The organism is Streptomyces sp. NPDC102270 (assembly GCF_044766405.1).
Lineage (GTDB): Bacteria > Actinomycetota > Actinomycetes > Streptomycetales > Streptomycetaceae > Streptomyces.
This window is the reverse complement of the sequence record NZ_JBIWLX010000003.1, coordinates 111,448-165,591: the sequence shown is the minus strand read 5'-3', so window position 1 is coordinate 165,591 and position 54,144 is coordinate 111,448. Positions and strand designations below refer to the sequence as shown.

At 71.2% G+C, this 54,144-nt stretch carries 52 protein-coding genes and 7 pseudogenes (2 of these 59 cut by a window edge); 23 read left to right on the top strand and 36 right to left on the bottom strand.

The features are described from left to right. Positions 1–364, top strand: partial view of a peptide deformylase gene (locus ACIRP7_RS06150; RefSeq protein ID WP_403654553.1) — the 3' portion only. 293 nt of this gene lie to the left of the window's left edge; only the last 364 of its 657 coding nucleotides appear in the window; its start codon lies off the left edge, out of view; it ends in the stop codon at positions 362–364. On the opposite strand, the gene ACIRP7_RS06145 is transcribed toward ACIRP7_RS06150, so the two are convergent. Next, positions 361–1,800 carry a dihydrolipoyl dehydrogenase family protein gene (locus ACIRP7_RS06145; RefSeq protein ID WP_403654551.1) on the bottom strand — a complete coding sequence of 480 codons (1,440 nt, stop codon included), beginning with the start codon at positions 1,798–1,800 and terminating at the stop codon, positions 361–363. The genes ACIRP7_RS06150 and ACIRP7_RS06145 overlap by 4 nt on opposite strands. Positions 1,801–1,944: 144 nt before the next feature. Between ACIRP7_RS06145 and trxA the strand changes: the two genes are divergently transcribed. Further along, a complete protein-coding gene (gene trxA, locus ACIRP7_RS06140; RefSeq protein ID WP_389996553.1) occupies positions 1,945–2,331 on the top strand; it encodes a thioredoxin in 387 nt (128 codons plus the stop codon). 9 nt (positions 2,332–2,340) lie between these two features. Here trxA and ACIRP7_RS06135 read toward each other — a convergent pair whose 3' ends face one another. The 4 genes from ACIRP7_RS06135 to ACIRP7_RS06120 are packed head-to-tail and all read right to left on the bottom strand — an operon-like array spanning position 2,341 to position 6,771. Next, on the bottom strand, positions 2,341–3,777 hold the full coding sequence (locus tag ACIRP7_RS06135; RefSeq protein WP_403654549.1) for a benzaldehyde dehydrogenase: 1,437 nt from the start codon (positions 3,775–3,777) through the stop codon (positions 2,341–2,343). 30 nt (positions 3,778–3,807) lie between these two features. Continuing rightward, positions 3,808–4,986 (bottom strand): 4-hydroxybenzoate 3-monooxygenase, encoded by a 1,179-nt coding sequence (locus ACIRP7_RS06130; protein WP_403654547.1) that lies wholly within the window; start codon positions 4,984–4,986, stop codon positions 3,808–3,810. A gap of 16 nt (positions 4,987–5,002) precedes the next feature. Continuing rightward, positions 5,003–6,031: a LacI family DNA-binding transcriptional regulator gene (locus tag ACIRP7_RS06125; RefSeq protein ID WP_393597481.1), complete on the bottom strand. Its 1,029-nt coding sequence runs from the start codon at positions 6,029–6,031 to the stop codon at positions 5,003–5,005. 59 nt (positions 6,032–6,090) lie between these two features. After that, complete coding sequence (locus tag ACIRP7_RS06120; protein WP_403654545.1) at positions 6,091–6,771, bottom strand: TetR/AcrR family transcriptional regulator; 681 nt, start codon at positions 6,769–6,771, stop codon at positions 6,091–6,093. Positions 6,772–6,872: 101 nt separating this feature from the next. Here ACIRP7_RS06120 and ACIRP7_RS06115 point away from each other — a divergent pair, with 101 nt between their 5' ends. Then, positions 6,873–7,436, top strand: a complete 564-nt coding sequence (locus tag ACIRP7_RS06115) for an NAD(P)H-dependent oxidoreductase (RefSeq protein WP_403654543.1) — start codon at positions 6,873–6,875, stop codon at positions 7,434–7,436. Positions 7,437–7,512: 76 nt separating this feature from the next. On the opposite strand, the gene ACIRP7_RS06110 is transcribed toward ACIRP7_RS06115, so the two are convergent. After that, a complete protein-coding gene (locus ACIRP7_RS06110) occupies positions 7,513–7,665 on the bottom strand; it encodes a luciferase (RefSeq protein ID WP_403654541.1) in 153 nt (50 codons plus the stop codon). Between the two features lie 72 nt (positions 7,666–7,737). Beyond that, positions 7,738–8,706 (bottom strand): TerC family protein, encoded by a 969-nt coding sequence (locus ACIRP7_RS06105; protein WP_403654539.1) that lies wholly within the window; start codon positions 8,704–8,706, stop codon positions 7,738–7,740. A 368-nt stretch (positions 8,707–9,074) separates the two neighbouring features. On the opposite strand from ACIRP7_RS06105, the pseudogene ACIRP7_RS06100 reads away from it, so the two are divergent. After that, positions 9,075–9,586 (top strand): annotated as a pseudogene (locus ACIRP7_RS06100) (PucR family transcriptional regulator); the annotation flags it as partial. A 15-nt stretch (positions 9,587–9,601) separates the two neighbouring features. On the opposite strand, the gene ACIRP7_RS06095 reads toward ACIRP7_RS06100, so the two are convergent. After that, a complete protein-coding gene (locus ACIRP7_RS06095; RefSeq protein WP_403654537.1) occupies positions 9,602–9,955 on the bottom strand; it encodes a hypothetical protein in 354 nt (117 codons plus the stop codon). 148 nt (positions 9,956–10,103) lie between these two features. Between ACIRP7_RS06095 and ACIRP7_RS06090 the strand changes: the two genes are divergently transcribed. The 3 genes from ACIRP7_RS06090 (at position 10,104) to ACIRP7_RS06080 (ending at position 12,311) form a co-directional block, all read left to right on the top strand. Further along, positions 10,104–10,562, top strand: a complete 459-nt coding sequence (locus ACIRP7_RS06090; RefSeq protein WP_352384669.1) for a MarR family transcriptional regulator — start codon at positions 10,104–10,106, stop codon at positions 10,560–10,562. Positions 10,563–10,720: 158 nt separating this feature from the next. Continuing rightward, positions 10,721–10,987 (top strand): hypothetical protein, encoded by a 267-nt coding sequence (locus ACIRP7_RS06085; protein WP_403654535.1) that lies wholly within the window; start codon positions 10,721–10,723, stop codon positions 10,985–10,987. A 130-nt stretch (positions 10,988–11,117) separates the two neighbouring features. Further along, the gene (locus ACIRP7_RS06080) at positions 11,118–12,311 is read left to right on the top strand and encodes a CaiB/BaiF CoA transferase family protein (protein ID WP_403654533.1); all 1,194 of its coding nucleotides are present in this window, start codon (positions 11,118–11,120) and stop codon (positions 12,309–12,311) included. 19 nt (positions 12,312–12,330) lie between these two features. Here ACIRP7_RS06080 and ACIRP7_RS06075 read toward each other — a convergent pair whose 3' ends face one another. Continuing rightward, a complete protein-coding gene (locus ACIRP7_RS06075) occupies positions 12,331–13,038 on the bottom strand; it encodes an SDR family oxidoreductase (RefSeq protein WP_403654531.1) in 708 nt (235 codons plus the stop codon). Positions 13,039–13,141: 103 nt separating this feature from the next. Here ACIRP7_RS06075 and ACIRP7_RS06070 point away from each other — a divergent pair, with 103 nt between their 5' ends. Further along, positions 13,142–13,987 (top strand): helix-turn-helix transcriptional regulator, encoded by an 846-nt coding sequence (locus ACIRP7_RS06070; RefSeq protein WP_403654529.1) that lies wholly within the window; start codon positions 13,142–13,144, stop codon positions 13,985–13,987. Between the two features lie 36 nt (positions 13,988–14,023). Here ACIRP7_RS06070 and ACIRP7_RS06065 read toward each other — a convergent pair whose 3' ends face one another. Continuing rightward, positions 14,024–14,875 (bottom strand): hypothetical protein, encoded by an 852-nt coding sequence (locus ACIRP7_RS06065; protein WP_403654527.1) that lies wholly within the window; start codon positions 14,873–14,875, stop codon positions 14,024–14,026. Between the two features lie 217 nt (positions 14,876–15,092). Here ACIRP7_RS06065 and ACIRP7_RS06060 point away from each other — a divergent pair, with 217 nt between their 5' ends. Further along, a complete protein-coding gene (locus ACIRP7_RS06060) occupies positions 15,093–15,770 on the top strand; it encodes a LuxR C-terminal-related transcriptional regulator (RefSeq protein ID WP_403654525.1) in 678 nt (225 codons plus the stop codon). Positions 15,771–15,967: 197 nt separating this feature from the next. Here the strand turns inward: ACIRP7_RS06060 and ACIRP7_RS06055 are convergent, their stop codons facing one another. The 6 genes and pseudogenes from ACIRP7_RS06055 to ACIRP7_RS06030 form a co-directional block, all read right to left on the bottom strand. After that, positions 15,968–17,074: an NAD(P)/FAD-dependent oxidoreductase gene (locus ACIRP7_RS06055; RefSeq protein WP_403654523.1), complete on the bottom strand. Its 1,107-nt coding sequence runs from the start codon at positions 17,072–17,074 to the stop codon at positions 15,968–15,970. A gap of 147 nt (positions 17,075–17,221) precedes the next feature. Beyond that, positions 17,222–17,629: a DUF3224 domain-containing protein gene (locus ACIRP7_RS06050; RefSeq protein WP_403654521.1), complete on the bottom strand. Its 408-nt coding sequence runs from the start codon at positions 17,627–17,629 to the stop codon at positions 17,222–17,224. A 50-nt stretch (positions 17,630–17,679) separates the two neighbouring features. Continuing rightward, positions 17,680–18,594, bottom strand: coding sequence for a YceI family protein (locus ACIRP7_RS06045; RefSeq protein WP_403654519.1), 915 nt, complete (start codon positions 18,592–18,594; stop codon positions 17,680–17,682). A gap of 43 nt (positions 18,595–18,637) precedes the next feature. Continuing rightward, positions 18,638–19,705 carry a maleylacetate reductase gene (locus ACIRP7_RS06040; RefSeq protein WP_403654517.1) on the bottom strand — a complete coding sequence of 356 codons (1,068 nt, stop codon included), beginning with the start codon at positions 19,703–19,705 and terminating at the stop codon, positions 18,638–18,640. Further along, positions 19,702–20,571 (bottom strand): intradiol ring-cleavage dioxygenase, encoded by an 870-nt coding sequence (locus ACIRP7_RS06035; protein WP_403654515.1) that lies wholly within the window; start codon positions 20,569–20,571, stop codon positions 19,702–19,704. Before ACIRP7_RS06035 ends, ACIRP7_RS06040 begins: the two co-directional genes overlap by 4 nt. Positions 20,572–20,622: 51 nt before the next feature. Continuing rightward, positions 20,623–21,919 (bottom strand): annotated as a pseudogene (locus ACIRP7_RS06030) (FAD-dependent monooxygenase); the annotation flags it as partial. Between ACIRP7_RS06030 and ACIRP7_RS06025 the strand changes: the two are divergent. Next, positions 21,917–22,138 (top strand): annotated as a pseudogene (locus ACIRP7_RS06025) (regulator); the annotation flags it as partial. The pseudogenes ACIRP7_RS06030 and ACIRP7_RS06025 overlap by 3 nt on opposite strands. Further along, on the top strand, positions 22,041–23,147 hold the full coding sequence (locus ACIRP7_RS06020; RefSeq protein ID WP_403655124.1) for a PP2C family protein-serine/threonine phosphatase: 1,107 nt from the start codon (positions 22,041–22,043) through the stop codon (positions 23,145–23,147). The pseudogene ACIRP7_RS06025 and the gene ACIRP7_RS06020, both read left to right, overlap by 98 nt. A 6-nt stretch (positions 23,148–23,153) precedes the next feature. On the opposite strand, the gene ACIRP7_RS06015 is transcribed toward ACIRP7_RS06020, so the two are convergent. Beyond that, entirely contained in the window at positions 23,154–24,071 is a 918-nt protein-coding gene (locus ACIRP7_RS06015) for an LLM class F420-dependent oxidoreductase (RefSeq protein ID WP_403654513.1), read from the bottom strand. 296 nt (positions 24,072–24,367) lie between these two features. Between ACIRP7_RS06015 and ACIRP7_RS06010 the strand changes: the two genes are divergently transcribed. The 3 genes from ACIRP7_RS06010 (at position 24,368) to ACIRP7_RS06000 (ending at position 27,443) form a co-directional block, all read left to right on the top strand. Further along, the gene (locus ACIRP7_RS06010; RefSeq protein ID WP_403654511.1) at positions 24,368–26,476 is read left to right on the top strand and encodes a nitrate- and nitrite sensing domain-containing protein; all 2,109 of its coding nucleotides are present in this window, start codon (positions 24,368–24,370) and stop codon (positions 26,474–26,476) included. A gap of 65 nt (positions 26,477–26,541) precedes the next feature. After that, a complete protein-coding gene (locus ACIRP7_RS06005; protein WP_403654509.1) occupies positions 26,542–27,045 on the top strand; it encodes a MarR family winged helix-turn-helix transcriptional regulator in 504 nt (167 codons plus the stop codon). Between the two features lie 44 nt (positions 27,046–27,089). Further along, on the top strand, positions 27,090–27,443 hold the full coding sequence (locus tag ACIRP7_RS06000; RefSeq protein WP_403654507.1) for a VOC family protein: 354 nt from the start codon (positions 27,090–27,092) through the stop codon (positions 27,441–27,443). A gap of 18 nt (positions 27,444–27,461) precedes the next feature. Here the strand turns inward: ACIRP7_RS06000 and ACIRP7_RS05995 are convergent, their stop codons facing one another. Then, positions 27,462–28,556, bottom strand: coding sequence for an ABC transporter substrate-binding protein (locus ACIRP7_RS05995; RefSeq protein WP_403655122.1), 1,095 nt, complete (start codon positions 28,554–28,556; stop codon positions 27,462–27,464). An 81-nt stretch (positions 28,557–28,637) separates the two neighbouring features. Next, positions 28,638–30,071: a GH1 family beta-glucosidase gene (locus ACIRP7_RS05990; protein ID WP_403654505.1), complete on the bottom strand. Its 1,434-nt coding sequence runs from the start codon at positions 30,069–30,071 to the stop codon at positions 28,638–28,640. 57 nt (positions 30,072–30,128) lie between these two features. On the opposite strand from ACIRP7_RS05990, the pseudogene ACIRP7_RS05985 reads away from it, so the two are divergent. After that, positions 30,129–30,353: pseudogene (locus ACIRP7_RS05985) on the top strand (family 43 glycosylhydrolase); the annotation flags it as partial. Between the two features lie 32 nt (positions 30,354–30,385). Here the strand turns inward: ACIRP7_RS05985 and ACIRP7_RS05980 are convergent. The 6 genes and pseudogenes from ACIRP7_RS05980 to ACIRP7_RS05955 all read right to left on the bottom strand — a co-directional run bounded on the left by ACIRP7_RS05980 (position 30,386) and on the right by ACIRP7_RS05955 (position 37,153). After that, on the bottom strand, positions 30,386–30,628 hold the full coding sequence (locus ACIRP7_RS05980) for an aldo/keto reductase (RefSeq protein WP_403654503.1): 243 nt from the start codon (positions 30,626–30,628) through the stop codon (positions 30,386–30,388). Positions 30,629–30,729: 101 nt separating this feature from the next. Further along, a pseudogene (locus ACIRP7_RS05975) lies at positions 30,730–30,924 on the bottom strand (aldo/keto reductase); the annotation flags it as partial. Between the two features lie 67 nt (positions 30,925–30,991). Next, positions 30,992–32,008, bottom strand: coding sequence for a LacI family DNA-binding transcriptional regulator (locus ACIRP7_RS05970; RefSeq protein WP_403654501.1), 1,017 nt, complete (start codon positions 32,006–32,008; stop codon positions 30,992–30,994). 188 nt (positions 32,009–32,196) lie between these two features. Further along, a complete protein-coding gene (locus ACIRP7_RS05965) occupies positions 32,197–33,855 on the bottom strand; it encodes an NAD-dependent malic enzyme (protein ID WP_403654499.1) in 1,659 nt (552 codons plus the stop codon). A 118-nt stretch (positions 33,856–33,973) separates the two neighbouring features. After that, complete coding sequence (locus ACIRP7_RS05960; RefSeq protein ID WP_403654497.1) at positions 33,974–35,626, bottom strand: amidohydrolase; 1,653 nt, start codon at positions 35,624–35,626, stop codon at positions 33,974–33,976. Between the two features lie 21 nt (positions 35,627–35,647). Then, positions 35,648–37,153 carry an APC family permease gene (locus ACIRP7_RS05955; protein ID WP_403654495.1) on the bottom strand — a complete coding sequence of 502 codons (1,506 nt, stop codon included), beginning with the start codon at positions 37,151–37,153 and terminating at the stop codon, positions 35,648–35,650. A gap of 161 nt (positions 37,154–37,314) precedes the next feature. On the opposite strand from ACIRP7_RS05955, the gene ACIRP7_RS05950 reads away from it, so the two are divergent. Further along, complete coding sequence (locus ACIRP7_RS05950; protein WP_403654493.1) at positions 37,315–38,037, top strand: TetR/AcrR family transcriptional regulator; 723 nt, start codon at positions 37,315–37,317, stop codon at positions 38,035–38,037. A gap of 93 nt (positions 38,038–38,130) precedes the next feature. Continuing rightward, complete coding sequence (locus ACIRP7_RS05945; protein ID WP_352384618.1) at positions 38,131–38,451, top strand: hypothetical protein; 321 nt, start codon at positions 38,131–38,133, stop codon at positions 38,449–38,451. Positions 38,452–38,786: 335 nt separating this feature from the next. On the opposite strand, the gene ACIRP7_RS05940 is transcribed toward ACIRP7_RS05945, so the two are convergent. From ACIRP7_RS05940 to ACIRP7_RS05905, 8 genes and pseudogenes are all read right to left on the bottom strand, one after another. Further along, the gene (locus tag ACIRP7_RS05940) at positions 38,787–39,623 is read right to left on the bottom strand and encodes a hypothetical protein (RefSeq protein WP_403655120.1); all 837 of its coding nucleotides are present in this window, start codon (positions 39,621–39,623) and stop codon (positions 38,787–38,789) included. Between the two features lie 378 nt (positions 39,624–40,001). Continuing rightward, on the bottom strand, positions 40,002–40,193 hold the full coding sequence (locus ACIRP7_RS05935; protein WP_403654491.1) for a hypothetical protein: 192 nt from the start codon (positions 40,191–40,193) through the stop codon (positions 40,002–40,004). An 80-nt stretch (positions 40,194–40,273) separates the two neighbouring features. Then, complete coding sequence (locus tag ACIRP7_RS05930; protein ID WP_403654489.1) at positions 40,274–41,383, bottom strand: NADH:flavin oxidoreductase/NADH oxidase; 1,110 nt, start codon at positions 41,381–41,383, stop codon at positions 40,274–40,276. 12 nt (positions 41,384–41,395) lie between these two features. Then, positions 41,396–41,626 (bottom strand): hypothetical protein, encoded by a 231-nt coding sequence (locus ACIRP7_RS05925; protein WP_403655155.1) that lies wholly within the window; start codon positions 41,624–41,626, stop codon positions 41,396–41,398. Between the two features lie 220 nt (positions 41,627–41,846). Continuing rightward, positions 41,847–42,110: pseudogene (locus tag ACIRP7_RS05920) on the bottom strand (NAD(P)H-binding protein); the annotation flags it as partial. Positions 42,111–42,112: 2 nt separating this feature from the next. Beyond that, positions 42,113–42,514: a RidA family protein gene (locus tag ACIRP7_RS05915; RefSeq protein ID WP_403655118.1), complete on the bottom strand. Its 402-nt coding sequence runs from the start codon at positions 42,512–42,514 to the stop codon at positions 42,113–42,115. A 48-nt stretch (positions 42,515–42,562) separates the two neighbouring features. Further along, a complete protein-coding gene (locus ACIRP7_RS05910) occupies positions 42,563–43,216 on the bottom strand; it encodes an NAD(P)H-binding protein (RefSeq protein WP_403654487.1) in 654 nt (217 codons plus the stop codon). 49 nt (positions 43,217–43,265) lie between these two features. After that, a complete protein-coding gene (locus tag ACIRP7_RS05905) occupies positions 43,266–43,697 on the bottom strand; it encodes a VOC family protein (protein WP_059211329.1) in 432 nt (143 codons plus the stop codon). Between the two features lie 124 nt (positions 43,698–43,821). On the opposite strand from ACIRP7_RS05905, the gene ACIRP7_RS05900 reads away from it, so the two are divergent. The 6 genes and pseudogenes from ACIRP7_RS05900 (at position 43,822) to ACIRP7_RS05875 (ending at position 49,909) form a co-directional block, all read left to right on the top strand. Beyond that, positions 43,822–44,484, top strand: a complete 663-nt coding sequence (locus ACIRP7_RS05900) for a GntR family transcriptional regulator (RefSeq protein ID WP_403654485.1) — start codon at positions 43,822–43,824, stop codon at positions 44,482–44,484. A gap of 20 nt (positions 44,485–44,504) precedes the next feature. Further along, entirely contained in the window at positions 44,505–45,002 is a 498-nt protein-coding gene (locus ACIRP7_RS05895) for a helix-turn-helix domain-containing protein (RefSeq protein WP_403654483.1), read from the top strand. Between the two features lie 655 nt (positions 45,003–45,657). Further along, on the top strand, positions 45,658–45,840 hold the full coding sequence (locus ACIRP7_RS05890) for a hypothetical protein (RefSeq protein ID WP_403654481.1): 183 nt from the start codon (positions 45,658–45,660) through the stop codon (positions 45,838–45,840). A gap of 136 nt (positions 45,841–45,976) precedes the next feature. Further along, positions 45,977–46,662 (top strand): annotated as a pseudogene (locus tag ACIRP7_RS05885) (ABC transporter ATP-binding protein). Between the two features lie 41 nt (positions 46,663–46,703). Then, positions 46,704–48,722, top strand: coding sequence for an FtsX-like permease family protein (locus tag ACIRP7_RS05880; protein WP_403654479.1), 2,019 nt, complete (start codon positions 46,704–46,706; stop codon positions 48,720–48,722). A 278-nt stretch (positions 48,723–49,000) separates the two neighbouring features. Next, positions 49,001–49,909 (top strand): hypothetical protein, encoded by a 909-nt coding sequence (locus ACIRP7_RS05875; RefSeq protein ID WP_403654477.1) that lies wholly within the window; start codon positions 49,001–49,003, stop codon positions 49,907–49,909. 16 nt (positions 49,910–49,925) lie between these two features. Here the strand turns inward: ACIRP7_RS05875 and ACIRP7_RS05870 are convergent, their stop codons facing one another. From ACIRP7_RS05870 to pgm, 3 genes are all read right to left on the bottom strand, one after another. Then, positions 49,926–51,056, bottom strand: coding sequence for an SGNH/GDSL hydrolase family protein (locus ACIRP7_RS05870; RefSeq protein ID WP_403654475.1), 1,131 nt, complete (start codon positions 51,054–51,056; stop codon positions 49,926–49,928). Between the two features lie 669 nt (positions 51,057–51,725). Then, entirely contained in the window at positions 51,726–52,625 is a 900-nt protein-coding gene (locus ACIRP7_RS05865) for an amidohydrolase family protein (RefSeq protein ID WP_403654473.1), read from the bottom strand. 6 nt (positions 52,626–52,631) lie between these two features. After that, on the bottom strand, positions 52,632–54,144 hold the 3' portion of the coding sequence (pgm, locus tag ACIRP7_RS05860; RefSeq protein ID WP_403654471.1) for a phosphoglucomutase (alpha-D-glucose-1,6-bisphosphate-dependent). Its footprint extends 128 nt past the window's final position; the window shows 1,513 of its 1,641 coding nt (coding positions 129–1,641); its start codon lies off the right edge, out of view; it ends in the stop codon at positions 52,632–52,634.

Below are 54,144 nucleotides of genomic sequence, written 5' to 3'. Positions count from 1 at the left end.
ACGCGTCCCGCAGCCGTTCCGGGTACTGGTCAATCCGTCGTACGAGCCGGTCGGCACCGGGCGGGTGGCGTTCTTCGAGGGGTGTCTGAGCGTGCCGGGGTGGCAGGCCGTGGTGTCGCGGCCCGCCGAGGTCCGGCTCAGGTGCGAGGACGAGAACGGCCGCGCGGTCGACGAGGTGTTCCGCGGGTGGCCCGCGCGGATCGTCCAGCACGAGACGGACCACCTCGACGGAGTGCTCTACCTCGACCGCGCCGAGCTGCGCTCGCTGTCCTCGAACCAGGCGATGGCCGAGCGCTGGACGCAGCCGACGCCGGAGCAGGCGGCCGCGTCCCTCGGCTTCGAACTGCCTCAGGCGTACCTCTAGTTGTCCCGGTAGGCCTCCAGCAGCCGCAGCCACACCTCGCTGATCGTCGGGTACGACGGGACCGCGTGCCACAGCCTGCTGATCGGGACCTGGCCGGCGACCGCGATCGTCGCGGAGTGGATCAGTTCGCCGACGCCGGGGCCGACGAAGGTGACGCCGAGGAGGATCTCGCGTTCCAGGTCGACGACCATGCGGGCGCGGCCACGGTAGCCGTCGCCGTAGAGACCGGCGCCCGACACGGACGCGAGGTCGTAGTCGACCGCGCGGACCCGGTGGCCGGCCTGTTCGGCCTCCGCCAGGGAGAGGCCCACGGAGGCGGCCTCGGGGTCGGTGAAGACGACCTGGGGCACGGCGTCGTGGTCGGCGGTGGCGGCGTGGGCGCCCCACGGGTCCGCCTGGACCGCGGTGCCCGAGGCGCGGGCGGAGATGGCGGCTCCGGCGATGCGGGCCTGGTACTTGCCCTGGTGGGTGAGGAGCGCGCGGTGGTTGACGTCGCCGACGGCGTAGAGCCAGTCGCTGCCGGTCACGCGGAGGCTGTCGTCGACCTCCAGCCAGCTGCCGGGTTCCCGGCCGATGGTGTCGAGGCCGATGTCGTCGGTGCGCGGGGCGCGTCCGGTGGCGAACAGGATCTCGTCGGCCTCGATGCGGTCGCCGGTGTCGGTGACGACCACGACCGTGCCGTTCTCGCGGGCGACCGACTCGACCGAGGTACCGGTGCGGACACTCACGCCCGCCTCGGTGAGCGCCTCGGCGACGAGTTCCCCGGCGAACGGCTCCATGCGGTTGAGCAGGCCCTTCCCGCGTACCAGGAGCGTCACCCGTGAGCCCAGCGCCTGCCAGGCCGTGGCCATCTCGGTGGCGACCACTCCCCCGCCGACCACGACGAGCCGCCCCGGTGCCGCCTTGGCGCTGGTCGCCTCACGGCTGGTCCACGGCTTGACCTCGTCGAGGCCCGGCAGGTCGGGCAGCACGGCGCGGGTGCCGGTGCAGACGGCCACGGCGTGCCGGGCGGTCAGCACCTTCCGTACGCCGTCCGGGCCGGTGACGGTGACCGTGCGCTCCCCGGTGAGCCGGCCGTGGCCGCGGTGGAGGTCGGCGCCGATGCTCTCCAGCCAGCCGATCTGGCCGTCGTCCTTCCAGTCCGAGGCCCAGTAGTCCCGGCGGGCGAGGACCGCGGCCGCGTCGAGGGGGCCCTGCACCGAGGCGCTCAGACCGGGCAGGCGGCGCGCGTCCGCCTGGGCGATCACCGGCCGCAGCAGTGCCTTGCTGGGCATACAGGCCCAGTAGGAGCACTCTCCGCCGACCAGTTCGCTCTCCACGACCGCGGTGGACAGGCCGGCCGCGCGGGTGCGGTCGGCCACGTTCTCCCCCACGGGTCCGGCACCGAGCACCACTACGTCGTAGGTACTGGAGGCGATGTTTTCCGTTTCCGTCATGGGCCCAGTCTGGTGGGTGGTGTGCGCTCGGGCCAGCAGGGGTACGCGCGGCGCATGTCCACAGGTGCCGGCTGTGGAATACCGGGCCGACCGGCCGTGTTGTGCCGACGGCTTCGCTCCGAGACCAGGAAGAGGGATCACGTCATGAGCAGCACCGTGGAGCTCACCAAGGAAAACTTCGACCAGATGGTCACGGACAACGAGTTCGTCCTGATCGATTTCTGGGCTGCCTGGTGCGGTCCTTGCCGCCAGTTCGCGCCGGTCTACGAGAAGGCCGCCGAGGACAACCCCGACCTGGTCTTCGGCAAGGTGGACACCGAGGCGCAGCCGGAGCTGGCCCAGGCCTTCGGTATCCAGTCGATCCCGACGCTGATGATCGTCCGCGACCAGGTCGCGGTGTTCGCCCAGCCCGGGGCGCTGCCCGAGTCCGCCCTGACGGACGTCATCGGGCAGGCCCGCAAGCTGGACATGGACGAAGTCCGCAAGTCCGTGGCCGAGCAGCAGGCCCAGGCCGGGCAGAACGGCGAGTAACGCCCCGGATCAGAAGGGGTACGTCGCCACGTCCGCGCGTACCGTCGTCCAGCGCACGTCGGTGAACGCCTCCACATTGGCCTCGCCGCCGAACCGGGCGCCAGTGCCGGACGCGGCGATACCGCCGAAGGGCGCGACCGCCTCGTCGTTCACGGTCTGGTCGTTGATGTGCACGATGCCGGTGGGGATCCGCTCCGCCAGGTCGAGGCCGCGGGCCGCGTCCCCGGTGACGATGCCGAGCGAGAGGCCGTAGGGCCCCGCGGCGGCCAGCGCGGCTGCCTCGTCGACCGAGCTGAAGGACCGTACGGGCGCGACGGGTCCGAAGACCTCCTCGGCGTAGGCGGGTGTGCTGTCGTCGAGGCCCGCGAGGACCGTCGGGCGGTAGAAGAGCCTGTCGTGCGTGCCGCCGGCGGCCAGCTTGGCGCCCTGCGCGGTGCTGGCCTCGACCAGGCCGTGCACCTTGGCGAGTTGGTTGTCGTCGATGATCGGTCCGAGGTGGACCTGTTCGCGGTTCGGGTCGCCGACGGCGAGCGAGTCGGCCTTGGCGGCCAGGCGCTCCACGTACTCCTCGTACAGCGACGCGTGGACCAGGTGGCGGCCCGTCGTCATGCAGATCTGGCCCTGGTGGAAGAAGGATCCCCAGGCCGCCGTGGAGATCACGGCCTCGATGTCGGCGTCCTCCAGGACGATCAGCGCGGAGTTGCCGCCGAGTTCCAGGTGGGCGCGCTTGAGGTGGCGTCCGGCAGCCTCGCCCACCGCGCGGCCCGCCGCGGTCGACCCGGTGAAGGAGATGACGGGGATCCGCGGGTCGGCGACCAGGGCCTGGCCGACGTCCGGGCCACCCGGCAGGACATGGAACAGTCCCTCGGGCAGCCCGGCCTCGGCGAAGACCGCGGCGAGCGAGAGGCCGCCGCAGACCGCCGTGCGCGGGTCGGGCTTGAGGATCACGGCGTTGCCGAGGGCGAGGGCGGGGGCGACCGAGCGGATCGAGAGGATCAGCGGGGCGTTGAAGGGCGAGATCACGCCCACCACGCCGACCGGGATCCGGCGCGTGTAGGACAGCCGGGGCGCTTCGCTGGGCAGGACCTGGCCGGCTGGGCGAGAGGCGAGGGCGGCTGCCTCGTAGCACTCCTGGGCGGCCACGTGCAGTTCGAAGTCGGCCTTGCCGGGGATGGACCCGGACTCCCGGACGAGCCATCCGCGCAGTTCGTCGGCGTGCGCGGCGAACAGGTCACCGGCCTTGCGCAGCACCCCGGCGCGGACGAAGTGCGGGAGCCTGGCCCACTCGGCCTGGGCGGCGCGGGCTGCCTCGGCGGAACGCTCCACGTCGGCGCCGGTGGCCAGGCCGACGGTGGCGAGCGTGTCGCCGGTGGCGGGTTCGGTGACCGCGTACTCGGGTCCTGAAAGGGGGTGGGGCTGCCAGCTCTTGGGGTCGAGCAACGACATGACGGCTCTCCGTTCGATCACCGGTGGGACTCACACGGGGAGCGGTAGTCCCGTGTAGTTCGCGGCCAGTTCGGCGGCCGCATGGCGGGATGCGGTGATGCGGCGCAGCCGTGCGAGCTGCATCCGGCTCTCGAAGGCATCCCCATTTGGTTGAGCGTGCAACATCCTAGTCATGTCATACGAGAACCGGGTGGCCTGCCACACACGAGAAAGACACAACTCCGAATAATCGTCGATCAGTTGTGTCGAGCCTGTGCGGTGCAGACCGATCAGGGCCCGGGCCAGGAGGGACACGTCCGACACGGCGAGGTTGAGGCCCTTCGCTCCGGTCGGCGGCACGATGTGCGCGGCGTCGCCGGCCAGCAGGAGACGGCCGTGCCGCATCGGTTCGTGGACGTAACTGCGCATGTGCGTCACGGACTTGGCCGTGACCGGACCTCTCGCGAGGGTCCAGTCGGCGTCGATCGCGAAGCGGGCGGCGAGCTCGTCCCAGATCCGCTCGTCGGGCCAGTCGTCCGGGTCGGTGCCGTTGGGGACCTGGAGGTAGAGCCGGGAGACCGCGGGCGAGCGCATGCTGTGCAGGGCGAAGCCGCTCTCCCCGCGGGCGTAGATCAACTCCTCGCAGGACGGGGCGACATCGGCCATGATCCCGAGCCACGAGTACGGGTAGTCGCGCTCGTACGTCCGGCTCGTCGCCGTCGGGAACGCCCCGCGCGAGATGCCGTGGAAGCCGTCGCAGCCCGCGACCCAGTCGCAGGTCAGGGTCTGTTCGCGGCCCTCGTGCCGGAACCGCACCACCGGGGTGTCGCTCTCCGGCTTCTCGACCGCCAGGGCCTCCGCCCCGAACAACAGCGGTGGCCCGTCGGCCAGGTGGAGCGCGACGAGGTCCTTCACGATCTCGGTCTGGGCGTAGACGGTGACCGTGCGGCCGCCGGTGAGGACGGGGAAGTCGAGGTGATGCCGCTCCCCGGCGAACCGCAGCTCGATGCCCTGGTGGACCAGCCCCTCCGCGTCCAGCCGAGCGGCGGCGCCGGCCGCGCGCAGGGCGTCGACCGTGCCCTGCTCCAGCATCCCGGCGCGCTGGCGGTGCTCGGCGTACTCCCGCGTCCTGCTCTCCAGGACCACGCAGTCGATGCCGGCCAGGTGCAGCAGGCGGGCGAGGAGCAGTCCGGCGGGGCCGCCGCCGATGATCCCGACCGTGGTGCGCATGGCAGGCCCTTCCGCGTCAGCTGGAGTCGCGGTGCACGACCGTGGCACCCAGCACCGTGTGCGTCTCGGTCGCGGCGCCCGGTTCGCGCACCGCGCGGTCGACCAGTTCGGCGAGGTCACGGCCGGACGGGAGCTCGAGGTGGACCGTGCTCAGCCGGGGCCGCAGCAGCCGGCCGAGGAGCAGGTCGTCGGCGCCGATCACCGCCGTGTCCTCCGGGATGCGCACGCCCTCGTCCTGGAGGGCACGCATTAACAGCATCGCGTACTCGTCGTTGTACGCGAACACGGCGTCGAGGTCGAGTTCCCGCCAGCGGGCCGCGAGGCCCGCCGCGGCCTGCTCCTCATAGGCGAGGGACAGCTCGGTCAAGGTGGCGTCCGTGCCGTCCAGGGCCCTGCGCACGCCGGCCAGACGGGGCAGCGAAAAGGCCTCCAGGCCGGCCTCCGCGGGCACCACGACCCCGATGCGGCGCCGGCCACGGGCATACAGGTGGGCGGCGGCGCTGTGGCCGACGCCCGCGTGGTCCATGAGCAGGGCGTGGGCCCCCTCGACCGCCTCGGGACCGAGGGTGACCACCGCGCGGGCACCGGAGCGCCGCAGCAGGGCCACGCCCTGCGGGCCGAGTCCCGCGCCGGGCACCAGGACGGCGACCGGGCGCAGCTCGGCCCAGGCACGGGCCGCCTCGTCGCCCTGGAGGCCGACGCTGCCGTACTGCACGACGGTGTAGTCCAGCCGGCCCAGAGCCCACTGAAGATCGCTGATGAACTGGCTGTAGAGCGGGCCGACCGGAATCGCCGGGGCAGGCATCAGGACCATCCGGCTGTGGCCGGCGCGCAGGCTGCGGGCGGCAGCGTGCGGGACGTACCCGAGTTCCTTCGCCGCCGCGTGGACACGGCGGCGCGTCGGCTCGCTGATCCGGACGGCGCTGGTGTTGTTGAGGACGTAGGAGACGGTCGCACGCGAGACGCCGGCCAGGCGGGCCACATCGGCGCTCGTGGGAACCGGGCGCGTGACGGAGGACGCGGACGTGTTCTGTATTTGCACCATGACGACCGTCATCTTTGCAGAAGCTGTGAAGGTGCTCACATGGGGGTTGCCGCTTTCGCTCAGCGCGAGGCGTCAGTGCCGGTCACCCGGCAGACGAGGTCGTTCCAGCCGGCCTCCAGGCGCTCCAGCGGCATTCCGCACTGCCGGGTGAGGTGGTGGATGAGGGCCGGGTCGAGATACCCCATCAGCGTCTGCGCCAGGAGCTCGCAGTCGGCGTCCGGGAGGATCTGCCGCAGCAGCATGGCGGTGTGCATGTGCAGCGCCCGGGTCGACGGGTGGGAGTGGCGGCGGGTGGGCTCCGCCTGCGCGGCCAGCTGCAGGTCCAGCTGTTCGGCGGAGCGGTACAGCACGGCCACGCCGAGCGCCCGCAGCCGGTCCACCGGAGGGGCGCCGGGACCCAGCGGCGGGGGGCCGCCGAGGAAGTCCGCCTGGAGGGTGTGCGCGGAGTGGTCCAGCAGCGCCATGAGCAGTCCGGTGCGGTCGCCGAAACGGCGGAAGACCGTGCCCTTGCCGACTCCGGCCGCCGTCGCCACCGCTTCCATGGTGACTCCCGCCACCCCGTGCTCCGCGATCAGCCGGGTCGCCGCCTCCAGCAGACGGGCACGGTTGCGGGCCGCGTCGGCGCGCAGGCAGGGCTCGTCGAGGGCGGAACCGACCTCCAGAAGCTGCGGCTGGTCGAAGGGCTCCTGAGGCGTCGGGAACGGGGGCAGGGTCGCGGACATGAAGCCAGCGTAAAGCATCGGGAAGAAAACTGGACCTCGGTCCGCTTATGATGCTAGAACCAATAAGCGGACCCCGGTCCGGAACATAAACGCAGTGTTTCAGCCTCCAGGAGTTACCCATGTCTGTTCGCATTCTCGCGCTCGTCGGATCCCTCCGCGCCGGTTCGACCAACCGCCAGCTCGCCGAGGCGGCCGTCAAGCACGCCCCCGAGGGCGCGGAGGTCGTGCTCTTCGAGGGCCTCGGCGACATTCCCTTCTACAACGAGGACATCGACGTGGAGGGCAGCGTCCCCGCGGCCGCCGCCAAGCTGCGTGAGGCCGCCCAGGCCTCCGACGCGTTCCTGTTCTTCTCCCCCGAGTACAACGGCACCATCCCGGCCGTGCTGAAGAACGCCATCGACTGGCTGTCGCGCCCCTTCGGCGCCGGCGCCTTCGGCGGCAAGCCGGTCGCCGTGGTCGGTACCGCGTACGGCCAGTTCGGCGGCGTGTGGGCGCAGGACGAGACCCGCAAGTCGGTGGGCATCGCCGGCGGCAAGGTGCTCGAGGACGTCAAGCTGTCCATCCCGGGTTCGCTGGTGCGCTTCGCCGAGACCCACCCGGCCGACGACGCCGAGGTCGCCGCGCAGCTGGCCGAGGTCGTCGCACAGCTGCACAGCAACACGGGTGAGTCCGCCGCGGCCTGATCTGCCGCACGGCAAAGGGGCCGGAGTCCTTGCACTCCGGCCCCTTTGCCGTGCCCGCCGGCCCGCGGGACAGGCCCTAGTCCAGTTCCGCGAGCCGCTGTACGGCGGGTGCCGTGAAGCGTTCGATCCACTCGGCGGGGGCACCGATGCGCGGGGCGAGGATGACGGTGTCGATACCGAGCTTGGTGTAGCCGGTGATGTCCCGGAGGGGGGCGGCACGCGCACGCACGCGCGCCCGCGCGCGCGAGACCCCGAAGTCAAGGGCGGATTGCTCCGAGAGCCGCGCGGGGCCGGGTTGCCGTCACGCCACGGGTTCCGCCTCCGCCTGCTCCTGCTTCTTCGCGGCGCGCAGGCTCGTCAGGGTGGTGACCGCCAGGACGAGGACGATGAAACCGAGGGAGAAGGGGATGCCGATCTCGGGGACGTGGACGCCGGACTCGTGCAGGGCGTGCAGCACCAGCTTGACGCCGATGAAGCCCAGGATGATCGACAGGCCGTAGCTGAGGTGGACCAGCTTCTTCAGCAGGCCGCCGATGAGGAAGTACAGCTGGCGCAGGCCCATCAGGGCGAAGGCGTTGGCCGTGAAGACGATGTACGGGTCCTGGGTCAGGCCGTAGATCGCGGGGATCGAGTCGAGCGCGAAGAGCACATCGGTCGAGCCGATGGCGAGCATCACGACCAGCATCGGGGTCATGACCCGCTTGCCGTTCTGCTCGATCCACAGCTTGGTGCCGTGGTAGCGGTCCGCCACGCCGAAACGCTTCTCCACCATCTTCAGCAGCTTGTTCTCCTCGTACTCCTCGTCATGTGTGTCCTTGCGGGCGTCCTGGACGAGCTTCCAGGCGGTCCAGATCAGGAAGGCGCCGAAGAGGTAGAACACCCAGGAGAACGCGGAGATGATCGCCGCTCCGGCCGCGATGAACCCGGCGCGCAGCACGAGCGCCATCACCACGCCGACCATCAGCACCCGCTGCTGGTACTGCGAGGGCACCGCGAACTTCCCCATGATCAGGACGAACACGAAGAGGTTGTCCACGCTCAGGGACTTCTCGGTGACGTATCCCGCGAAGAACTCGCCCGTGGGCTTCCCCCCGCCGAAGAGGAACAGTCCGAGTCCGAAGAGACAGGCCAGCACGACCCAGACGACGGTCCAGATACCGGCTTCCTTGACCGACACGTCATGGGGTCTGCGGCCGATGAAGAAGTCGGCGCCGACCAGGACGCACAGGGCGACGACGGTCAGCAGCCAGACGGTGAGCGAGACGTTCACTGGTTCTCCTGTGCGTGGGGGGCACCGACAGCGTTGCCATCACCGGGGATCCCTTCCACCTGCAGAAGGTGAACAACAGGTCACGCGATGGCAAGGAACCGCAGGTCACGCCGGAACACGGCAGAATCTCCGCGCTCACCACCCGCCGTACGGACGCCGTTGCCCCGACGATGACGGCACGAGCCGCCGCGCCCCACGTGAGGAGAAGTCATCACACCTGTGCCGCCCCCGTTCGACGTCGTGCGTCAGGGGGCGGGCATCGACATGCCGGCCGACCAGGACCTGACCCTGGGCGGGTTCTTCGAGGTGGAGGACCGCTCGGTGCCGGGGCCGGAGGGTGCCCCCGAGATCTCGTTGCTGATCTGCCGGCCCGCCGCCGCGGCACGGACCCCGCGGCCGGCGCGCTTGCGCTGGCCCCGCTCGATGGGCGGCCCCGGGTCGTGGCCGGGCGGGCGGGCGGACGCCGAACTGCCCGCGGGGCGGGTCGGGGTGGGCCCCGCCGTGCCCGTGCTCGATCTGCCGCGGTCCTGGGCCGACGCCCGCACCGCGCTGCGGTTCACCGCGGAGGGCACGGCTCAGGACCCTGGACCGACGGTCGTCCACGCCGACGAACTGGGCGGTGTCGCGCGCCGGCCGGCCTCGTCGCGCCGGGCGCGGAGCCGCCGCCCGACGTCCGGGCGCTGGAGGCGGCGGGGGCGGGTACGCCCTGGCTGCTCGCCACGCCGCACTCCGTGGTCTCGACGGCCAACCTGCGCGCGGCTGCCGCCGAGATCAACGTCCACCCCACGCGGAGCATCTGCTGGGCTGGCCGCTGCGCACACCTCAGGGCCGACTGCGGCTGCAACTGGCCCTCACGATGCGGCACTTGGCACGGCCGTAGCGGGAAGCGCGGGGGTCAGCGGAACTCGTGCACGACTTCGATCCGGCCGACGATGTGCGCGTTGAAGTCGTCCAGTTCCTCCGCGGGGACCCACAGTTCGAGGATCGTGCGGCCGCCCGCCTGCTGTACGGGATAACGGCTCACGAACTCCGACTCGACCTCGAAGCGCGTCACGAAGCCGGCACCGTCGTGCTTGACGTTCCAGTCCCTGGCGATCCTGATCGCGTAGTCCTCGTTGAGGACCGGGTAGAAGATCGGCTGCTCGGGCAGCCTCGGTGGCCAGGCGCGCCAGTCGAGTTCCCGGACCAGGTCGAGTTCCTTGGGGCCGGTCGGGCGCCAGAGGGTCGTGGTGGAGGGCCTGGTGGTCATCGGAATCGCTCTCTGCGGGTGCGGACGCGTACGGGGCAGGCAATAGTTGCGCGCGCACTATAGAAGCTGACGCTGAAAGTTTCAGCGATGCAATATCCTGGGCCCATCCGTATCGGACGTCCGTATCGGGACGGAGGAAGCAGGCCCCATGACCGCCACAGACCCCGCGCTGACCGCCCTCGCCCAGGGGTGGTGCGCGCTCTCCCTGCTGCACGGGCGGATCGAGGCGCACATCGAGAAGGCCCTGCAGTCCGCCCACGACCTCAGTGTGCGTGAGTACTCCCTGCTCGACGTCCTGGGCCGGCAGCACGACGGCGAGGGCGGACACCTGCAGATGAAGCAGGTCGCCGACGCCGTCGTCCTCAGTCAGAGCGCCACCACCCGCCTGGTCACCCGTCTTGAGGACCGCGGCCTGCTCGCCCGCTACCTCTGTCCCACCGACCGCCGAGGCATCTACACCGACGTCACCGACGCCGGCCGCACCCTCCTCGAACAAGCCCGCCCCACCAACGAGAAGGCTCTGCGCGAGGCCCTCGACCAGGCCGCCGCCAACCCTGAACTCGCCCCCCTCGTGCGGGCTTTGGAAGCTCACGGCGTACCGGCCTGAGTCAGTCCCCGTTCCTAGGGGTGAGCGCCTTGTGCCGCCCGGCCGGCCTCCTCCGACTGCGTTTCCCGGGAATTGTCGACGGCCGCCATGGGCAAGGTCTTCAGGGACCAGCGGTGAAGGAACGCGACACATTCCGCGCAGAGGAACGGAGACCCAGCGTGACGACGAGCCAGGCCACCACCCCCGGCGAAGACATGTCACTCACTCGGATAGAGCGTCTCGACGAGGAGATCATCGCGCTGCTGGCGCGCCGTCGTGAGATGGCTCAGGAGCTCCCCGCCCCGGCCCGGGCCCGCGCCGTCGACCCGGGCTTCGTGGAGGCCGTACGGGAGATCACCGACCGCTACCGCCAGGAACTCGGCGGGGCCGGAGAACTCGTCGCGCGCGCGGTCATGGTGCTCTGCCACCCGGGCCGCGAGAACTGAGCGCCGGGCCGAAAGGGCCGTACAAAGGAGCCCGGGAGACCTCGCCGGGACGTCGTGCCGTGGCGAACGCACAGGTCGCGGGGGCTGGCCGTCGTTGACACCCTCTCGGATCGGGCCGTACAAAGGCCGCATGAGCGTGCCGCAGCTACCCCTGTCCGGGATTACGGTGGTCAGCCTGGAGCAGGCGGTGGCCGCGCCCTACGCTACCCGCCAACTCGCCGATCTCGGCGCCCGGGTGATCAAGGTGGAGCGACCGGGCGAGGGTGACTTCGCCCGCCGCTACGACACGACCGTGCACGGCCACTCCAGCTATTTCGTGTGGCTCAACCGGTCCAAGGAGTCGCTCACCCTGGACCTGAAGGACCCGCGCGGCCTCGAGATCCTCAACCAACTCCTCGACGGTGCCGACGTGTTCGTCCAGAACCTCGCTCCGGGCGCGGCCGACCGGCTGGGCCTCGGCGTGGACGTCCTCGCCGAGCGCCGGCCGCGGCTGATCCCGTGCACGATCTCCGGGTACGGCACGGACGGGCCCTGGGCCGACCGCAAGTCGTACGACCTGCTGGTGCAGTGCCAGACGGGCCTCGTGTCGCTGACCGGGACCGCCGAGGAGACCGCGCGGGTCGGAATCTCCGTCGCCGACATCGCGGCCGGGATGTACGCCTACAGCGGCATCCTGACTGCCCTGTACACCCGCGCCACCACCGGCAGGGCGCACCCGGTGGAGGTGTCCCTGTTCGAGGCACTGGCCGAGTGGATGAGCCAGCCGGCCAACTACACGCGCTACGGCGGCAGCCAGCCACCACGTCTGGGCACCCAGCACGCCACGATCGCCCCGTACGGTGCCTTCACGGCCGCCGACGGCAACGACGTGCTCTTCTCCATCCAGAACGAACGCGAGTGGACGGTCCTGTGCGCCGATTTCCTGCGGCGGCCCGAGTTGGCCGAGGACCCGCGCTTCGCCACCGGCTCGGCCCGGGTCGCCCACCGCGAGGAGATCAACGCCGTGGTCGCCGAGCGGATCGCACGCTCCGAGGCCGCGCAGGTCCTGAAGGACCTGGAGGGCATCGGTATCGCGTGTGCCGGGGTCAATGACGTCGCCGCGTTCCTCGACCACCCGGTGCTGGCCGCCCGCGGCCGCTGGCACGAGGTCGCCGTCCCCGGCGGGGCCACGGTGGAGGCGCTGCTGCCCCCTGCCGACCTGGCGGGGCTGCCGGCCCGCATGGACCCGGTGCCGGGGGTGGGCGAGCACACCGAGGCGATCCTCACGCAGCTCGGCCGTACCGGCGAGGACATCGCGGCGCTGCGTGCGGACGGGGTCGTCTGACCCCTGGTTCACCCGGGTGTCACCAGGGCAGTGGGCCCTTGGCGTCGAAGTAGCCGCCGGTCGGGCCGTCCGGGGCGACCTGTGCCATGCGGACGATGATCTCGGCGCCCTCCGCCACGGTCTGTGTGCCGGTGTTGCCGTTCAGGTCGGTCTTGGTGAAGCCGGGCTCCACGGAGTTGATCCGCATGGCCGGGAACGCCTTCGCGTACTGCACGGTGAGCATGTTGAGCGCGGTCTTGGAGGTCGGGTAGGCGATGCCCGGGTAGAAGTGCGCGGGGTGGTCCGGGTCGGAGAGGTGGGTCAGCGAGGCCAGGCCGCTGCTGACGTTGACCACGACGGGGGCGGCCGAGCGCTGGAGCAGTGGCAGGAAGGCGTGCAGGACGCGGACGACGCCGAAGACGTTCGTCTCGAAGGTGGTGCGCATGTGGTCGGCGGTCACGGTCTCCGCGACCGGCACGCTGTTGTCCTCGGTCCGGGTCTCGATACCGGCGTTGTTGATCAGGACGTCCAGGCCGCCCGCGGCCTGAAGGGTCTTGGCCGCGGCCTCGACGGAGGCGTCGTCGGTGACGTCGAGCTGGACGAACCGTGCCCCGAGTTCGTCGGCGGCGCGTCGGCCGCGCTCGACGTCACGGGCACCGACGTGGACGGTGTGCCCCGCGGCGATGAGTCGTCGGGCGGTCTCGAAACCGAGACCCTTGTTCGCTCCGGTGATGAGTGTTGTCGTCATGCCGACCAGGTTGCTGGAGCGCGGCCGGGTCAGCCAGAAGACCCTTCTTCCTGGGACTGGCGGTACCAGGCACATCGGCGGCCGGCGGTGTTCACTGAGGAGCATGGCGGCAACAGAACTGGGACAGGCGCTGCGGCGTTGGCGCGACCGGGTCCCGCCGGACGCGGCCGGTCTCCCCCTGGGAGGCCATCGGCGGGCGGCCGGGCTGCGGCGCGAGGAGCTGGCCCTGCTGGCCGGCATCTCGGTCGACTACGTCACGCGTCTCGAACAGGGGCGGGCAGCCAACCCGTCGGTGCAGGTGGTCGAGGCGTTGGCCCGGGCGCTGCGGCTCTCGGGGGACGAGCGGACGTACCTCTTCGGTCTCGCGGGACTGGTGCCGCCGGGCCCTGAGGTCGTGCCCGCTTTCATCACGCCCAGCGTGCAGCGCCTCCTCGACCGGCTGGTGGACACTCCCGTCGCCGTCTCCGACGCAGCCATGACGTTCCTGATGGCCAATCCGATGTACGCGGCCCTGATGGGCGATCCGTCCGTCCTGCGCGGTTTCGAACGCAACGGCGTGTGGCGCAACTTCACCGGCATGCCGACCCGGGTACGGCACACCCCGGAGGAACGGCGTGACTTCGAGGCGGGCATGGTCGCCGAACTGCGCGCGACCGCCGCCCGCTATCCCGCGGACCGTCAACTCACCACCCTCATCGCTGAGTTGCGTACGAGGAGCGAGAGGTTCGCCGAGCTGTGGGACGCGGGGGTGGTGGGCCGTCTCGCCGCCTCGCACAAGACGATCGAGCATCCACAGGTCGGCACGCTCACGCTCGACTGCGACCTGCTCCGGGTGGAGGAGAACGACCTCCACATCCTCGTGTACTCGGCCGAGCCGGGCACCGAGGCCGCCGAGAAGCTACGGCTGATCTCGGTGCTCGGCACACAGAACCTGGTGGAGAGCGGCTAGCGGAGCTTCTCCTTCCCCGCCGACCGCCCCGTGCCCTCAGTAGCCGTACCGGCTCTTCAGGTGGCGCCAGAAGTCGCGCAGCATCCACTTGTCGAAGTCGGTGATCCGGGTCGCGCTGCCCGCGTTCATCAGGAAGCAGCACTGGCCGGTCGGGGTCCAGTCGTAAAAGTCGTCGAGGCCGAAGGTGTGGCCGACCTCGTGGAGGTAGATGTGGATGTCCTCCTGGGCGAGGGCCCCGGTGAAGTACTCCTGGCCGACACGCTGGCCCCAGTCCCCGCCCGCGCCGCCCTGGAAGCCCTTGGTGAGCCAGAGCGACTGGTCGTAGTGACGGGCCGCGCCGCCGGGGCACTTCGCGTAGTTGCCGTCCTGGTGGAAGAAGCGGCCGCAGTCGGGGGCGCACTGCGGGGCGCCGCCGTCGTCGAGGTTTCCGGCGTAGATGTCGACCGAGTTGTCGGTCCACTGCAGGGTCGAGCGGTTCTTCACCGCCCAGCCGACGATGTTGACGGGCACGGTGGTGTACGGCCAGGCGTTGGTGCCGGTGCCGTTGTCGAGCATGGCCGCCATCCACTTGCCGAACTGCTTCTTCAACGCGGCGTGGACCTGGTCGCGGAGGGCGACGCTGACCGGGGCGTCGGACTCCCACCGGACGCAGTAGTTGACGCTTCCCCTGTTGGCCATGACCTGGTCCCAGCCGTAGTTGCGGAAGCCGTAGAGGTCGGAGTAGGTCGACTCGACGTGGTTCCACACCTCGCCCAGCGGTTGCACGAGACCTGCGGGCGGGTTCCAGTTGTCCGCCGCCTGGGCGGGGGGCGCCGTGACAGCGGGGGTGGCGAGTACCGCGAGCAGGGCGGCGAGGAGGGTGACGAGACGCGCGATGCGGGTGCGCATGGAGTGAACTCCCTTCGTGGGGGCCGGGATTCACTGTGAGGGTCGCCGCCGGGCCGCCCTGGGTTGCCCCTGACCGCGACCGGAAAACGCAGCCGGGATGTGAGCCACCCCACAATCGATACGCTCCCGTATCGATTGCCCGGGAGTTACGCTGATCCCCACGAGAACGAAACCGTTTCGTTCAGCAGGTAGCCGCTGGACGAGGATGGAGCACGCCATGACCAGCGTCCTCATCGCCACCGGCCAGTCCCTTCAGCGGGCCGGCCTCCGCATGCTCCTCGACTCCCAGTCGGACCTGACCGTCGTCGGCGAGGCGGCGCGCGGGCCGGAGGCGGTCCGGCTGAGTGCGCTGCTCCGGCCGGACGTCGTCCTGCTGGACGGCCGCAGCACCGGCGCGGACACCGTCGAGACCGTCCGCCGTCTCGCCCACGCGCCGGACGGGCACGCCCCGCACGTCCTGCTGCTCACCACCGGCGACGACACCTACCCCTACGGCGCCCTGCGCGCCGGAGCGGCCGGACATCTTCCGGAGGACGCCACCGCGGACGAACTGGTCGCGGCCGTCCGGGTGGTGGCCGCCGGTGACGTCGTCGTCTCCCCCGGACTGACCCGCGCGCTCATCGACGCCGTCCGCAGCCGGAGCGCCGTCGAGGACTCCGTCCCGGGCAACCGGCTGGACACCCTCACCGGACGCGAACGCGATGTGCTCACCGCGGTGGCCTCCGGGGACTCCAACGCCGAGATCGCCGACCGGCTCTCCATCGCCCCCACCACAGTGAAGTCGCACGTCAGCAACATCCTCACCAAGATCGGCGCCCGCGGCCGGGTCCAGGCCGTGGTATTCGCCTACGAGTCGGGCCTGGTCCGGCCCACACAGCACGTACTGCACGCGTGAAGAGGCCCGCCCGACGGACCTCTCCGGCGGCCATGTCCGCGACGCCCACTCCGTGCCGCCGGTCCCGGACCGGCAGCGCGCGGTGAAGCGTCCCGGCCGCGGGGAGCCATGACCACTGGGGCTCCCGCGCCGGGCGACCCCGCTCTTCCGGTTCAGCACCCGCCGAGGCGCACCTGGCCCGAGGCGACCGTCGTCGATCAGGCCGCCGTATAGCCGAGTTGGCGTCGCATGTAGGGCGTCATGAGGGTCTTCGCCTTGGCCAGGGTGCTGGTGCGGCTGCCGAGCACCGCCGTCTCACCGCCCGGCACGGGCAGCATGGTCACCCCGTCGGCCGGGCCGAAGGGCACGATCAGCGGGGTGCGGTGGAAGGGCCGGTAGAAGCGGGGCTCCTTGCGGTGCCGGCCCGAACTGTGCAGGTGGGCACGGATGTTCCAGGCGGCGAGGTCGGCCTGGGCGAGCGCCGCCGGGGTGATCTTGAGCTCGGTGGCGTCGTTGACGTCGCCCACAGCGAAGACGTCCAGCTGCCCCTCGGCCCGCAGTGACCGGTCGACCTTCACATGCCCGGAGGGGGTCAGCCAGTCTCCGTGGCCGCCCAGGCGCAGCCAGAGCGTGTTGGGGGTGGTGCCGGTGGCCCAGAAGGAGAGGTCCGCGGTGATGATGTCACCGCGGGCGTCGCGGTAGGTGCCGAAGTCGCTGCCCGGGGACATGAAGGAGTCGAGCCGTACCTCCACGTCGTGGGATTCCAGCCAGGCGCGCGCCTTGCGGCCGGCCCGTTCGCTGCCCGTGTTGCTCAGCAGTGCGGGTCCGGAGTGCGCGAGTGTGACCCGGGCGTCCGGTCGGGCCAGCCGGATCTCGGCGGCGAGTTCGACGCCGGAGGGCCCGCCGCCGACGACGAGGACGTGCTCGGCGAAGGCGATCTTCTGCTGGTGCTCGGCGAAGGACTTCATCGCCTCCTCGGTGGTGGTCCCGGCGAAGCGGGCCGGTTCCGGGTAGTCGGCGCCGGTCGCGATCACCACCACGTCGTAGGGCAGCCGCGTGCCGTTGGCCAGCACCACTTGCCGCTCGGTGGTGTCGATGCGGACCACCTTGCCCACGACGACCTGGCCGTGGCGCAGCAGCCGGTCGTACGGGATGAAGGGGGTCGCGCTCCACTCCTTGCGCACTCCTGCCCGCAGGGAGGAGATGCGGTGGAAGAAGACCTCCTTGCGGTCCACCAGCGTGACCCGGGCTGTCGTGTCCAGCCGTTTCGCCAGTCGGACGCCCGCATAGCCGCCGCCGATCACCACTACGTCGCCGTCACTCACGCCGTTCTCCTGAGCCGTGGGGGGAGGGAGCGCCATGACGGACGAGCCGCTCCCCCGGGCACTCGGATGCCGGTGAGCGTAACGCTTGAAACATAAAGTTACGGTGGGGTCCTGTGTGCTTTCCGTGAAGTTCTCGGAGGCGGGGCGTCAGCCGAGTTCGTAGTCGAGCCAGATCCGGTGGGTGCCGTCGGCGTCGACCGCGAGGCCCCCGGTGCCGGAGATCCCCGTCAGCTCCCCGGTGCCGCTGGAGGGGACGATCGTGAAGAACTCCGCGGTGCGGTCGCTTCCGGAGGTGGTCGCCGAGTGCGCGAAGTTGAAGGCGCCGGACCGGTCGTGCACCGAGCCCTCGAAGGACTCCATGGCCACATAGGTGCCGACGCCGGACTCCTGGTCGTACGCGGCGGTGAACAGGGTCGCCGAGCGGCCTGCGACCTCGCCCTCGAAGTGCTTCTCCAGCGTCGCGACACCGACCGGGAGCCCGGTGGCCACGGCCGGCTCGGGCTTCAGCTCGGTCGGGACGAACGCCTTCACGCTGAATGTTCCGTCTGCTCTCATGGGCCGACGGTACCGGCCGGGTCCGACAATGCCCGGCCGGCCGCTCGCGGCTACTCCGGCGGGGTCGGCGTGTCGTGGGTGCGGTACATCGCCTGGACGTCCAGTTCCAGCTGGACCGTGGGGCCGACGACCGCGATGCCCCGGGCCAGCATGGACCGCCAGTTGAGGGTGTAGTCCTCGCGGTGCAGCTCCGCCGTCGCAAGGGCCGCGCAGCGCAGTTCCTCGCCGTAGCCGCCGTTGACCGTGCCCAGGTAGGTCGTGTCGAGGGCGACCGAGCGGCTCACGCCGTGCATGGTCAGGGAGCCCTGGAGCGTCCACCTGCTGCCGCCCCGGTAGGCGAAGCGGCTGCTGACGAAGTCGATGTGGGGGAAGCGTTCCACGTCGAGGAAGTCACCGGAGCGCAGGTGGTTGTCGCGGGTGGTGTTGCCCGTCGTGATGCTGGAGGCGTCGATGCGGACCTGGACCCGGGACTGGGACATGTCCTGCGCGACCTGGATGCCGCCCTCGAAACGCTCGAAGCGGCCGTGCACATGGGCCATGCCGACGTGCTTGGCGATGAAGCGGATCGCGGTGTGCGGCGGGTCGAACAACCAGACACCGGGCGTGGGCAGTTGGAGCGCCTGGGCCGGCTGGAGCCAGACCCGTTCGGTGGGTGTCACGCCGTACGGCCCCACCTCGACCGTCTCGCGGTGCGGATGGAGTCCCTCGGCCGCGACCATCAGGCTGTAGCGGCCGGGCGGCAGTACGGCGACGAAGTAGCCGTAGGGATCGGTTGTGCCGCGCGCGGCGACCCGGTGCGTGTCCAGGGCGGTGACGGTGACGTCGGCGCCCGCCATGGGCGAGCCCATTGGGTCGACGACCTCACGGGCCACGGCGCCGGCGCCTTCGGGGAGGGGGACGGAGAGGCCCGCCGCCTCGGCAAGGGCAGCCTTGGACCGCCGGCGCCTGAGGAGTGCGAGGGCCATGATGTTCACCTTTCCTAGGGGACTTGCTGTTGTGCTGCGGGACTCACGGTCGACGGCCCTCGTAGGCCGCCTGGAGTACCTCCCGCACGCCGTCCGCGGTCACGGGACGCGGGTTGGCGTACGGCTGCCCCGCCACCTGTGCGGCCGCCTGAGCCAGGTCGGTCTCCTTGAGACCGAGTTCGGCGAGGGAGCGTGGGGCGCCCAGGCGTCCGGCCAGGTCCCACAGGGCTCCTGGCGGGTTATCGGCGTCGAGTGCCCGGCCCAGTGCGATCAACGCATCGGGGGCGGCGGGGGCGTTGTACGCGAGCGCGTACGGCAGGACGACCGTGTGCGTCTCGGCGTGCGGCAGGCCGAAGGTGCCGCCCAGGACGTGGCAGAGCTTGTGGTGCAGGCCCATCGTCGTGGCCCCGAGGCAGGTGCCGCACAGCCACGCGCCGTACAGGGCCCGGCTCCGTGCGTCCAGGTCCTGCGGGTTCGCGGCGAGCGCCGGCAGCGCCTCGGCCATCGCCCGTACGCCGTCCTGGGCCATCAGGGCGATCAACGGCGAGGTGTCCGGAGCGTAGAGCGCCTCGACCGCGTGCGCGAGGGCGTTGACGCCGCTGGTCACGGTCAGCGGCACCGGCAGGGAGAGGGTCAGCTCGGGGTCGTAGACGACACTGCGGGGCTGGACGCTCGGGTCGCGGCCGGTGCGCTTGGCTCCGCCCTCGGTCAGGCCCCAGACGGGGGTCATCTCGGAGCCCGAGTAGGTCGACGGCACGGCGATCAGCGGCAGTCCGGTGCGCAGGGCGATCGCCTTGCCGAGGCCGATGGACGAGCCGCCGCCGACCGCGACGACACCGTCGGCCCCGGCCGCCCGTGCCACCGCCACGGCCCGGTCGGCGTCCTCGACGGGGACGTGCATACGGGCCTCGGCGTGCAGCCCCGCGCAGGAGTCGCCGAGGGCGTCCGCCACGGCCCGCGCGACGGCCTCGCCCCGGCTGCCGCACACCACCAACAGCCGCCGCAGGCCCAGCTGCTCGGCCTCCGCAGGGGTCGCGGTCACGGCCGCCCCGGGCCGGAAGACGACCCGCCCGGGCCGGCTCTCGTAGGTGAAGTCGCCCGGGGACGTCATGCGTTCGGCTCCAGTACGAGGTCGAAGCGGGCGTGCCGGAACGGGTTCGGGATGCCGAACTCCGAGGCCAGGGACGTATCGTCGGTCGTCGCGAAGTCCTGCACCAGACTCTGTTTCACGGCGAAGACGGCGTCGGAGTCGAGGTAGTCGCTGCCCGCGACGAAGATGTGGGTGGTGACGGGGGTATGGCCCTCGGCGGCGGCGATGAAGTGGATGTGCGCGGGCCGGTAGGGGTGCCGGCCGGTCGCGCGGAGCAGGTCCCCGACCGGGCCGTCGGTGGGGATCGGGTACGGCGCCGGGACGCAGGTGCGGAACCAGAAGCGGCCCTCGGCGTCGGTGGTGAACAGTCCGCGTCCGTTGCCCGCGGGCTGCACGTCGGGCTGCTGGACGTCGTAGAAGCCCCGGTCGTCGGCCTGCCAGACGTCGAGGGCGGCGCCGGGCAGCGGGGTGCCGTCCGCCGACAGCACCCGGCCGCTGACCACGCACGGCTCGGCGCCGCCCACCAGATCGATGTCGTCGCCGAGTTCCCGCACGGGCGACTCGGTCATGTGGAAGGGGCCGAGCACGGTGGACTCGGTGGCGCCCTGTACGCGGTCGCCGTTGAGTGTCTCGACCAGCATGGAGACGCCGAGGACGTCCGAGAGGAGGATGAACTCCTGGCGGGTGTCGGTGCACTTCTGCCCGGTCGCCGTGAGGAAGGCGATCGTCTTCTCCCACTCCTGCTGGGTGAGACGGGTCTCGCGCACGAAGTCGTGCAGATGACCGATCAGACCGGTGAGCAGTTCGCGCAGGCGTGGATCGGTGGTCGCGTGGAGGCTGGCGAGGGCCCCCTGGGTGACGCTGCTTCCGATCGCGTCGGTGGTCATCCCGGCTCCTCGTTCTCGACGGCGTTCCGCTTCTGCCATGGTCGCGCGTTCTCAGGCGTGACCGAGGATCCGCCGCAGCGCGTCCGTGAGCAGCGCTTCGGCGTCCGGTGCCGCGGTCGCGTGCCGGAAGGCCACGAAGCCGTCCGGCCGTACGAGCAGGGCGCCGGCGTCGGAGATCTCGCTCAGACGTGCCCAGTCGCCGTACGGGTCCTCGTACTGCTGCCCGGGACCGACGACCACGGTGGCGATCTCGATGTCCTGTGCCTCGGCGGCCCGGAGCCAGCTCTCGCCGCCGATGCCGGTGAGCAGGGTGAAGCGGCCCTTTCCGACGGTGTCGAGGGTGGAGAGGGTGCCGGTGCCGGAGGTGATCCAGGCGTGCGGGACGCGGGCGCCGGGGCGGGAGGTGGGCTGGTGGTGGAGCTCGGGGTCGCGGGCGAAGGTCTCCGCGGGGGTGCCGTCGGGGACGATGGCGTCCGAGGCGTAGCGCTGGTTGAGGTCGACGCCGTGCGCGTTGAACTCGTACATCTTGAAGGCGATGGCCTCGCGCAGCCGGGCCCGCTGCTTCGCGGCGGCCTCGGTGGCGTCCTTGCGGGCGGCGATGTTGGCCCACAGTTGCTCGGGGGTCTGCGGGGAGAGTCCGTCGAGGGCCTCGAAGATCGGGGCGGTCTCGCCGATGGACCGGTTGGCCCGGGTGACGACCTGCTTGCCGATCGGGGCGCGTTCGGCGGTGTAGGTGTCGAGGAGCTTCGGGGCGGCGGTGCCGTCGAGGACGAGTTTCAGCTTCCAGGCGAGGTTGCAGGAGTCCTGGATGGAGGTGTTGGAGCCGAGGCCGTTGGACGGCGGGTGCCGGTGGGTGGCGTCTCCTGCGCAGAAGACCCGGCCGCGAGAGTAGGTCTCGGCGTACATCTCGTTGACGGTCCAGGCCGAGGACGACGTGATCGTCACGGGGATCTCGTCGTCGCCCACCAGCCGGCGGACCACGGACTCGGCGTACTCCGTGGTCAGGTCGGGGGCGCCCGCCGTGACGTCGTACCCCCACACGATCATCCACTCGTTCCACGGCCGTACGCAGCGCACCAGGCCCGCGCCGATGGCCGCCGACGGTGGCACCGGGGGCGAGCACCCAGTAGAGGGTGGCGGGCCGGTGGGCGGTGTACCGGGTCAGGTCCGCCTCGAAGACGATGTTGATGCTGCCGGCCACGCCCATCCTGCCGCCCATCGGGAGCCCCACGTCCTCGGCGACCTTGGAGCGGCCGCCGTCCGCGCCGATCAGGTACTTGGCGCGGATCTCGTACGTGTCCCCGCGCAGCCGGTCCCGCACGGTGACGGTCACGCCGTCGGCGTCCTGCCGCCGCTGCGGGAACGCACCGAGGACATCAGGGAGTTGCTGTCGGCCCTCGCGCCGCGCCCGGCACCGGGAGCTCCTCCGCTGACCTGGACCCTGGATGCCCTGAGCGCGCTCGAACAGCATCCGTGGCCCGGGAACGTCACCGAACTCGCCCACGTCGTCCAGTCCCTGGCGGAGCACCGACGCGTCCGGGGCCCGGTCTGGCCTGGTCGAGTTCCTCGGCGCGCTGTCCGGGTCCGAGGTGTGGCTTCTGGGGCTCCTGGTGTTCCTCCCGGGTGCCGCCTCGGCGCTGGGCACGGTGCGGCAGACGGCGTTCGTCGCCGTGTGGACCACGCTCGTCGTCACGGCCAGCGTGCTGCTGCGGGACCGCAACGCGGGCCACTGGTTCGACCGGTTGCTGCTGGTCCTGTTCACCCTGGTCCTGGCGGCGACCTCCGTCTACGGGTGCCACCGCCGGATCAAACGCGAGCACGCGATGCTGCGGCTGCGTTCCACCGCCGCGGCCATGCAGCGGCACATCCTGCATCCCCTCCCCCTGCTGACCGACGACGTGCTGGTCAACGGCGTGTACGAGCCACTCCAGGAGGAACGCCTCGTCGGCGGGGACATCTACGACGTCGTCGACTCGCCCTTCGGCACCCGGGTGCTGATCGGGGACGTCCAGGGCAAGGGGCTGGCCGCCGTGGGCTCCGCGTTCGCCGTCATCGGCGCCTTCCGGGAGGCGGCCTACCGCGAGCCCACCCTCACCGCGCTCGTGGACGCCCTGGACGCCGCCGTCGTACGGCACAACTCCTACGCCATGCACACCGGCGACGACGAACGCTTCGTCACCGCGCTCATCGTCTGCGTCGACGCGGACACCGAGGTGCAGGCCGTGAACTGCGGACACGTGCTGCCGCATGTGCTCCACGAGGGGTCCGTGCGCACTCCCGAACTCGAGCCCGGGGTCCCGCTGGGCCTGGCCGAACTCGCCCACGAGCCCACGACCGTGGGCTGGTTCGACTTCCCCGAGGGCGCGACGCTGCTGCTGAGCACCGACGGCCTGACGGAGACCCGCTCGGCGGACGGCGCCTTCTACCCGGTCGACGAGCGCCTGACGAAGTACGTCGGCCTCTCCCCCACCGAGCTGCCGCAGGCCCTGCACGACGACGCCCGCGCGTTCGCCGGCCGCGGCGGCCCGCACGACGACGTGGCCGTCCTGACGGTCCGCCGCTCCCTGCGTCCCTGAGGCCGCTCAGCCGTCGGCCAGTTCCCCCAGCAGCTTCCAGGTGCGGCGCTGGTCCTCGTCGCCGCCCAGGTCCGTCGAGGTGAACACCACCTCCGTGGCCCCGGCGTCACGGTAGCGGCGCACTTCGGCGGCGACGGTCTCCTCGTCGCCGATGACGGCCAGGTCCGCGGCCCGGGTGGCGCCGGAAAGGCCGAGGACGCGCTGGTAGGAGGGGAACTGTTCGTAGAACGCGAGCGTCTCGGTTGCCGTCCGCCGAACGGCCTCGACGTCGGCGGTTACGACGCCCGGCACGAAGGCCACGATCCGCGGTGCCGGGCGGCCCGCCGACTCGGCCGCGGCGGTGACGGCCGGGACGATGTGCTCGGCGAGGGCGCGCGGGCCCGCGAGCAACGGCAGGATGCCGTCGGCGAGTTCACCGGAGGCACGCAGGGCCTGCGGTGCCATGGCGGCGACCAGGATCGGGACCGGCGGTTCGGCACCGGGCACCGTGGCCGGCAGCGGGGTCGTGGCGGTCAGCAGCTCGCCGTGGAAGTCGGCGCTGCCGGTCTCCACGAGCAGGCGCAGGGCGGTGAGGAACTCCCGGAGCCGGGCGATGGGGCGCTCGTACGGGATGCCGAACCCGGTCTCGGTGAAGTGCTTGGTGCCGAGCGCGAGCCCGAGGTGGTAGCGGCCGCCGGTGGCGGCCTGGGCCGTGAGCGCCTGACTGGCGACGAGCAGGGGATGGCGGCCGAAGACGGGGATCGCGGAGGTGCCGACCTGGAGTCCGGGCACCTCGCGGCCGACGATGGCGGCCAGCGAGGGAGAGTCGTATCCGAAGGTCTGCCCGAACCACACGGAACGCAGTCCGGCCTCGTGGGCCTCCCGCGCGAGCTGCACCGTGGGGTCGATCCGATGATGGAGAGGAAGAGCCAGTCCAAGGGTCATACCTGAAGCAACTGCCGTGCCCGGCACGGGAATTCCTCTTCACAGCGTGTCCGAGGCCGAGCCTGGCTGCCGGAGCCCGTGGACACCGGTGTGGATTCGCAGGTCGGCGAGGTGGGCGGCCTATGCGCAGGACTGGCCGGCGCCGGAATCTGTGACACTGGCCGTCACACCGCTCGCCTTCGCCGGTTCGCTCGGCGGGCGGATCCGAACATGTGGGGCTGATCTGAACACCCACCCCTGTGCGCCACGTTCTTAGGAGTGCAGGACGCGAGGCGAACCAGAACCGTGAGGCCATCTTGTCGAACGCACCGACCGCCACCCGCCGGGGCTGGGGAACCCGCAACTGGCGCGTGGCCAGAAAACTCCAGGCCATCCTCCTCATCCCGGTCATCGTGGCCCTTGTCCTCGGCGGTATACGGGTCAAGCGCTCCATCGACACCTGGCAGGACGCCGACGACGCGGTCCGCGTGGCGGAACTGGTCCAGGCGGCCAACAAGTACGCCAGCGACGCCATCGACGAACGCGATGTGTCGGTGATCCCCCTGGTCAAGGGTGACAAGACGTCGACCGTGGTCGCCAAGGCCCGCGCGATCACCGACGCCGACGCCGAGAGGTTCAACGAGGCGGTGGAGCGGATGCCGCGGACCGCCGGACTGCTGCGCCGGGTCGAACTCGTGCGCACCGGCGAGAAGCAGCTCACGTCCGTGCGCGCGAACGCCTTCACCTCCCGGCTGACCGGCGTGCAGACCGAGGAGAGCTACCACGCCGTCCAGCACCCGCTGATGGAACTCTCCAACGAGCTCGGCTTCGGCAGCAGCAACCAGGCGAGCTTCGGCCGCACCCTCTACGCCGCGTCCCTCACCCAGGCCGCCGAGTCCCTGATCCGGGCGATCGGCACCCACCTCCTCGTCGAGGACCGCGCCAAGCTCACCCCGGGCGAACTGCAGGCCCAGCTCGGCTCGTTCAGTTCCTACGTCTATCTCGAACAGGTCGCGCTCCAGGAGTACGCCGGCGCCGGCACCGCCGACGACATGACCCGGCTGCGCAAGGCGCTGTCCGACGCGGAGAAGCGGGGCAAGGCGCAGGCCGAGCAGGCGCAGACGCAGGCCGAGGCGGCGGGGAAGACCTTCGTGGCCGCGCCGGGCCTGGCGAAGATGGCCGCCGGGATCGCCTCGGGCAAGTCGGCGCAGCAGCTCGCCGCCGAGGGCATCACGCCCGAGGCGTTCTTCGCCGCCTCCACCCTCAGCTTCGACGCGTACCGCGGTGTCGAGGTGTACCTCACCGACAGCGCGCTGGCGGACGCCCACAGCATCGCCGACAACGCCCGCAACGACGCCGTCATCAACGCCGTGCTGGTGCTGACCGCGGTCCTCGTCGCCTTCCTGCTGGCCGCCTGGGTGGCCCGGACGATGAGCACCAGCATGCGCCGGCTGAGCGCCTCGGCCCACGAGATCGCCGGGCAGCGGCTCCCCGCCCTGCTCACCCAGCTCACCCGGGCCATCCCCGGCCGGGTCGACGCCCAGGTGGTGCCGATACCGATCACCACCACGGACGAGATCGGCGAGGTCGCCCGCGCCTTCGACCACGTGCACCGCGAGGCCGTCCGGCTCGCCGCCGAACAGGCCCTGCTGCGCGCCAACATCAACACGATCTTCAGCAACCTGGCGCGCCGCAACCAGTCGCTGATCGAGCGTCAACTCGCCCTGATCACCAGTCTGGAGGGCAAGGAGGCGGACCCCGACCAGCTGGAGAACCTCTTCAAGATGGACCACCTCGCCACCCGCGTGCGTCGCAACGGCGAGAACCTCCTGGTGCTCGGCGGTGAGACCCCCGCCCAGCAGTGGGACCAGCCGCTGCCCCTGGTCGACGTGATCCGCGCCGCGGCCTCGGAGGTCGAGCAGTACGAGCGGGTCGAGCTGGCGGGGGTCCCGGAGGCCGAGATCCACGGCCGTGCCGTGACCGACCTGGTGCACATGCTGGCCGAACTCGTGGAGAACGCGACGACGTTCTCCTCGCCGCAGTCCCGGGTCCGGGTCACCGCGGCGCGGCTGCCCGACGGCCGGATCATGGTCGAGATCCATGACCGGGGCATCGGGCTGCCGCCGGAGGAGCTGGCCGACATCAACCACACCCTGGCCGACCCGCCGACCGTGGACGCGGCGATCTCCCAGCGTATGGGCCTGTACGTGGTGGGCCGGCTCGCGGACCGGCACGGCATCCGCGTCCAGCTCCGCCCCTCCGAGGAGGGCCAGGGCACGACGGCACTGGCGATGCTCCCGGACACGATCACCTACCGAGGAACGCCGGCGGAGTCCGACATCGACACCATGGCGCTGGCGACCTTCACGGACCCCGGCTTCCCCGAGGCCACCGCCCGCGGTTACGAGGCCTGGAACGACAGGTAGACGTCCGGCACCGGGACGGTGATCGAGCGCGATAGGTTCCCCCAGCAGGAACATACGGAGGTGCCGTGGGCGAGCAGGACGCTCAGAGGGAGATCACGACTGCCAAGGAGGCGGCCGACGACGCGCTGGTCCTGGCGTTCGGGCGGCTGCAGGGCGCCGCGAACCGGCTCGAGTACATCCTGGGCCGGCGGATAGAGGAGGAGTGCGGGATCAGCCACCTGATGTACGAGGTGCTGCTGATCCTGGGCCGGGCGGGCGAGCCGGGACTGTCGATGCGGGCGATCGGCCAGGAGCAGGTGCTCAGCACGGGCGGGGCGACGCGGCTGGTGGACCGGATGGAGGCGGCCGGGCTGGTGCGGCGCGTCACGGATCCGGACGACCGGCGCGGACGCCTGGTCCATCTGACGCCCCTGGGTGAGGAGACGGCCGTACGCGCTTCCCGGCTGCACGTGGAGAACATCAAGCGGTATTTGCTGGAGCCCCTGCCCGCCGCCCACCGGGAACGCTTCGCGGAGGACCTGCGCATTCTCAGCCACGCGGCCCGGGACTCCCTGCCACTGCTGCCCTGAGTCCCCCGAGGCAGACGGCACGCGCTCCTGGCAGGATGGCCGGCATGGAACGTGTGCTGGGAATCGGCGGATACTTCCTCAGGTCGGACGACCCCGTGGCCCTGAGCGCGTGGTACCGCGACTGCCTGGGCCTGGAGGCCGACGAGAACGGACTGTGGCGGCAGGAGGCCGGGCCCACGGTGTTCGCGACGTTCGAGTCCGGGACCGCCTACTTCGGGTCCCACGCGCAGCAGACCATGCTCAACTTCCGGGTCCGCGACCTGGATGCCATGCTCGCGCAACTGCGCGCCGCCGGAGCGGACGTGGCCGAGGAGACCCAGGACATGGAGGGCGTCGGCCGATTCGGCTGGGTCACCGACCCGGAGGGTAACCGCATCGAGCTGTGGCAGCCCGCCTGACCGGCCGACACCCCGGCCTCAGCCGGTGTGCCTGATCCGGAAGCGGCCGGGTTCCGACGGATCCCGATCGACGATCCGGACCGGTGTCCGGTCCCACTGCCAGACGCTGACGCCGGGCACGCGGGAGAACCGGATCGGCCCGCGGGTGCCTTCGACCGCCACGCGCGGCCAGGCCGCGGCGATGTCCGCCCGGTCCGTCCCGTGCGAGCGGAGCATGTCGGCGAGGACGGCGATCGTGTCGTAGCCCTCGAAGCCCACGAAGGAGGGCGCCGCGCCCAGCCGCTCGCGAAGGGCGGTCTCCACCCGCGTACCGAGTGGGCCGAGGTGCTCGGGCAGATAGCGCAGGAACGGGATTCCGGCGCCGTCGTCGCCCAGCAGGGTCGCCCATTCGGCGAACTCGGGTTGCCCGGCCGGAGCGCCGATCATGCACTTGGCGAGGCGCTGGTCACGGCGGACGGATCCGACGATCGACACGGCCGGCTCGGGGAAACCCGCCAGGAGCAGGAGGGCCGTCGCCCACCGGTCCACGAGCCGGTCGCACACGTCCTCGGGGGTGAGTGCCCGGGCGTCGAGTTCGATGACGGTTCCGCCGTGTGGAGCGAGGTGGTCGCGCAGGATGCGGGTCCCCGCCGCCCAGTAGACGCTCGGTTCGGTCGCCACGGCGATCCGGCGGTGACCCGCTCCGAGGAGGAAGTCCGCGTAGACCTGCCAGCCGTGGGACTGCGGCGGGGGGAGCCGCGCGACCCATTCGGTCGGTTGTTCGGTCAGCGTGTCGAGAACCGCCGACGAGCAGAGGAACGGCAGGCGGAGGGCGTCGGCCCTGGTGGCGGCGGCGCGGGCGACGACGCTGTGGTACTCGCCCGCCACGGCGGCCACGCCCAGCCGAGCCAGTTCGTCCACGGCCGCCGCGGCCCGCCGCGGATCAGCCGCGGTGTCCCTCACCAGCAGCTCGAGCGGCCTTCCGCCGATCCCGCCGGCGCCGTTGACGTCACCGACGGCCAGCTCCAGGCCGGCGAGCAGGTGCCGTCCTGCCTCGACCCACCCGGGCCGGGTCAGGGGAACGAGAGCGCCGATCCGGACCGGCCGTGTCGCCGGACGCGTCTTGGTGATCATGCCGGACATTGCACCCTCCCTCTCGCCCGCAGGCAACCCGTCAACGGTCCCCGCTCCACCCGGCCGACGGCCCCGTCCGGGCTACTCCGTGGTTCCGGGGGGCGGGATGATGCCCGTCGTCGCCAGTTCCCGGTACCACAGGGCGCTGTCCTTCAGCGTGCGGCGCTGGGTCTCGTAGTCGACGTGGACGATGCCGAAGCGCTTCGAATAGCCGTATCCCCACTCGAAGTTGTCCATCAGCGACCACACGAAGTACCCGCGCAGATCGACACCGGCGGCGAGCGCCCGGTGGGCGGCGGCGAAGTGCCGGTGGAGGTAGTCGACGCGCTCGGGGTCGTGGACGGCACGGCTGCCGTCGGGGCGGGTGGTGAGGTGGTCCTCGAAGGCCGCTCCGTTCTCGGTGACGACCAGCGGCAGGTCCGGGAAGCGGGCGTGCAGGTCCAGGAGGAGTTCTTCGAGTCCGTCGGGGTCGATGTTCCAGCCCATGGCGGTGTGCGGGCCCTCCTGCGCGACGAACTCGACCTGCGGGGAGCCGGGCCAGGGCGAGCCGCCCATGTCCTTGTGGCCGTCGTTGTTCTGACGTGCCGTCGTGCCGTCCCACAGGCGAACCCGGGTGGTGGCGTAGTAGTTGACGCCGAGCAGGTCCAGGGGCTGCCGGATCAGGGCGAGGTCACCGTCTTCGACGAACGACCAGTCCGTGACGGCCGCGGTGTCCTGAACGAGGTCCCGCGGGTAGTGACCGCGCAGCAGTGGTTCGGTGAAGGCGCGGTTGGCCAGCGCGTCGATGCGGCGTACGGCCTCCTCGGCGCCGTCCCCCTCGCCGCGCAGGACATGGAAGTTGAGGGTGACGGAGTACTGCGGGTCGTTGGTGGTGACCTCCCTGAGCTGCTGAACCGCCAGCCCGTGGGCGAGGTTGAGGTGGTGGACCGCGGTCAGCGCCGCGGCGCCGTCGCTGCGGCCGGGGGCGTGGGCTCCGGCGCCGTAGCCGAGGTAGGCGGAGCACCAGGGCTCGTTCAGCGTGGTCCAGATCGCGACCCGGTCGCCGAGGGCCTCGCCGACGACACGGGCGTACTCGGCGAAGGCGAAGGCGGTCTCGCGGTTCGTCCAGCCGCCCTCGTCCTCGAGGGCCTGCGGCAGGTCCCAGTGGTACAGGGTCGCGACGGGGGCGATGTCCCGCTGGAGCAGGCCGTCGACCAGCCGGCTGTAGAAGTCCAGCCCCTTGGGGTTGGCCGGACCCCGGCCGTTGGGCTGGATGCGCGGCCAGGCGATGGAGAACCGGTAGGCCCTGAGGCCCAGGGACGCCATGAGGTCGAGGTCCTCGTCGAGGCGGTGGTAGTGGTCGGCGGCCACGTCACCGGTGTCGCCGTTCCACGTCTTGCCCGGCGTGTGGGAGTAGGTGTCCCAGATGGAGGGACCGCGCCCGTCCTCCTCGGCTGCGCCCTCGATCTGGTAGGCGGCGGTCGCGGAACCGAGGAGGAAGTGCGCGGGGAAGGACAGGGGCTGGGCTGTCGACATGCGGGTCGCTTTCCGGTGAGGGCCAGGGGATGGGGGCGGTGCCCGGGAACCACGGTGATGTTAACGTTAACAAGCTGTCAAGACCTCCGCCCCGGTCCATTCCCGCTCCCACCCCGTCTGCCTCGGAGTACGCCCGTGCCGACCTTCTCCAACCCCGTTCTCGCCGGCAGCCACCCGGACCCCTCGGTCTGCCGGGCAGGCGAGGACTTCTACCTGGTCACGTCGCCGTTCGCGTACTATCCCGGGCTCCCGGTGTTCCACAGCCGCGATCTGGTGAACCGGACGCCGCTCGGGCATGTGGTGGACCGCCCGACTCAGGTGTCCCTGACCGACCTCGACGTCTCGGACGGCCTGGGCTGGTGGTCCTTGACGGATATCCCGAAGAACCTGATCTTGCCCTCCTGCTTGAGGGCGTCCACCGTCTCCAACAGGTCGCCCCGGCCGGTCCACTCGTCCTCCCAGGTGTGCAGCTGGAGGAGGTCGACGTGGTCGCGGCCGAGTTCGCGCAGGCTGGTCTCCAGGCTCTCGCGCAGATGGGAGCCGGGGAACACCTCCATGGGTCAGGACCGCTGGGCGCCAGGGAGACGTGCACCCTCGGCCCGGCCTTCGTCGCCACATGGACGCCGTCGCCACCGCCCGGAAACTCCTTGAGCGCCCGGCCGACGACGCGCTCGCTGCGGTCGTAGCCCCGCGCGGTGTCGATGAAGGTGACGCCCAGGTCGAGCGCGCGGTGCAGGGCGCGTACGGCGGAGTCGTCGTCCGAGCCGACCCAGGCTCCCTGGCCCAGTCCCCAGGCGCCGTAGCCGATCTCCGACACGGTCAGTTCGGTGCGGCCGAGTTCGCGGTAACGCATGTGCTGTCGTACTCCCTGGGTGAGGCCCGTGGCGCAGGGCGGCGAAAGGTCGAACGGAAGTCGCGCTTCAGGAATCCGCGCGGGGTACGGCCGTGCTGTGCCGTACGACGAGTCGCGGCGTGATCTTCTGCCGGTGCGCCGGTTCCCCGTCCACCCTGCGCACCAACAGCTCGATGGCGCTCCGGCCGAGGTGCGCGAAGTCCTGGCGGACCGTGGTCAGGGCGGGTACCAGGTACCCGGCGCCCTTCATGTCGTCGAAGCCGACGACCGACACGTCGTGCGGCACCTTCACACCTCGTTCGGCGAAGGCGGCCAGCACACCCATGGCCATCTGGTCGTTCCCCGCGAAGACGGCGGTGGGCAGGCCGCTGTCGGCGTCGCAGAGGTCGTGGGCCAGGCGGAACCCGCTCTCCGCGCCGAAGTCGCCCTCCAGCAGGGGCCCTTCGGCTGCGGCGGCGGTGAGTTCGGTCCGCCAGCCCTCGACCCGCGCCCGGGCGTCGAAGGTGCGCAGCGCACCCGTGAGGTGGGCGATGTCCCGGTGTCCGAGGTCGAGGAGGTGCCGGACCGCGAGCCGGGCGCCGAGTTCCTGGTCGACCTCGACGAAGCTCAGCTCGGGGTCGGGCACGTTGCCGGACATCACCACCGCCACCGGCACCCCGAGGGCGAGCCCGGACAGCGCCTCCACCGTGTCGGGCCGGTCCGCGACGACCGCGATCGCCTCCACGGACTGGTCGGTGAGCCGTTGCAGGGTCTCCATGAGGTCACCGGTGGTGCTCTCGCCCTGCCTGCTAGCCAGGCTCACCCAGTAACCGGCCTGCTTGGCGGCCGTCTCCACGCCGAGGAGGATGCGGGGCAGTTCGAACAGCTCCGACCCGACGATCACCACGCCGATCGTCGAGGAGCGCCGGCTCTTGAGGGCCCTGGCGACGCTGTTGCGGCGGTATCCCAGCTTCTGGATCGCCGCCTCGACCCGGGCCCGGGTCTCCGGCCTGACCGACGGATGGTCGTTGACGACACGGGAGACGGTGATGTGCGAGACGCCGGCCTCCCGGGCCACGTCCATCATGCCTGGCGGCCGGTCCATGTCACTCGTCCTCCGCGCTCGACCCCAGCAGGCGGCCCACGCCCACCGCCGATACTGCCACAGGCGCAGGACCGCCTCTTCGCCTCAGGAGGGGTACGGCGCCCTCGGGCCGGTGCGCGGCGCCACCGCGCTCCGGCCCGGCCGTCCGGAACGCCTCGACGCCCGGCCTGTGGGTGAGCCGGTGAGTCTCAGGACGTGTATCGCGGTGTCCACTGGGCCTGCGCGATCGCTTCGCGCAGTTCGGCCTCCGTCGCCTCCGGGGCGACGCCGTCCTCGACGGCGGCCTGGGCCACGGCGAGCGCGATCTCACGGGCCGCGTCCCGCATGCTCCCCAGCGGGGGCAGCAGCGGGGTGGCGCCGTCGGTGCCGGCCCGTACCGCGCAGTCGCCCACGGCCCGGGCCGCGGCCACCATCATGCGGTCGGTGACCCGGGTGGCCCGGCAGGCGGTGACCGCCAGACCGACCGCGGGGAAGACGTAGACGTTGTTGGCCTGCGCGACCGGCACCTCGCGGCCGTCCACCTTCAGCGGCGGGAAGGGCGATCCGGCGGCGATCAGGGCCCTGCCGTCGGTCCAGCGGGCGAGGTCGGCGGGGTCGGCCTCGGCGTTCGAGGTGGGGTTGGACAGGGGCAGGATCACCGGCCGGTCGCAGGAGGCGGCCATGGTCCGCACGATCTCCTCGGTGAAGGCGCCGTGCGCGGTGGACAGCCCGATCAGCACCGTCGGCTTCACCTCGCCGACGACCCGGGCGAGGTCGGGCGCGTCCCCGCCCCACTGTCGTACCTCTTCGTCGTCGCGGGCGTAGACGCGCTGCTCGGGGGTGAGGTCGGTGCGGGAGCTCACCAGCAGGCCGTCGACGTCGACGAACCAGAACCGGTCGGCCGCGTCCTGTTCGGAGAGGCCCTCCTCCACCAGTGCGGTGCGGATCATGTCGGCGACCCCGATCGCCGCCGATCCGGCGCCCAGGACCACGATCCGGTGGTCGGTCAGGGACGTTCCGGCGACCTTCGTGGCCGTGCTCAGCGCGCCGAGTGCCACGGCCGCGGTGCCCTGGATGTCGTCGTTGAAGGTGAGCAGCCGGTCCTGATACCGGGTGAGGATGGGGCGGGCGTGCGCGGTGGCGAAGTCCTCCCACTGGAGCAGGGTGCCGGGGAGTTCGGCCTCCACGGCGGAGACGAACGCCTCGATCATCTCGTCGTAGGCGTCGCCGGTGACGCGGTGCTGCCTGCGGCCGAGGTAGTGCTCGCCCGCGAGCAGTTCCTCGTTGTCGGTGCCGACGTCGAGGAGGATCGGCAGGGTGCGGGCGGGGTGGATGCCGCCGATGGCGGTGTAGAGGCTGAGCTTGCCGATCGGGATGCCCATGCCGCCGACGCCCTGGTCGCCGAGACCCAGGATGCGCTGGCCGTCGGTGACGACGATGACGTCGACCTCGCCGCCCGGCCGGTTGCGCAGGATCTCCCGGAACCGGTGCCGGTCCTCGTAGGTCAGGAACAGACCGCGCGGCCTGCGGTAGATCTCGCTGAAGCGCCGGCAGGCCTCACCGACCGTCGGGGTGTAGACGACCGGCAGCATCTCCTCCATGTGCCGGGTGAGCAGGCCGTAGAAGAGCACCTCGTTGGTGTCCTGGAGCTGACGCAGGTAGATGTGCCGGTTCAGCGGCTTGTCGTAGCCGAGGAACGCCTCGTACGCCCGGTCCGCTTGCTCCTGAAGCGTCTCCATCGCCGGTGGCAGCAGCCCGTCCAGGCCGAGGTCGGCGCGTTCCTCGGGACTGAAGGCGGTCCCCTTGTTGAGCAGGGGGTCGGCGAGCAGGGCGGTTCCCCGGACACGGTCGGAGCTGGCTGTTGCCATGGTGTTCCTCGGTTCGAAGGACAGCAGGGACGGTTTCGGCGTGCACAACTCCCCCCGTCCGCATCCCTACTGCCCCGTCCCCGGGCGGCGAAATCACCGGCGTCACCCGATGGGCGGCTCAGGCGTCCCCCGCCGCGTGCACCCGCTGACCGTCGACGAACGTCTGCAGGACACGCGTGGCGGCGATCTCCTCGGGCGGCCCCGCGAAGGGGTCGCGGTCGAGGACGACCAGGTCGGCCGACTTCCCCACGGCGATGGTGCCGGTGATGTCGTCGAGGTGGTTCACATAGGCACTGCCCGCCGTGTACGCGGCGACGGCGGCGCCAAGGTCGAGGCGCTGCCCGGGGAGAAACCGCGGGGTGCCCTCGGGGGCGTCGGGAGCGATCCGGTTGACGGCGACATGGATGGCCTGGAAGGGGTCGGGGCTGCTGACGGGCCAGTCGCTGCCGGCGGCCAGGGTGGTGCCGGCGCGCAGCAGGTCCCCGAAGGGGTACTGCCGTGCGCCGCGTTCGTCGCCGAGGAAGGGCAGGGTCAGTTCGTCCATCTGGGGTTCGTGGGCGGCCCACAGCATCTGGAGGTTGGCGCTCGCGCCCAGGGAGCGGAACCGGGGGATGTCGTGCGGGTGCACGACCTGGAGGTGTGCCAGGTGGTGCCGGGTGTCGCGCCGTCCGTTGGCCGTGCGGGCGGCCTCCACGGCGTCCAGTGCCTCGCGCACCGCGCGGTCGCCGAGCGCGTGGAAGTGGACCTGGAAGCCGGACGCGTCCAGTTCGGTGACGTATTTCCGCAGGTCGCCCGGCTCGACGAAGCTGATGCCGCTGTTGTCCGAGGCGCAGCCGCAGCCGGTCAGATAGGGGTCGAGCATCGCGGCGGTGTGGTTCTCCGCGATGCCGTCCTGCATGACCTTCACGGTGCCGGCCCGGAACCGTCCCCGGTTCAACTCCTCGCGCCGGGTGACGAGTTCGGGGATCTGTTCGCCGCCCCGCTCGCGGTCCCACCACAGAGCGCCGACGACCCGGGCGGTGAGCAGGCCACGGTCGAGGGCCGCGAGGTAGGAGGGCGCCGGGTCGGTCATGTTGGCGTACGCGCCGACGATGGCGTCCTGCCAGGCGGTGACGCCGTACGAGTGCAGTACGGCCTGCGCCCGCAGGAGGGCCGTGAGTTGTTCCTCCGGGGAGGGTTCCGGGACGAGCCTTCCCACCAGGTGGACGGCGCCCTCCTGGAGCATGCCGGTGGGGTTGCCGTCGGCGTCGCGTTCGATCCGGCCGTCGGCGGGGTCCGGGGTACGGGCGTCGATGCCCGCGCGTTCCAGGGCGCGGCTGTTGACCCAGGCGCCGTGGTGGTCACGGTTGGGCAGGAAGACGGGCCGGTCGGGGACGACCGCGTCGAGGGCCCTGGCAGTGGGCGCCCCGCCGGGAAACGCCTCCAGGGACCAGCCGCCGCCGGTGATCCACTCGACGTCCGGGTGCCGGTCGGCGTACGCCTTGATCCGGCGCAGGTACTCGGCCGGGTCGACGGTGTCGGCGAGGTGGCACAGGCCGAGTTCGAGGCCCGCGCCCTGCGGGTGGACATGGGCGTCCTGGAAGCCCGGCAGGAGCAGCTTCCCCGCCAGGTCGACGACTTCGGTGCGCGGGCCGATCAGCTCGTGCACCTCGTCGTGGCCCACGGCGGCGATCCGCCCGTCGCGCACGGCCACGGCGGTGGCGCGGCTGCGGGCGGCATCGACGGTGTGCACGGGACCGCCGGTGAGGACGAGGTCCGCGGTGTGTGACATGGGGGTGAACTCCAGGAAGGGTCAGACCGCCGTGCGGTCCATCGGCAGGGTCAGGGACTCGGCGTCGGTGCCGCGCCCCGTACTGAAGTACGGCGAGTGCCGCACGTACTTGGCGACGGCGGCCATGCCGAGGCCGGCGAGGACGATCGCGGCGGGCAGCGAGAACATGAACCAGCCGTTGTCCGGGCTGAGTTCGAAGTGGTCGCTCATGGTCAGGTACGAGTATCCGAGGTAGCCGCCGAGGCCGAGCAGGATCAGGCCCGACACGGCGGGCACACCGATGGCGAGCAGCGCCTCCCGCGGCCCGTCGTGACGCGCGGAGCGGAAGCGCACGGCGCAGGCGAGCGCGGTGAGGCCGTAGTAGAGGGCGACGATCAGGCCGATGGCGTTGACGGCCGCCAGCAGCATGTCGCTCAGCTTGGGGATCGCGACGGCGAGCACGGCGACCACCGCGGCGATGGCCATCACGACGACCGTGCCGGCGGCGGGGGTGCCGTAGCGCGGGTGGAGGCGGGTCCACACCGGTCCCATCGTGCGGTCGCGGCTCATGGCGAACAGGCCGCGTGCCGTGGGGATCAGGGTGGCCTGCACGGAGGCGACCGCGGAGAACATGAGTGCGACCAGGGGGAGGGTGGCCCAGGGTTCGGCGGCCAGTTTCTCGCCGAGGTACGGCAGTGCCTGGGGGCCGTTGCGGACGAGTTCGGCCAGGCTCATCTCCCGCTGGAAGGCGACCGAGGCGAAGAGGAACAGTCCGAGCATCGCGAAGAGGGCGATGAGGCCGCCGCGCGCCGCGTCGCCGGGGCTCTTCGTCTCCTCGTTGACGCTGAAGGCCGCGTCCCAGCCCCAGAAGAAGAACACCGCGAGGACCATGCCCTGGGCGAAGGTGGTGCCGCTGGAGATCTCGAAGGGGTTGAACCAGGACAGCGAGAGCGCGTGGTCGCCGGTGATCAGGGCCCAGCCGCAGAAGGCCAGCAGGACCGTGTACTCGAAGACCAGGAGGGCGAACTGGAAGCGGGTTGCGGCCCGGACCCCGGTGACGGCCAGCGCGGTGAGGCCGAGGAGGATCACCAGTCCGACCGCCGTGGTGACACCGGTGGACGTCGGGTCGAGGGCGATGCCGGCGAGGCTGTGCACTCCGGCCTTGTTGACGAAGGCCAGGACGACCGAGCCCATGATCGCGCTGGTGTAGGCGCAGAAGATGACGGAGCCGACCAGGGTGACCCAGCCGGTCAGGAAGCCGGGCCAGGGGCCGAGGGACTTGCCGACCCAGACGTAGCCGTTGCCGCAGTTCGGCTCCGAGCGGTTCAGGCGGGCGTAGGCGGTGGCGATGCCGAGGACCGGCAGGAAGGCCAGGAGCAGCAGGGCCGGGGCCTGGAGGCCCACGATGGTCGCGATCGTGCCCATGCCGATGGCGATGCTGGTGGTGGCCGCGGTGCTGGACGCGGCGATGGCCACGCCGTCGACGACGCCGAGGGAACGGCGCAGATCCGGGCTCGGAGCGGAGGAGAGGGACGGTCTGGACGACATGGAGGGCTCCTCTGGGACGGGAGGCGGGGAAGAGCCGCGCGGTGAGGTGATGGAACAGCCGATGTCCACATTGGGTCAACCCTGTTGACGTAAGGCGGCAGGGGGTCGTTCACTGAGGACCCGGGTCGTTCACCGAGGGCCCCGGCGAGAGGATCCCGGTCATGTCCAGCCGCGTCCCGGAGGAACGCCGACGTCGGCGGCCCACCCGCTCCGGAGTCCTGCTGTCCGAGGGACTGATCGTCGAGACCGCGCTGCGGCTGATCGGCGAGCACGGATCCGAGGCGCTGAGCGTGCGCCGGCTCGGCGCGGCGCTGGGCTGCGACCCGACCGCCCTGTACCGCTACTTCCACGACACCGACGACCTGGTGCTCGCCATCGCGGACCGGATCATCGGCGATGCGATGGCGGGGTTCGTGCCCGGGGACGACTGGGTGGCCTCGCTGCGCGAGATGGCCCTGCGGGTCCGTGCCGGATACCTCGCCCATCCGCGGGCGGCCGCCCTGGCCGCACACCGGGTGACCCGGCGCAGCAGCGAGATCCGGGCGGTGGACACGGGGATCGGCCTGCTGCTGTCCGCGGGCTTCGCACCGGCCGCCGCCGCCCGCCTGTACCTGGCCTTCATCGACACCGTGCTCAGCCACGCGGCCACGGACGCGGCGTTCCAGGCACTGCCCCGGCAGCAGCGCGAGGCCGACCGGCGGGCGTGGCGGGAGGTCTACCAGGACCTGGACCCGGTGACGTACCCGGCGCTCACCGCGGTACGCCGCGAGCTGCCGGGGATGGCGGACAGCTCGTTCGAGGAGGCGGTGGATCTGCTCCTCGAGGCGTTGGCGGCGCGCGCGCCGGCGCGGTCAGCGTCCACGGGGGGTTCGTCACCCGGATGAGTGTTTCCGTACGTTCCCTGGGGCGGCGGTTGGCTGGAGTGGCTGGCCGGTAGCAACGCCAAGTTCGCACACCCGTCCACAGGGGGGAACTCCATGATGAGACACAGACGATTAGGTGCCCGCGCCACGGTCGCGACGCTCGCGCTCGCACTGCTCGGACTCGGCTCGGGCCCGGCGCTCGCCCACACCGCCAAGCCGTCCTCACGGCACTACACCGCCATCGACCTGGGCACGCTCGGCGGCACCTACAGCTCGGGGTTCGCCCTCGACCGTGACACGGTTGTCGGCAGCTCCACACGAGCCGGCGACGACTTCAACTCGCATGCCTTCGCCTACGACCGGTCCACACACGCCATGACCGACCTCGGCACGTGCGCTGTCCGGCTGCTGCCGCCGGACGTCAGGCGGCGCTGAATTCGTGGGCGGGGCCGCCTCGCCCCCATTCCGTCCGCTGCGGGTCGTCGAGGATGGCCTCGGGGTCGGCGAGTCGGCGGCTTCAAGGGAGACGTCCAGGTCGTGGTCGCTTTACGCGGTGTCGAGGATCTCGTCCCGGCCGCCGCTGTGCACGGTGCCCCTCCGGCCGCCCGAGATGGACGGCCGGTGCACGACGATCGGCGCGCTGGTCACGCCTTCCAGCCTGACCCCGGCCTGTTGCGGAGCGAATCGGTCGTGGCGGTCAGGGTGTCCTGTGACAACGAATGCGTGCCATCGAAGTCTGAGCGATCGCTCGTGAGGGCTCGTATGCCACCTCAGACACGAGGCTGAGCGTCCAGGAACCGGTGGAGGGATGCCGTCATGCTCGCCACGAACGCGTCACGAGTCCGGTCGGAGACCAGGTCCAGGGACAGGTACGGGTTGAGGTCCTCCAGCTCTACGAGGAGCAGCTCGCCGTCCTGGGTGCGGCAGGCGTCCACGCGCTGGATGCCGTGGTCGAGGGTGTTCCAGTCGATGAAGGACCGGGCGAAGGCCAGGTCGGCGTCGGTGGGCTCGTAGGGCGCAAGGACCCAGCGCCGTTCGGGGTCGGGGGCGTGCAGGGCGTACTGGAAGGTGTCGTCGACGTAGTAGAAGGACACCTCGTAGCGGAAGTCGATGCGCGGCTGGACCAGGATGTCGCCGTAGACGAGGTCGCTCAGCTGCTCTCGGGGCACGAAGGTCAGGCCGATGGAGTCCGCGCCCGCTTTCGGCTTGACCGCGTACCGGCCGACCTCGGGCAGCAAGTGCAGGTCCTCGGGCCGGTCGATGGTGGGGATGACCGGGTATCCGGCGGCGGTCAGGTCCAGCAGGTACTGCTTGCCGGCCATGTCGCCCCGGCCGGACAGCGGGTTGTAGACCCGGATGTCACGGGCCATGGCCTGCTCCCGGAAGGCCTCGTACTCCTTCTGGTAGTGCAGCACGGGCCCGCTGTTACGGACCACGACCCCGTCGAAGGCGTCCATCAGCGCGGCGGCATCCAACGGGTGGCACAGGCCGATGTCGAAGCCGTCGCGCAGTCGGGAGGTCAGGAAGATGTCCTCATCGCAGTAGCGCCGCCCCCGGGCCTGGTAGGCGAGGTCGGTCACGAACAGAACTCTGCGGCGCTCGGGCATCATGCATCTCCTCTTACGGTGCCCCAAACCTACCTATCCCGCGGAACACGGCCTCGGGCAGCCGTGTAGTCGTGGGCTCAGCACGCTCACCTCCCCGACGGCCCTCGGTGTCGTCTACCGCTCAGACTTCCCTAGGTTTTTCTCCGGGATCGGGCGAGGTTCGGTGGCACACGCTCATGATGCGATGTCACAGGACGCTCAGCCCCGGGGCGCCGTTGACGAGCGGCGAACCAAGCGACAAGTAACTCACCAGTAGCCTTAGGGTCGCCCGGGTGCCAGTCGGGCATCCCGTTGAACCGTCGCACGACGGCCCATATGGCAGCTGCGGAGCTGGTGAGGGCCGAGCTCCAGTACGCCTGTGCCATGGCGGGGTAGTCCTCACATTTCAGGTGGCGGGCGACCGCGTGGCGACTGCCCGCCGTCTGCTCCGGTTGTCGTGCGGGGATGGGAGTTCCCGTCGGTGATCAGCTGGTCAACGGCTTCCTGGCCGCGGGCGGCGAGGGACTTGGCCCTGACGGCACCGATACCGGAGGAGGCGGTGATGACGACCTTGACTTCAAGGTGGTTCATCGGGATCTCCCCGTGGGAGGGCAGCGCATCGCCCCTGTCGAGGGCTGGACGGCCGGGTGCTGAGCAGGCCCGCGCAGGGTTCAGTGCTTGCGGCGCTTGACGACGTAGGCGTACTGGTCGGGCCAGCGCGGCTCGGCGCCGAGTGTGAGGGCGGCGTGCTGCGGCCAGTAGGGGTCGCGCAGCAGTTCACGGCCGAGCAGGACGGCGTCCGCCTGCCCGGAAGTGATGATCTCTTCGCCCTGGTGGGGGTCGGTGATAATGCCGACGGCGGCGGTGGGGATGCCGGTGGCCTGGCGGGCCTGGGCGGCGAAGGGCACCTGGTAGCTCGGTCCAGCGACGATCTTGGCGTCGCGGACCATGCCGCCGGTGGACACGTCGAGCAGATCGACGCCGTGAGCGGTCAACTCCTTGGCGAGGCGGACGGTGTCCTCACCGGTCCAGCCCTCGCGCGTGTCCTCGGGGTTCTCGGTCAGCCAGTCGGTGGCCGAGGTGCGGAAGAAGACCGGCAGTTCGGCGGGCCACACGGCGCGCACCGCGTCGACGACCTCCAGGGCGAAGCGGATCCGGTTCTCGAAGCTGCCGCCGTAGGCGTCGGTGCGGTGGTTGGAGGCCGGGGAGAGGAATGAATTGATCAGGTAGCCGTGGGCGCCGTGCACCTCGGCGACCTCGAAGCCGGCGGCCAGCGCGCGGCGGGCGGAATCGGCGAAATCAGCTACCAGCTGCCGGATCTCGGCCACGGTCAGCTCGTGCGGGACGGGCAGGCCGTCGTACGCGACCGCGCTGGGCGCCACCGTCTGCCAGCCGCCCTGGCTCCGGGGCACGGACCGGTCGGACAGCCAGGGCTTGTCCACCGACGCCTTACGGCCCGCGTGGGCGAGCTGGATCGCCGGGACGGCGCCGTGCGCCTTGATGGCCACGGTGATCCGGGAGAACGCCTCCTGCTGGTGGTCATTCCACAGGCCCAGGTCCCAGGGACTGATCCGCCCGTCGGGACGGACCCCGGTGGCCTCGGCCATGACCAGGCCCGCGCCACCGGCGGCGCGCGAGGCCAGGTGGGCGAGGTGGAAGTCGGTCGGCGCGCCGGTCTCCGGGCCCGTGGGGGCGGCGGAGTACATGCACATCGGCGACATCCACACCCGGTTGGGTATCTGGAGGGAGCGCAGCTTGAGGGGGGTGAACAGAGTGCTCACGGTGTTTCCCTTTCAGGTGGGGCATCGCCGGCGGGCAACGCCGTCGACGGGGAGATGAGTTGAGGTGCGGAGCGCCGGTTCAGCGGGCGGCGTGGGCTGCCACGGCGCCGCGATGGGGGCGGTGCCCCCGATGACCTCGGCGGTCCGGTCGTTCAGACGCGGTTCGTCGAGCAGCGCCAGCAGGACGGCGGTGACATCGGCCCGGGAGATGGGGCCCGGACCGGTCTGCTCGGCGAGCGCCACCGGCCGGTGCCGGGGGTGTCGTTGAGCAGACCGGGGCGGACGTTCGTCGCCTGGAGCACGGTCCGGGACCGGATGGCGTTCTCGGCCGCGAGCTTGGCCCGCAGATAGGTACGGAAGACCGGGTCGAGGCTTTCGTCGTCGACGGCCCGCAGATCGGCGCGTATGCGGAGAGCAGCGGGTAGCGTCCGACTCCGGCGCTCTCAGCGGCGTCGGTCGGCAGGATCGCCGCGCCGCCGTCCACGCTGTCCTTACGGCCCACCGAACTCCCGGGACCCACCGCGGCGGCACCCGTCAGATGCCGGGCGACCTCGTCGCCGGCGGCCTTCTCCAGATCCACGAGCCGGGCCCGGGCCCCGGCCTCCGCCAACGCGTCGGCCTGGGCCGGGTTTCGGATGAGGCCGGTGACCGCATCGCCGCGCCGGGACAGCAGCTGCTCCAGGAGAAGGGCGATCCTGCCGTGCCCTCCGGCGATCAGGACCTTCACGATCAGGCCGGCAGGCGGGTGTCGAGGACGAAGTTGACCTCGATGAGCTGGCCCGGGAAGAACAGCGACGCGACGCCGATGGTGGAGCTGGTGGGGCGGTGGTCGCCGAAGTAGGCCAGGTTCGCCGCGGCCATCGCCACGTTGTACTGCGGCAGGTCCACGATGAACTGGGTCTCGGAGACGACCTGGTTACGGGTGGCGCCGTAGTGGGCGAGCACCTTCTCGAAGTTGGCGTAGGACTGCTTCAGCTGGGCGTCGAAGTCGCCCGGGTAGAGGAAGTTGCCCTGCTCGTCGTGCGAGAGCTGCCCGGACACGTAGATCGTGTCGCCGACCTTGATGGCCTGGGCGAAACCGAACTCCTTCTCGCCGGAGACGTCGTGGCTGTAGGAATCGATGGCGGTGATGGTGCTTCTCCTTGCTGACGGTGCTGTGGTTGAGGTGCGGGGGTGAGCTCAGGCGGCCGTGAGGCGGGTGACGGCGTCCGCGACGGGGGTGTCACCGGAAGTGAGTTCGACGATCACGCGGCTGAGGGCAGGCGCGTGCAGGGCGGCGTCGAGGAACGCGGCGACGTCGTCGCGGTGCACGTCGCCGTACTCGACGGCGGGACCGGCGGTGACCCGGCCGGTGCCGGGGGTGTCCAGAAGGGTTCCGGGACGGACGATCAGCCAGTCCAGATCGGTGCGCGTCAGATAGACGTCGGCGGTTTTCTTGACCTTGATGTAGTGCTCGAAGCCCTCACTGCGTGTCCCGTCGCGCAGCGCGTCGGGGAACACCGAGACGAGGACGAACCGCGCCGCCCCGGCCAGCGCGGCCGCGTCGGCGGCCTTTTGAAGGCCACGGCCGTCGATGAGGGTCGTCTTGTCCTGACCGGTGCCGTGTGCGCCGGCCGAGAAGACCACGGCGTCATGGCCGCGCATCTTACCGGCCAGATCCTCGACCGAGTCGGCGATGAGGTCACCGATCACCGGCGTCCCGCCGGCCGCCTGTATGGTCTCGCCCTGAGCGGGCCCGCGGTGCATGCCAGTCACGACGTCACCGCGTTGGGTGAGGAGTTGAGTGAGGCGGCGGCCGACTTCTCCGGCGGCACCGATCTGGAACACCTTCATGAGCTCGTCCCGTCTTTCGCGTGTGGGGGTGGGTGGTGCCGGCCGCCGGTCAGGCGGCGAACACCTGGGAGTCGTCGGCGAACGCCTTGAACTCCAGCGCGTTGCCGGCCGGGTCGAGGAGGAACATCGTCCACTGCTCGCCCTTCTGGCCCGCGAAACGCACGTACGGCTCGATGACGAACTCGGTGCCCGCCGCCCGCAGCCGCTCGGCGAACTCCTGGAAGGCCTCGACCGTCAGAACCAGACCGAAGTGCGGCACGGGTACGTCGTGGCCGTCGACCGGGTTGTGTATGCGCTGCGCGCGCTCCGGCGCGAGGTGCGTGACGAACTGGTGGCCGTGCAGATTCCAGTCCACCCACGTGTCCGCACTGCGGCCCTGCTCCAGGCCCAGGACGTCGCCGTAGAAGCGGCGCGCGGCAGCCAGGTCGTCGACCGGCACGGCCAGGTGGAAGCGGGGGATCGGGGAGTCGAGAACGGTCATGGCACTGCCTTCCTGCTGGGGACGGAGCGGCCCGTGGGCGATCCTGCTCCGCTTGTCCTAATGTTGACATCACGACAACGGCTGAATGTTAACATTAGGTCATGGGTCGAGGTGTAATTCGGGCATGAGTGATCAGGGCAAGGTGGCCCCGGCTCGCCGCCGGGGTCTGGCCGACGAGGTTGCGGACCGTATCCGCGAGGCCATCTTCAACGGGGCATACGCCCCCGGCGAGCAGCTGCGCGAGGTGGAGCTGTCCGGCGAGCTGGGCGTCAGCCGCGGTCCGGTGCGCGAGGCGCTGCGGCTGCTGGAGCGCGAGGGCCTGGTGCACTGTGCGTGGCACCGGGGCACGACGGTGACGACGCTGTCCGCCGAGGACGTGGCTGAGCTCGACAGCCTGCGCGGCGCGCTGGAGGACCTCGCCGTACGGCAGGTGATCGCCCACGCCTCGGACGAGGACCTCGCGTCCATCGCGAAGACGGCCGACATGATGGAGCGGGCCGGCGATGCGCACGAGATGGTGCGCCTGGACATCGCCTTCCACGACGCGGTGTTCGCCGCCGCAGGGCACCGGCGCCTCGCCGACGCCTGGGACGGCATACGCTGCCAGGTCCACCTGTTCCTGCTGACCCGGATCGGCCGCAGCACCGCCGGCTACCTCGACCGCATCCCGCGCGAGCACCACGGACTCGTCACCGCACTGCGCGCCCGGGACACCGACACCGCCCTCGACCTCTTCGCAGCACACCGGCGCCACGCCGTCGACGTGGTCGCCGGAACCACTGCCTGAGTGTCGGCAAACGATGGCATGTGATCGTGGAGGCACAGGTGCGTGGCTACAAGGTTTCGCCAGCTCGGCAAGACGAGATCTGGAGACGCTGGCGGAGGGGCAGTCGTTCACTTGATCGGGCGGGCGCTCAGGGCGCTGATGCAGAACGCCCGTCGCTTCCTGTACCAGAGTGGCGGCATCCGCCTCACACCACAGACGCGGTCAAAGCGGCATATGAGCGGCAGCGAGCGCGAGGAGATATCCCGCGGCATCGCCACGGGGAATCAGCCCGGCAGTTGGCCGAGCGGCTGGGCAGATCTCCTTCGACCGTCTCCCGCGAGATCGCCCGCAACGGGGGCCGGGACCGCTACCGAGCCGCCTCGGCCGATGCAGCCGCCGACCAGCGCGGGCGCCGCCCCAAGCAGGCCAAACTCGCTCAACGGCGGCCTGCTTTAAGGGCTCTGGTGGAAGCCAAGCCGGCCCTGTGCTGGTCAGCCGAGCAGATCTGCAGGATGGCTGCGACGGCAGTTTCCTGGTGACACCTCCATGCAGATCTCGCACGAAGCGATCTGCCTATCGCTCTACGACCCTCGCCGGCGCCAGGCGATCAAGCACACCCTCACCCAGCGGCTGCGGTCAGCCAGGCCCATGCGCCGTCCGAAGATCGCCCGCCGGCCCACCGGGCGAGGCATCATCCGCGGCATGGTGTCCATCACCGTCCCCCCATTAGCGTCTTTCATAGCCCCGCAACGGGGTTACCGGCCTTCGGAGTTGGCATGACTACCTCCCCTTATCGAGTGCATGGCCCGGGGGGGGTGGTGTCTCCAGCTCCGAAGGCACTGACCGCTCACCTGGGACCGCGGCCGGAAAATCGCCGAGCACCAGGCCATCACCACCGAGACCAGGAAGCCGATCTACCTCTGCAAGCCGCGGAGCCCGTGGCAACGCGGCACGTTGACTCCAGCCGCCGGTTGGGGCTGGTGTTGAGCAGATTGCTGTGCCCGGCTCGCAGCCGGGCCAGGATCTCCGCCTTGATCGGTCGATCGGCTGACCCGGCGCGGCGGAAGGCCGCGGGCAGTGGCCGTTCGGCCGAGGCGCGGGGTGCCGCTGGGCGGCGAGAGTGAAGGCGGATCACAACCCCGGCTTCGAGAGGCACAGCATGCGGCGCAAGTCCATGATCGTTATTGGTTCACGGTGGCTGCCGTCCTCGGCGCCGGGACCGCCGCCACCCACGCGTTGAGCGGTACTACATCCACAACTGGGCTGGACCAGCAGAGCACGGTGACCGTGGACGGCCAGAAGGCGCTCGCGGCGAAGCTGGTCGTCGGCCGCATCCAGTCGAGGTACCGCCGCTTCCGTGGGTCGGCCGCAAGGTGACCGGAGTGCTCAAGACCCCGGTGCGCGTCATCAAGGCCGACTCCGCCTCCAGCACCTGGAAGTTCGACCGCTGAGAAGCGCCGAGAGGCAGCGGAAAGCTCCTTTGAACCGTTTGAGAAGGGAACGACACACGATCATGGGAACCGTCCTGACCGGCATCGGCCTGGTCAAAAATACGCGTCCACCACCGCCCTGGCCGGGGTGGACGTCGAGGTCGGCGAGCGCGAATCGCTCGCCGTCATGGGCCCGTCCGGGTCCGGCAAGTCCACCCTCATGCTCACCCTTGCCGGGATCATCCGTCCCGACGGCGGACAGGTGCTGCTACGTGGCGAGCGCATCGACAAGCTCGGCGAGGACAGGCTCAGCGCACTGCGCAGGCGGCGCTTCGGCTTCGTCTTCCAGTTCGGCCAACTGCTGCCGGAACTGCCCGCCGAGGAGAACATCGCCCTGCCCTTGATGCTGGAGGGCACCCCTCGGGGGCAGGCGGTGGCAAAGGCCCGCCGCTGGTTCGCCCCGCTCGGCCTGGAGGGCCTGGAACAGCGCCGCCCCGGTCAGTTGTCCGGCGGCCAGGCCCAGCGGGTCGCGATCGCCCGCGCCCTCGTGGTCGAACCCGATGTCGTCTTCGCCGACGAACCCACCGGCGCGCTGGACCAGTCCACCAGCGAGGAGGTCATCGGCCTGCTGACCTCGGTCACCCGGCACCAGGGCGCCTCGCTCGTCATCGTCACCCACGACGTCGACGTCGCCGCCGACTGCGACCGGATCCTCCAGGTCCGCGACGGCCGGATCACCGGCCCCCTCCAGTACACGGCCGCTCATTGAGCCCCGTACATCACCACTGTCTGATCCTCCCGGAGCCCTTCATGTCCTCCCCCGTCCTGCCGTTGACCTGGCATCTAGCCCGCCGTTCCGGCCGACGCGGTTGGCAGGGTCAGCTCTTGGCCGCCGCGGCCGCCACCGTCAGCTCCCTGGTGCTGCTGGTCCTGTTCGCCGCCTGGCACGGGGCCGGCGCACGGGCAGACGCCACCGCGTGGCGAACCCCGCAGCCCGACCGGCACGGCACCGCAGTCCAGGCATTGACCACGACCTTCGTCCGCGGCGAGCCGGTCACCGTGGTCAGCCTCGCCCAGTTGCCCGGCCGCAAACCCACGCCCGCGCCGCCGGGAGTGGCCGCCTTCCCCAAGCCCGGCCAGGTCTACCTCTCCCCGGCCCTCGCCGAGCTGGCGCACAGGTTGCCTGCCCGGCAACTCGCCGACCGGTTCCCCAAGACCGCCTCCTACGAGACGATCGGCGCAGCCGGACTGGCCGCCCCGGACGAACTGGTGGCGGTGGTCGGACGCTCCGCCTCCGATCCCGCAGTCTCCCCTGCCGCGGGTGACGCTCCCCTGGACAGCGGGCTGATTGCCCGCGTGGTCATCTCCGGCTACTCCGGCACCACCCCGAGCCCGTTCACCGTCTACGACCAGTCCGGGATGCTGCTGGGCGCCGGCCTGCTCGTCGTGCCCGTGCTTATGCTGGCGACCGCCTCCGGACGGCTCGGGGCGGCCCGCCGGGAACAGCGGCTCGCCGCGCTGCGGCTGGCCGGAGCGACCCCCCGCCAGATCCTCGCCATGACCGGCGCCGAGACCGCGGCGGTCGGCGCGGCGGGAGCGGCGGCGGGCGCCCTCGCCTACCGGCTGCTGCTCCCGGCCCTCGCCCACCTGCCCTTCGGCATCGGGACCTGGCACACCGGCGACCTCTGGGTAGGCGGCTTGGGCGTGCTCGCGGTGGTCGCCTCGGTCTCGCTGCTCACCGCCCTCAGTGCGGTGAGCACACTGCGGCAGGTCGCCCGCTCACCGCTGGGCGTCGCCCAGCAGTCCAACCCGCGCCGCACTCGCATGATCCGTCTGGTCCTGTTCGCCGCTGCCGTGCTCTACATCCTCGTCAGCGTGGACGGCGGCGGCCTCAAGACGTCGCAACAGGCCGCCCTGGTGATGCTCTTCTACGGCGCGTTCTGGATCATCGGCCCCTGGGTCGTGGACCGCCTCGGCCGCCTCATGGCCCGCTTCGCCCGCCGCCCCGCCACCCTGCTGGCCGCCCGCCGGCTGAGCGACGACCCTCGCAGCGCCTGGCGTACCGTCAGCGGCCTGGTGATGGCCGGATTCGTGGCCGGATTCCTCTCTGTCGCCCACCTCGACTTTGGCGGCCACGACTATTCGGGGCAGGTCGCCGTGTCCGTGCCCGCGGCGGAGTATCGTCCCGCCGCCGCACGGAAGGCTGCCGAACGGGCCCGCGCGCTGCTGACGGAAGCCGGGGTCACCGCCACCGTGCACGCCCGCACCGACGACAAAGACGACGACTCGCTGCTGTGGGGCCGCGCCGGCGTCACGGTCCGTCTCCCAAGCGGACCGGCACAGGTCGACACCGCGCTTACCGCGCTGACGGCCCTCAACCCCGCGTCGCCGCCGTACACCCAGAAATACTTCACCGCCGCCGACGACCTCGGCTCCGCCGCGCGGCGTGAGCTGGGCCTGGCGGTCCTGACCGCGGGCTTCGTCGTCGCCACCGCCTCCGCGGGCCTGACCGCCGCCGCGAACGTCCTCGACCGCCGCCGCGTCTACGGCCTCCTGCGTCTGGCCGGAACCCCGATGAAGGTACTGGACCGGGCCAGAGTCCGCGAGACAGTCGTCCCGCTGGTGGTCCTCGCCGGAGGCATGACCGCCTCCGGGGTCTACGGCGCTGTCAAGCTCAACGAAGCGGGCGATACGACGGTGGACTCCTCCGGCGCTCTGCAGCTGACGGTCTGTGTCCTGATCGGAGCCGCCGCGATGTTCGCCGCGATCGCCGCCAGCCGTCCCCTCCTCCGGGCCGTCACCGACAACCCGGCCCAACAACCGGACTGAACAGCGGCCGGGGGGGGGGGGGGGGGGGGGGGGGGGCCGCGCGCCCCCCCCCCCCCCCCCCCCCCCCCCCGCCCGTCTCCGACTGCGGGGGGACTCGAGCCGGGGACGCATGCCAGACAAGTGGCTCGAATACGACGTACGTCCCCCGTACCCACGGCACCCCTGGGACATCTGCGCAGGAGCATCACACAGGCTGCACACCGCCTTTCGAAAGCCTCGCTACTTTTGCCTCGGCTCGATCCTCCGTGCGAACGAGACCGGCCACGGCCATCGGGCCGATGGTGCAGTCGACTCAGGAAGACCAGATGGACTACTGCTCCTCGTGCCGTCGGCATCTCAACGGCGCCCTGGCGTGTCCCGGATGCGGCGCCTACGCCCCGGACATCGCTCCCCCCTCCCACCTCCTCGCGACGACGGGCACGGCGTCAGCGGGGTGGGGCGAAGCACCCAAGTGGCACGACGCGGGCCTCCCCGAGGAGCCGGCGACCGGGACCGACCCGGACGTCCCGTCCGAGGACGTGGCGGACGCTCCCGTGGTGGCGGAGGGGCGGGCGGCACGCCGGCGCCAGCGGGCCCGCTGGAAGAAGAACCAGCGCAAGGCCGTGGTCGCGACCGCCGTCGCCCTCGTCGGTGGCGGCCTGACCGTCACCGCGATGAGCCAGCAGTCCAACACCCGCAACCAGGCGGCCGCCTCGCCGGACAACCGGTCCATGGGTGTGGCGGAGCTGCCCGCCTCGGACGACGCCCTCCCGGGGTCGAAGCCCGCCACGGCACAACAGGCGTCGACGTCCACCCCTGCCACGAAGGCCGGCTCGCACCGGCGGACCGTCGACTCGGCGTCCACCACGACCCGGTCGTCGGTCCACACCGACTCCGCCACCTCCCCCACGCCCACGGCGACGACCGCCTCGCGGTCGCAGTCCCAGGGCACGCTCTCGACGTCGGCCGCGGCCGGCACCGACACCGGCGGCACGAGCGGTACGACCACGACGACCACGGGCACGACCGGTACGACGACGGATCAGACCTCCTCCTCGTCCACCACCGGCACGACGACCACGACCACCAACACGGGCACCGGCGCGAGCACGAGCGGCGACAGCTCGACCACTTCACAGACGGGCACCTCGTCGTCCGCGACCGATCCCTCGGGACTGTGCGTGCTCAACCTGCTCTGCATCAGCTGACCACCGGGCCTGCCCGTCAGGTCCGCCACCAGGACAGCGGAAGCGTGGCGAGGCGGTCGTCGAGCAGGCCCGAGATGATGCGGTGGTCCCGCACGGAGGGGTGCCAGTCGCAGCCGAGGTGATCCAGGGCGGTGTCGTCGTAGTACCAGTGGCCGACCCGCTCGTCGCCCCGCGCGTTCCGGGTGCGGGCGATCCTTTCGACGGTCTCGGCGAAGGGGGTGGAGCCCAGACCGGTGGCGCTGACGACGAGGAACGTCCTGGGGCCGTAGCGGGCGCGCAGCTTGTCGAGGAAGCCGTGGTAGGCGGACTCGTAGGCAGTGACGAGTTCGGCCTCCGTGCTCCAGCGCTCGCCCGGGTTCAGGGGTGTGGAGAAGTCGTTGAGGCCCAGCCCGATGACGACGACCTGTGGCCGCCAGCCGGCCGGCTTCTGCCAGACGTCCCCCGCCACGCTCAGCAGGGCGCGGTCGTAGTAGGTGCGGAAGTCGGTGCCGGGGCTGCTGCCGTTGTAGTTGCGGACCATGCCACGGCCGGAGAAGGCGTTGATCTGGTAGTCGGCGCCGAGGTGCCGGGCGGTGAGGGCGCCGAAGGAGAGGTCGGAGTCGGTGTTCCGGTCGACTCCCCCGTTGCCCGAACAGTCACGGGTGCCGGAGAGGTTGCCGTAGCCCGCGGTGTAGGAGTCTCCGATGAACTCGATCTGCCTGCGCCGGGCCGGAGGCGGAGCGAGGATCGCACCGCCCGCAGCGGCGACGAAGCCGCCGAACCTGCCCTCGCCCCAGGGGCTTTCGGTGCGCTTGACGAGGCGCACGCGGTGCTCGCTGTCGGAGAGTCCCCTGACCCAGGCGGTGGTCCGGCCCGGGGACACGAGGGTGGCCGCGGTCCTGTCGTCCACCTGGACGTCGTAGTCGTTGACGGAGTCGTCGAGGAGGATGCCGACGCCGGTGCCGCGGAACCGGGCCTCGAAGTAGATGCCGGGCCAGCTGTAGCGCACGAACCCGTCGGCGGAGGCTTTGACCCGGCCCACCGTGTGGAACCGGGCCGAGGCGGCGCCGGACGCCCGCGAGGGGGCGGCGACGGCGGCGACCAGGCCGGCGGCGGTGGCGGTCACCAGGGTTCTGCGGGATAAGCGACGGGGCGAAGGGGGCTGCATCTGGCCATCCTTGGCTGGTGGGCGCGGTCGGGGCGGGGTGCGGTGCCCGCCCCGGAATGCTCAGTACGGCCAGTACTGCCTGTACGACCCGTACGGCACGGGAGCGCTCCCACACCCCTGGCATTGTTCAAGGTGACCGCACCACGCGTGTCCGTCAACCGTTCCTGTGGACTGAGCGGGAGTGAGCCCGTTCAGCCGCGCGCCCCGAACGGTCTTGGGCGAGCTGGTCCCCGGCGTACTCGACCCCGGGTGGCGACACGCATCCTGTGCGTGGTCCGGGCCCGGGAGGCCCCCGCGGCCGGAGGCCGCTGATGGACGCCGCCCTGTGCGACCTGGCCAAACAGGTACGGCCAGAGGCGGCGGGGAGACCCTGAATCATCCCCTGGTGGAGCAGGGGCCCTACACGCTGACGCCGCACACGGTGTCCCAGGCCGCGCGATCACGTTAGCCCGATCGGCCCAGGACTCCGCAAGCCCGCCAGCAGGCGATCGCCCGATCGAGCTAACTCGACCTCGTACGCACTCCCTGGCGAGCAGTTACCAACCCCTCCTGCATGAGTCCGGATCTTCGGGGTAGCAGAGTCGATGCTTACCCGGGGGAAGGGCCGTCGCACCTGGGGAGGTCGAGGCGGCCCTTCTCCCACCCCTCGGCCCGTGCGCGGCAGCGCCGTCACAGGTCGAAGAGGCTTCTCGCGTTGTCGTGGCACACGGCCCGCAGCCACTGCGGTCCGAGGTCCAGGCGTTCCAGGGCGTGGAGCTGGTGCAGGTAGGGGTAGGGGATGCTGGGGAAGTCGGAGCCGAGCAGGATGCGGTCGCCGAGTGCGGCGAGCCGGGGCAGGGCCGGGCGCGGGAACGGCGCGAGGCGCTCGGTGAAGTCGGTGAACGCCATCGTGGTGTCCAGCCGTACCTGGTCGTACCGCTCGGCGAGGTCGAGGAACTCCTCGTACTCGGGCATGCCCATGTGCGCGACGATCAGCCGAAGCCTCGGGTGGCGGGCCAGCACCCGCGCGACGGGCTCGGGGCCGGTGTGCTTGCCGGGCGCGGGTCCGGAGCCGCAGTGGATCACCACGGGGATCCCCGCCTCGGCCAGCAGCCCCCAGGCCCGATCGAGGAGTTCGTCGGCCGGGTCGTACCCGCCCACCTGGACGTGCGCTTTGAACACCCGCGCCCCTGCCTCGACGGCCTCGCGGACGTATGACTCGACGTCCGGCTCGGGGTGGAGGGTGGCGGTGTGCAGACAGTCGGGGGTGCGGCGGGCGAAGTCGGCCGCCCATCCGTTCAGCCACCTGGCCATACCGGGTTTGTGGGGGTAGAGCATCGCGGTGAAGGCCCTGACGCCGAACTCCCGCAGCAGGGCCGTTCTCTCCGCCTCCTCCTTCCGGTACGTGATCGGCCACTCCAGTCCGCCGGTCAGCGGCCCGACACCGTCGAAGTACTCCCAGACCTTGTGCAGGACCGGCTCGGGCATGAAGTGGGTGTGGACGTCGATCAGGCCCGGCAGACCGAGCCCGCCCCAGAAACGGCGGATCTCGCCGGCCTCCGCGTTCGGCGCGGCCTCGCGATCGTCCATGTCGGGTCAGGCGCCCAGCGCCGACAGCACCACGGACCTGGCCTCCTCCTGAACCCGGCTCAGATGGTCGGGGCCGAGGAACGACTCCCCGTAGATCTTGTAGACGTCCTCGGTGCCGGAGGGGCGGGCCGCGAACCAGGCGTTGGCGGTGGCCACCTTGATGCCGCCGAGGGCGGCGCCGTTGCCGGGTGCCTCGGTGAGGACCTGGGTGACCGGCTCTCCGGCGAGGGTGTCGGCGGTGACCTGGCGCGGGGACAGCTTGGCGAGCAGGGCCTTCTCCTCGCGGGAGGCCGGTGCGTCGACGCGCGCGTACGCGGGGGCGCCGAAGCGGTCGGTGAGCGCGGCGTAGTGCTGCGAGGGGCTCTTGCCGGTGACCGCCGTGATCTCGGAGGCGAGCAGGGCCAGGATGATGCCGTCCTTGTCGGTGGTCCACACGGAGCCGTCGCGGCGCAGGAAGGACGCGCCGGCCGACTCCTCACCACCGAAGCCGATCGTGCCGTCGGACAGGCCGTCCACGAACCACTTGAAGCCGACGGGTACCTCGACCAGTGTCCGGCCGAGGTCCGCGGCGACCCGGTCGATCATGCTGGACGACACCAGGGTCTTGCCGATCCCGGCCCCCGCGGGCCACTGCTCCCGGTGCGAGAACAGGTACGAGATGGCCACGGCCAGGTAGTGGTTCGGGTTCATCAGGCCCGCGTCCGGTGTGACGATGCCGTGCCGGTCGGCGTCGGCGTCGTTGCCGGTGGCGATGTCGAACCGGTCGCGTTGCTCGATGAGCGAGGCCATGGCGTAGGGCGACGAGCAGTCCATGCGGATCTTGCCGTCCCAGTCGAGCGTCATGAAGCGCCAGGTGGGATCGGTGAGCGGATTGACCACCGTCAGGTCGAGTCCGTGCTGTTCGGCGATACGGCCCCAGTAGGCGACCGCGGCACCGCCCAGCGGGTCGGCGCCGATGCGCACCCCGGCGGACCGGATCGCCTCCAGGTCCAGCACGTTCGGCAGGTCGGCCACGTAGGCGCCGAGGAAGTCGTGGCGGCCGGTGCCGGGGGCGGCCAGGGCGCGGGCGTAGGGGATGCGTCGTACGTCCTTCAGGCCGCCGGTGATGATCTCGTTGGCGCGGTCCTGGATCCAGGAGGTCGCCTCCGATCCGGCGGGGCCGCCGCTGGGCGGGTTGTACTTGAAGCCGCCGTCGGCGGGCGGGTTGTGCGAGGGGGTGACGACGACTCCGTCGGCGAGTGCCGAGGTCCGCTGCCGGTTGTGGGTCAGGATGGCGTGCGAGACGGCGGGGGTGGGGGTGTAGCCGTCGGCCTGGTCGATGAGGACGGTCACGTCGTTGGCCGCGAACACCTCCAGGGCCGTGATCCGGGCGGGCTCGGACAGGGCGTGGGTGTCGGCGCCGAGGAAGAGGGGGCCGTCGGTGCCCTGGGCGGCGCGGTACTCGCAGATGGCTTGGCTGGTGGCGGCGATGTGGTCCTCGTTGAAGGCCGCCGCGAGGGACGAACCGCGGTGTCCCGAG

Bases quoted from the DNA above. Each gene is read 5' to 3' on its own strand.
- ACIRP7_RS06145 (WP_403654551.1), bottom strand. From the start codon at position 1,800: ATGACGGAAACGGAAAACATCGCCTCCAGTACCTACGACGTAGTGGTG.
- trxA (WP_389996553.1), top strand. From the start codon at position 1,945: ATGAGCAGCACCGTGGAGCTCACCAAGGAAAACTTCGACCAGATGGTC.
- ACIRP7_RS06135 (WP_403654549.1), bottom strand. From the start codon at position 3,777: ATGTCGTTGCTCGACCCCAAGAGCTGGCAGCCCCACCCCCTTTCAGGA.
- ACIRP7_RS06130 (WP_403654547.1), bottom strand. From the start codon at position 4,986: ATGCGCACCACGGTCGGGATCATCGGCGGCGGCCCCGCCGGACTGCTC.
- ACIRP7_RS06125 (WP_393597481.1), bottom strand. From the start codon at position 6,031: ATGGTGCAAATACAGAACACGTCCGCGTCCTCCGTCACGCGCCCGGTT.
- ACIRP7_RS06120 (WP_403654545.1), bottom strand. From the start codon at position 6,771: ATGCTTTACGCTGGCTTCATGTCCGCGACCCTGCCCCCGTTCCCGACG.
- ACIRP7_RS06115 (WP_403654543.1), top strand. From the start codon at position 6,873: ATGTCTGTTCGCATTCTCGCGCTCGTCGGATCCCTCCGCGCCGGTTCG.
- ACIRP7_RS06095 (WP_403654537.1), bottom strand. From the start codon at position 9,955: ATGACCACCAGGCCCTCCACCACGACCCTCTGGCGCCCGACCGGCCCC.
- ACIRP7_RS06090 (WP_352384669.1), top strand. From the start codon at position 10,104: ATGACCGCCACAGACCCCGCGCTGACCGCCCTCGCCCAGGGGTGGTGC.
- ACIRP7_RS06080 (WP_403654533.1), top strand. From the start codon at position 11,118: ATGAGCGTGCCGCAGCTACCCCTGTCCGGGATTACGGTGGTCAGCCTG.
- ACIRP7_RS06075 (WP_403654531.1), bottom strand. From the start codon at position 13,038: ATGACGACAACACTCATCACCGGAGCGAACAAGGGTCTCGGTTTCGAG.
- ACIRP7_RS06070 (WP_403654529.1), top strand. From the start codon at position 13,142: ATGGCGGCAACAGAACTGGGACAGGCGCTGCGGCGTTGGCGCGACCGG.
- ACIRP7_RS06065 (WP_403654527.1), bottom strand. From the start codon at position 14,875: ATGCGCACCCGCATCGCGCGTCTCGTCACCCTCCTCGCCGCCCTGCTC.
- ACIRP7_RS06060 (WP_403654525.1), top strand. From the start codon at position 15,093: ATGACCAGCGTCCTCATCGCCACCGGCCAGTCCCTTCAGCGGGCCGGC.
- ACIRP7_RS06050 (WP_403654521.1), bottom strand. From the start codon at position 17,629: ATGAGAGCAGACGGAACATTCAGCGTGAAGGCGTTCGTCCCGACCGAG.
- ACIRP7_RS06045 (WP_403654519.1), bottom strand. From the start codon at position 18,594: ATGGCCCTCGCACTCCTCAGGCGCCGGCGGTCCAAGGCTGCCCTTGCC.
- ACIRP7_RS06040 (WP_403654517.1), bottom strand. From the start codon at position 19,705: ATGACGTCCCCGGGCGACTTCACCTACGAGAGCCGGCCCGGGCGGGTC.
- ACIRP7_RS06035 (WP_403654515.1), bottom strand. From the start codon at position 20,571: ATGACCACCGACGCGATCGGAAGCAGCGTCACCCAGGGGGCCCTCGCC.
- ACIRP7_RS06015 (WP_403654513.1), bottom strand. From the start codon at position 24,071: ATGACCCTTGGACTGGCTCTTCCTCTCCATCATCGGATCGACCCCACG.
- ACIRP7_RS06000 (WP_403654507.1), top strand. From the start codon at position 27,090: ATGGAACGTGTGCTGGGAATCGGCGGATACTTCCTCAGGTCGGACGAC.
- ACIRP7_RS05995 (WP_403655122.1), bottom strand. From the start codon at position 28,556: ATGATCACCAAGACGCGTCCGGCGACACGGCCGGTCCGGATCGGCGCT.
- ACIRP7_RS05990 (WP_403654505.1), bottom strand. From the start codon at position 30,071: ATGTCGACAGCCCAGCCCCTGTCCTTCCCCGCGCACTTCCTCCTCGGT.
- ACIRP7_RS05980 (WP_403654503.1), bottom strand. From the start codon at position 30,628: ATGGAGGTGTTCCCCGGCTCCCATCTGCGCGAGAGCCTGGAGACCAGC.
- ACIRP7_RS05970 (WP_403654501.1), bottom strand. From the start codon at position 32,008: ATGGACCGGCCGCCAGGCATGATGGACGTGGCCCGGGAGGCCGGCGTC.
- ACIRP7_RS05965 (WP_403654499.1), bottom strand. From the start codon at position 33,855: ATGGCAACAGCCAGCTCCGACCGTGTCCGGGGAACCGCCCTGCTCGCC.
- ACIRP7_RS05960 (WP_403654497.1), bottom strand. From the start codon at position 35,626: ATGTCACACACCGCGGACCTCGTCCTCACCGGCGGTCCCGTGCACACC.
- ACIRP7_RS05955 (WP_403654495.1), bottom strand. From the start codon at position 37,153: ATGTCGTCCAGACCGTCCCTCTCCTCCGCTCCGAGCCCGGATCTGCGC.
- ACIRP7_RS05950 (WP_403654493.1), top strand. From the start codon at position 37,315: ATGTCCAGCCGCGTCCCGGAGGAACGCCGACGTCGGCGGCCCACCCGC.
- ACIRP7_RS05945 (WP_352384618.1), top strand. From the start codon at position 38,131: ATGATGAGACACAGACGATTAGGTGCCCGCGCCACGGTCGCGACGCTC.
- ACIRP7_RS05940 (WP_403655120.1), bottom strand. From the start codon at position 39,623: ATGCCCGAGCGCCGCAGAGTTCTGTTCGTGACCGACCTCGCCTACCAG.
- ACIRP7_RS05935 (WP_403654491.1), bottom strand. From the start codon at position 40,193: ATGAACCACCTTGAAGTCAAGGTCGTCATCACCGCCTCCTCCGGTATC.
- ACIRP7_RS05910 (WP_403654487.1), bottom strand. From the start codon at position 43,216: ATGAAGGTGTTCCAGATCGGTGCCGCCGGAGAAGTCGGCCGCCGCCTC.
- ACIRP7_RS05905 (WP_059211329.1), bottom strand. From the start codon at position 43,697: ATGACCGTTCTCGACTCCCCGATCCCCCGCTTCCACCTGGCCGTGCCG.
- ACIRP7_RS05900 (WP_403654485.1), top strand. From the start codon at position 43,822: ATGAGTGATCAGGGCAAGGTGGCCCCGGCTCGCCGCCGGGGTCTGGCC.
- ACIRP7_RS05880 (WP_403654479.1), top strand. From the start codon at position 46,704: ATGTCCTCCCCCGTCCTGCCGTTGACCTGGCATCTAGCCCGCCGTTCC.
- ACIRP7_RS05875 (WP_403654477.1), top strand. From the start codon at position 49,001: ATGGTGCAGTCGACTCAGGAAGACCAGATGGACTACTGCTCCTCGTGC.
- ACIRP7_RS05870 (WP_403654475.1), bottom strand. From the start codon at position 51,056: ATGCAGCCCCCTTCGCCCCGTCGCTTATCCCGCAGAACCCTGGTGACC.
- ACIRP7_RS05865 (WP_403654473.1), bottom strand. From the start codon at position 52,625: ATGGACGATCGCGAGGCCGCGCCGAACGCGGAGGCCGGCGAGATCCGC.